General features: G+C 72.1%; 50 protein-coding genes. 16 read left to right on the forward strand and 34 right to left on the reverse strand.

The features are described 5' to 3' along the window. Positions 1–101: 101 nt before the first annotated feature. A complete protein-coding gene (locus tag ACWC97_RS08305) occupies positions 102–437 on the forward strand; it encodes a WhiB family transcriptional regulator (protein ID WP_450648139.1) in 336 nt (111 codons plus the stop codon). A gap of 93 nt (positions 438–530) precedes the next feature. On the opposite strand, the gene ACWC97_RS08310 is transcribed toward ACWC97_RS08305, so the two are convergent. Beyond that, positions 531–1,421 carry a LysR family transcriptional regulator gene (locus ACWC97_RS08310; protein ID WP_385208350.1) on the reverse strand — a complete coding sequence of 297 codons (891 nt, stop codon included), beginning with the start codon at positions 1,419–1,421 and terminating at the stop codon, positions 531–533. Positions 1,422–1,503: 82 nt separating this feature from the next. Here ACWC97_RS08310 and ACWC97_RS08315 point away from each other — a divergent pair, with 82 nt between their 5' ends. Together ACWC97_RS08315 and ACWC97_RS08320 are read left to right on the forward strand one after the other, a co-directional pair. Beyond that, positions 1,504–2,202: an MOSC domain-containing protein gene (locus ACWC97_RS08315; protein ID WP_450648141.1), complete on the forward strand. Its 699-nt coding sequence runs from the start codon at positions 1,504–1,506 to the stop codon at positions 2,200–2,202. Positions 2,203–2,293: 91 nt separating this feature from the next. Continuing rightward, positions 2,294–3,067, forward strand: coding sequence for an SDR family NAD(P)-dependent oxidoreductase (locus ACWC97_RS08320; protein WP_352273597.1), 774 nt, complete (start codon positions 2,294–2,296; stop codon positions 3,065–3,067). Between the two features lie 117 nt (positions 3,068–3,184). Here ACWC97_RS08320 and ACWC97_RS08325 read toward each other — a convergent pair whose 3' ends face one another. After that, on the reverse strand, positions 3,185–4,714 hold the full coding sequence (locus ACWC97_RS08325) for a right-handed parallel beta-helix repeat-containing protein (protein ID WP_450648143.1): 1,530 nt from the start codon (positions 4,712–4,714) through the stop codon (positions 3,185–3,187). Positions 4,715–4,962: 248 nt separating this feature from the next. Between ACWC97_RS08325 and ACWC97_RS08330 the strand changes: the two genes are divergently transcribed. From ACWC97_RS08330 to ACWC97_RS08350, 5 genes are all read left to right on the forward strand, one after another. Then, the gene (locus tag ACWC97_RS08330) at positions 4,963–6,066 is read left to right on the forward strand and encodes a substrate-binding domain-containing protein (protein WP_352273599.1); all 1,104 of its coding nucleotides are present in this window, start codon (positions 4,963–4,965) and stop codon (positions 6,064–6,066) included. 187 nt (positions 6,067–6,253) lie between these two features. Next, entirely contained in the window at positions 6,254–7,582 is a 1,329-nt protein-coding gene (locus tag ACWC97_RS08335) for an ABC transporter substrate-binding protein (protein WP_450648146.1), read from the forward strand. Further along, entirely contained in the window at positions 7,582–8,475 is an 894-nt protein-coding gene (locus ACWC97_RS08340) for a carbohydrate ABC transporter permease (protein WP_352273601.1), read from the forward strand. The genes ACWC97_RS08335 and ACWC97_RS08340 overlap by 1 nt, the downstream gene beginning before the upstream one ends. Continuing rightward, a complete protein-coding gene (locus ACWC97_RS08345) occupies positions 8,472–9,326 on the forward strand; it encodes a carbohydrate ABC transporter permease (RefSeq protein WP_352273602.1) in 855 nt (284 codons plus the stop codon). The genes ACWC97_RS08340 and ACWC97_RS08345 overlap by 4 nt, the downstream gene beginning before the upstream one ends. Before the next feature lie 35 nt (positions 9,327–9,361). Beyond that, positions 9,362–10,390, forward strand: a complete 1,029-nt coding sequence (locus ACWC97_RS08350) for a hydroxyacid dehydrogenase (protein ID WP_450648149.1) — start codon at positions 9,362–9,364, stop codon at positions 10,388–10,390. Positions 10,391–10,492: 102 nt separating this feature from the next. Here the strand turns inward: ACWC97_RS08350 and groL are convergent, their stop codons facing one another. Next, complete coding sequence (gene groL, locus ACWC97_RS08355; RefSeq protein ID WP_352273604.1) at positions 10,493–12,118, reverse strand: chaperonin GroEL; 1,626 nt, start codon at positions 12,116–12,118, stop codon at positions 10,493–10,495. Between the two features lie 92 nt (positions 12,119–12,210). After that, positions 12,211–12,519 carry a co-chaperone GroES gene (gene groES, locus ACWC97_RS08360; RefSeq protein ID WP_148838741.1) on the reverse strand — a complete coding sequence of 103 codons (309 nt, stop codon included), beginning with the start codon at positions 12,517–12,519 and terminating at the stop codon, positions 12,211–12,213. A 395-nt stretch (positions 12,520–12,914) separates the two neighbouring features. On the opposite strand from groES, the gene ACWC97_RS08365 reads away from it, so the two are divergent. After that, positions 12,915–13,397 (forward strand): DUF6234 family protein, encoded by a 483-nt coding sequence (locus tag ACWC97_RS08365; protein ID WP_450648151.1) that lies wholly within the window; start codon positions 12,915–12,917, stop codon positions 13,395–13,397. Between the two features lie 21 nt (positions 13,398–13,418). Here the strand turns inward: ACWC97_RS08365 and ACWC97_RS08370 are convergent, their stop codons facing one another. Next, positions 13,419–14,444, reverse strand: a complete 1,026-nt coding sequence (locus tag ACWC97_RS08370) for a polysaccharide deacetylase family protein (protein ID WP_352273606.1) — start codon at positions 14,442–14,444, stop codon at positions 13,419–13,421. Positions 14,445–14,526: 82 nt separating this feature from the next. On the opposite strand from ACWC97_RS08370, the gene ACWC97_RS08375 reads away from it, so the two are divergent. Beyond that, the gene (locus ACWC97_RS08375; protein ID WP_450648153.1) at positions 14,527–15,795 is read left to right on the forward strand and encodes a THUMP-like domain-containing protein; all 1,269 of its coding nucleotides are present in this window, start codon (positions 14,527–14,529) and stop codon (positions 15,793–15,795) included. A gap of 24 nt (positions 15,796–15,819) precedes the next feature. Here ACWC97_RS08375 and ACWC97_RS08380 read toward each other — a convergent pair whose 3' ends face one another. From ACWC97_RS08380 to tsaB, 8 genes are all read right to left on the reverse strand, one after another. Further along, the gene (locus tag ACWC97_RS08380; protein WP_352273608.1) at positions 15,820–16,185 is read right to left on the reverse strand and encodes a hypothetical protein; all 366 of its coding nucleotides are present in this window, start codon (positions 16,183–16,185) and stop codon (positions 15,820–15,822) included. Positions 16,186–16,235: 50 nt separating this feature from the next. After that, positions 16,236–16,901 carry a hypothetical protein gene (locus tag ACWC97_RS08385; protein WP_450648155.1) on the reverse strand — a complete coding sequence of 222 codons (666 nt, stop codon included), beginning with the start codon at positions 16,899–16,901 and terminating at the stop codon, positions 16,236–16,238. A 96-nt stretch (positions 16,902–16,997) separates the two neighbouring features. Further along, the gene (locus tag ACWC97_RS08390; protein WP_385208311.1) at positions 16,998–18,257 is read right to left on the reverse strand and encodes an RNA polymerase sigma factor; all 1,260 of its coding nucleotides are present in this window, start codon (positions 18,255–18,257) and stop codon (positions 16,998–17,000) included. Between the two features lie 48 nt (positions 18,258–18,305). Next, positions 18,306–18,674, reverse strand: coding sequence for a YciI family protein (locus ACWC97_RS08395; RefSeq protein ID WP_352273611.1), 369 nt, complete (start codon positions 18,672–18,674; stop codon positions 18,306–18,308). Positions 18,675–18,838: 164 nt separating this feature from the next. After that, positions 18,839–19,117, reverse strand: a complete 279-nt coding sequence (locus ACWC97_RS08400) for a hypothetical protein (protein WP_450648157.1) — start codon at positions 19,115–19,117, stop codon at positions 18,839–18,841. Continuing rightward, entirely contained in the window at positions 19,114–20,214 is a 1,101-nt protein-coding gene (gene tsaD, locus ACWC97_RS08405; RefSeq protein WP_450648159.1) for a tRNA (adenosine(37)-N6)-threonylcarbamoyltransferase complex transferase subunit TsaD, read from the reverse strand. The genes ACWC97_RS08400 and tsaD overlap by 4 nt, the downstream gene beginning before the upstream one ends. Then, positions 20,214–20,705: a ribosomal protein S18-alanine N-acetyltransferase gene (gene rimI, locus ACWC97_RS08410; protein WP_352273614.1), complete on the reverse strand. Its 492-nt coding sequence runs from the start codon at positions 20,703–20,705 to the stop codon at positions 20,214–20,216. Before rimI ends, tsaD begins: the two co-directional genes overlap by 1 nt. Next, on the reverse strand, positions 20,702–21,364 hold the full coding sequence (tsaB, locus tag ACWC97_RS08415) for a tRNA (adenosine(37)-N6)-threonylcarbamoyltransferase complex dimerization subunit type 1 TsaB (RefSeq protein WP_450648161.1): 663 nt from the start codon (positions 21,362–21,364) through the stop codon (positions 20,702–20,704). Before tsaB ends, rimI begins: the two co-directional genes overlap by 4 nt. A gap of 151 nt (positions 21,365–21,515) precedes the next feature. On the opposite strand from tsaB, the gene ACWC97_RS08420 reads away from it, so the two are divergent. Next, on the forward strand, positions 21,516–22,082 hold the full coding sequence (locus ACWC97_RS08420; protein WP_352273616.1) for a L,D-transpeptidase: 567 nt from the start codon (positions 21,516–21,518) through the stop codon (positions 22,080–22,082). 78 nt (positions 22,083–22,160) lie between these two features. Here ACWC97_RS08420 and ACWC97_RS08425 read toward each other — a convergent pair whose 3' ends face one another. The 8 genes from ACWC97_RS08425 to glmS all read right to left on the reverse strand — a co-directional run bounded on the left by ACWC97_RS08425 (position 22,161) and on the right by glmS (position 29,640). After that, on the reverse strand, positions 22,161–22,385 hold the full coding sequence (locus ACWC97_RS08425; protein ID WP_385208294.1) for a hypothetical protein: 225 nt from the start codon (positions 22,383–22,385) through the stop codon (positions 22,161–22,163). Positions 22,386–22,523: 138 nt separating this feature from the next. Continuing rightward, positions 22,524–23,063 carry a tRNA (adenosine(37)-N6)-threonylcarbamoyltransferase complex ATPase subunit type 1 TsaE gene (gene tsaE, locus ACWC97_RS08430; RefSeq protein ID WP_352281058.1) on the reverse strand — a complete coding sequence of 180 codons (540 nt, stop codon included), beginning with the start codon at positions 23,061–23,063 and terminating at the stop codon, positions 22,524–22,526. Further along, positions 23,023–24,261, reverse strand: a complete 1,239-nt coding sequence (locus tag ACWC97_RS08435; RefSeq protein ID WP_450648164.1) for an alpha/beta fold hydrolase — start codon at positions 24,259–24,261, stop codon at positions 23,023–23,025. The genes tsaE and ACWC97_RS08435 overlap by 41 nt, the downstream gene beginning before the upstream one ends. A 43-nt stretch (positions 24,262–24,304) precedes the next feature. Next, the gene (alr, locus tag ACWC97_RS08440; RefSeq protein WP_352281055.1) at positions 24,305–25,450 is read right to left on the reverse strand and encodes an alanine racemase; all 1,146 of its coding nucleotides are present in this window, start codon (positions 25,448–25,450) and stop codon (positions 24,305–24,307) included. A gap of 37 nt (positions 25,451–25,487) precedes the next feature. Then, a complete protein-coding gene (locus tag ACWC97_RS08445) occupies positions 25,488–25,874 on the reverse strand; it encodes a DUF488 domain-containing protein (RefSeq protein ID WP_352281053.1) in 387 nt (128 codons plus the stop codon). Positions 25,875–25,915: 41 nt separating this feature from the next. Beyond that, positions 25,916–27,373 carry an NAD(P)H-hydrate dehydratase gene (locus ACWC97_RS08450; protein WP_352281051.1) on the reverse strand — a complete coding sequence of 486 codons (1,458 nt, stop codon included), beginning with the start codon at positions 27,371–27,373 and terminating at the stop codon, positions 25,916–25,918. A 4-nt stretch (positions 27,374–27,377) separates the two neighbouring features. Further along, a complete protein-coding gene (locus ACWC97_RS08455; RefSeq protein ID WP_352281050.1) occupies positions 27,378–27,746 on the reverse strand; it encodes a holo-ACP synthase in 369 nt (122 codons plus the stop codon). A gap of 46 nt (positions 27,747–27,792) precedes the next feature. After that, the gene (gene glmS, locus ACWC97_RS08460) at positions 27,793–29,640 is read right to left on the reverse strand and encodes a glutamine--fructose-6-phosphate transaminase (isomerizing) (protein WP_352281049.1); all 1,848 of its coding nucleotides are present in this window, start codon (positions 29,638–29,640) and stop codon (positions 27,793–27,795) included. A 151-nt stretch (positions 29,641–29,791) separates the two neighbouring features. Here glmS and ACWC97_RS08465 point away from each other — a divergent pair, with 151 nt between their 5' ends. The 4 genes from ACWC97_RS08465 (at position 29,792) to coaA (ending at position 33,169) form a co-directional block, all read left to right on the forward strand. After that, entirely contained in the window at positions 29,792–30,391 is a 600-nt protein-coding gene (locus ACWC97_RS08465; protein WP_450648168.1) for an RNA polymerase sigma factor, read from the forward strand. Then, on the forward strand, positions 30,379–31,362 hold the full coding sequence (locus ACWC97_RS08470; protein WP_352281045.1) for a CU044_5270 family protein: 984 nt from the start codon (positions 30,379–30,381) through the stop codon (positions 31,360–31,362). Before ACWC97_RS08465 ends, ACWC97_RS08470 begins: the two co-directional genes overlap by 13 nt. Before the next feature lie 131 nt (positions 31,363–31,493). Further along, complete coding sequence (locus ACWC97_RS08475; RefSeq protein ID WP_450648170.1) at positions 31,494–32,099, forward strand: hypothetical protein; 606 nt, start codon at positions 31,494–31,496, stop codon at positions 32,097–32,099. Between the two features lie 74 nt (positions 32,100–32,173). Further along, the gene (gene coaA / locus ACWC97_RS08480) at positions 32,174–33,169 is read left to right on the forward strand and encodes a type I pantothenate kinase (protein WP_385208271.1); all 996 of its coding nucleotides are present in this window, start codon (positions 32,174–32,176) and stop codon (positions 33,167–33,169) included. A gap of 45 nt (positions 33,170–33,214) precedes the next feature. On the opposite strand, the gene glmM is transcribed toward coaA, so the two are convergent. The 5 genes from glmM to ACWC97_RS08505 form a co-directional block, all read right to left on the reverse strand. Then, the gene (gene glmM, locus ACWC97_RS08485; RefSeq protein WP_352281040.1) at positions 33,215–34,573 is read right to left on the reverse strand and encodes a phosphoglucosamine mutase; all 1,359 of its coding nucleotides are present in this window, start codon (positions 34,571–34,573) and stop codon (positions 33,215–33,217) included. Between the two features lie 246 nt (positions 34,574–34,819). After that, entirely contained in the window at positions 34,820–35,347 is a 528-nt protein-coding gene (gene rpsI / locus ACWC97_RS08490; protein WP_352281038.1) for a 30S ribosomal protein S9, read from the reverse strand. 44 nt (positions 35,348–35,391) lie between these two features. Then, positions 35,392–35,835 carry a 50S ribosomal protein L13 gene (rplM, locus tag ACWC97_RS08495; RefSeq protein WP_352281036.1) on the reverse strand — a complete coding sequence of 148 codons (444 nt, stop codon included), beginning with the start codon at positions 35,833–35,835 and terminating at the stop codon, positions 35,392–35,394. Positions 35,836–36,066: 231 nt separating this feature from the next. Next, positions 36,067–37,686, reverse strand: coding sequence for an ABC-F family ATP-binding cassette domain-containing protein (locus tag ACWC97_RS08500; RefSeq protein WP_352281034.1), 1,620 nt, complete (start codon positions 37,684–37,686; stop codon positions 36,067–36,069). A 336-nt stretch (positions 37,687–38,022) separates the two neighbouring features. After that, positions 38,023–39,231, reverse strand: a complete 1,209-nt coding sequence (locus tag ACWC97_RS08505; RefSeq protein ID WP_450648173.1) for an IS701 family transposase — start codon at positions 39,229–39,231, stop codon at positions 38,023–38,025. A gap of 68 nt (positions 39,232–39,299) precedes the next feature. Between ACWC97_RS08505 and ACWC97_RS08510 the strand changes: the two genes are divergently transcribed. Then, positions 39,300–40,160, forward strand: a complete 861-nt coding sequence (locus ACWC97_RS08510; RefSeq protein ID WP_352281032.1) for a hypothetical protein — start codon at positions 39,300–39,302, stop codon at positions 40,158–40,160. A gap of 25 nt (positions 40,161–40,185) precedes the next feature. Here ACWC97_RS08510 and truA read toward each other — a convergent pair whose 3' ends face one another. The 8 genes from truA to map form a co-directional block, all read right to left on the reverse strand. Further along, complete coding sequence (gene truA, locus ACWC97_RS08515) at positions 40,186–41,040, reverse strand: tRNA pseudouridine(38-40) synthase TruA (RefSeq protein ID WP_352281030.1); 855 nt, start codon at positions 41,038–41,040, stop codon at positions 40,186–40,188. 115 nt (positions 41,041–41,155) lie between these two features. Continuing rightward, entirely contained in the window at positions 41,156–41,656 is a 501-nt protein-coding gene (rplQ, locus tag ACWC97_RS08520) for a 50S ribosomal protein L17 (RefSeq protein WP_450648176.1), read from the reverse strand. Between the two features lie 120 nt (positions 41,657–41,776). Further along, positions 41,777–42,799 carry a DNA-directed RNA polymerase subunit alpha gene (locus tag ACWC97_RS08525; RefSeq protein WP_024755423.1) on the reverse strand — a complete coding sequence of 341 codons (1,023 nt, stop codon included), beginning with the start codon at positions 42,797–42,799 and terminating at the stop codon, positions 41,777–41,779. Between the two features lie 138 nt (positions 42,800–42,937). After that, positions 42,938–43,342, reverse strand: a complete 405-nt coding sequence (gene rpsK, locus ACWC97_RS08530; RefSeq protein ID WP_003956432.1) for a 30S ribosomal protein S11 — start codon at positions 43,340–43,342, stop codon at positions 42,938–42,940. 104 nt (positions 43,343–43,446) lie between these two features. Then, entirely contained in the window at positions 43,447–43,827 is a 381-nt protein-coding gene (gene rpsM / locus ACWC97_RS08535) for a 30S ribosomal protein S13 (RefSeq protein ID WP_148838713.1), read from the reverse strand. Between the two features lie 194 nt (positions 43,828–44,021). Beyond that, positions 44,022–44,135 (reverse strand): 50S ribosomal protein L36, encoded by a 114-nt coding sequence (gene rpmJ, locus ACWC97_RS08540; protein ID WP_003956441.1) that lies wholly within the window; start codon positions 44,133–44,135, stop codon positions 44,022–44,024. A 60-nt stretch (positions 44,136–44,195) separates the two neighbouring features. Continuing rightward, a complete protein-coding gene (infA, locus tag ACWC97_RS08545; protein ID WP_003956442.1) occupies positions 44,196–44,417 on the reverse strand; it encodes a translation initiation factor IF-1 in 222 nt (73 codons plus the stop codon). A gap of 218 nt (positions 44,418–44,635) precedes the next feature. After that, positions 44,636–45,472 carry a type I methionyl aminopeptidase gene (map, locus tag ACWC97_RS08550; protein ID WP_392279078.1) on the reverse strand — a complete coding sequence of 279 codons (837 nt, stop codon included), beginning with the start codon at positions 45,470–45,472 and terminating at the stop codon, positions 44,636–44,638. Positions 45,473–45,615 lie beyond the last annotated feature (143 nt).

Raw genomic sequence — 45,615 nt, forward strand, 5'->3', positions numbered from 1 at the left:
ATATTTACATCTACTTACACCGTAGATGTACGGTCGTGGGCACAGTCGACGACGGACCACAACGACGTTTCCGACTCAGCACGGTTTCGAGGGGACAAGCAATGGCAGATTTCTCCCGCCTTCCCGGACCCAACGCCGATCTGTGGGACTGGCAGCTGCTGGCGGCCTGCCGCGGGGTCGACAGCTCACTCTTCTTCCATCCCGAGGGCGAACGCGGGGCGGCCCGCAGCGCCCGCGAGAACTCGGCGAAGGAGGTCTGCATGCGGTGCCCGGTGCGTGCCGAGTGCGCGGCCCACGCCCTGGCGGTACGCGAGCCCTACGGCGTGTGGGGCGGCCTGACCGAGGACGAACGCGAAGAACTCATGGGCCGGGCCCGCAGCCGCCTGGTCCCGGCGGCGGCCTCCTCGGGCCTACCGTCCCCGTCGGCGCACGGCTGATCCCGGCACCGGCCACCCGCACACAGAAACGTTTCCTCACACAGCCCCGGCCCGCTCGGACCGGGACCGGACCACGCTGCGCCGGCGCGCCGCTCAGCGGGCGGCGGCCAGGGCCAGCCGGTCGAGAGTGGCCGCCACCGCCGGGACCTGGGCCAGGTCGGGCAGGGTCAGCGCGACGATCTCCCGTTCGATGGCGGGCTCCACCGCCACGGTGCGCGCCCCCTTGGGGCGTACCGACTCGATCGCCAGCTCCGGCAGCACGGCCACGCCGAGCCCGGCGCCGACCAGGCCGACCACCGCCGGGTAGTCGTCGGTGGCGAAGTCGATCCGGGGGGTGAAGCCGGAAGCCTCGCAGACCTCCACGAGCTGGCGGCGGCAGCGCGGACAGCCCGCGATCCACGACTCGTCGGCCAGCTCGGCGATGCCCACCGCGTCCTTGTCCGCCAGCCGGTGCCCCTCGGGGACCAGGCCGATCAGCCGGTCGGCGAGGAGCGGGCGGACCACCAGGTCGCCCCATTCGCCGCAGCTCGCGCCGTAGCGGAAGGCGAGCGCGATGTCGCAGTCGCCCTCGCGCAGCATCTCGACCGAGCGCGGCGGCTCGGCCTCCACGAGGGAGACCCGGGTGCCGGGGTGGGCCTCGCGCAGCGCGGCGAGCGCGCCGGGCACCAGGGTGGAGCTGCCGCTGGGGAACGAGACGAGCCGGACCCGGCCGGCCCGCAGCCCGGCGATGGCGGCGACCTCCTCCTCGGCCGCGGTGAGCCCGGCGAGGATGCCGGAGGCATGCCGGACGAGCGCCTCGCCCGCCTGGGTGAGCCGCATCTCGCGGCCGGTACGGATCAGCAGCGGGGTGCCCGTGGAGCCCTCCAGGGCCTTCATCTGCTGACTGACCGCGGGCTGGGTGCAGCCCAGCTCACGGGCGGCGGCGGAGAACGATCCGGTGGCGGCCACGGCGCGCAGGACACGGAGATGACGGGCTTCGATCACCCTTCAACCATAAGCGACACTTAGGGCTTCCTCGTCGATATCGGGGTGCACCTTTGAGGGCGTGGCGGCTAGCGTGCCCGGCATGACATCCATGGAACCCACCCGGCCGACGCTGCTGACCGTGAACGCGGGACGGCCGGCGGCCGTTCCGTACAGCGATGCCCCCGGCGGTCTGACGGGTATGGACAAGCGGCCCGTCGACGGGCCGGTGCACATCAGTGATCCCGGGCCCAAGGGCACCGGCGGCAGCGGGGTGGCCGGCGACGCGGTGTGCGATCTGCGCCATCACGGCGGCTCCGACCAGGCGGTGTACGCCTTCGCCCGGGAGGAGCTGGACGTCTGGGAGCGGGAGCTGGGCCGGCCGCTGGCCAACGGCGCCTTCGGCGAGAACCTGACGACCCGTGGGGTGGAGGTGAGCCGCGCTCTGATCGGCGAACGCTGGCGGATCGGCCCGGACCTGGTGCTTGAGGTGACGTCGGGTCGGATTCCGTGTCGTACGTTCGCGGGCCATCTCGACGAGCCGCGCTGGGTCAAGCGGTTCACCCGGGCGGCGGCGCCGGGGGCCTACCTCCGGGTGATAGCGCCGGGTGCGGTCCGGGCCGGTGACCCGGTCGAGATCGTGCACCGTCCGGACCACGACGTCACCGTGGAGCGGGAGTTCCTGGCCTCGACCACCCGGCGGGAGCTGCTGCCGGGACTGCTCGCGGCCGGGGAGGCGCTGCACCCCGAGGCGGCGCGGGCGGCGCGGGAGTACGTTGCCGCGAACCCGGCCGGCGCCTGACCGCCCGTACGGGCGGCCGCCCCCGTCGTGCGCGGCGGCCGCCCGTGGACAGCCGGTCGACGCGTACCGGACAGGCGTTAACGTGCCGCGTATGACGACTGCACTGATTACGGGAGCGACCGCGGGGATCGGTGCCGCCTTCGCGCGGCGGCTCGCGGCCGACGGGCACAACCTGGTGCTGGTGGCGCGCGACAAGGACCGGCTGCGCGAGCAGGCGACCGAGCTGCACGACCGGCACGGCATCGAGGCCGACGTCCTGCGGGCCGATCTCTCCGAGGACGACGGGATCGCCTCGGTCGAGGAGCGGCTGACGGACCGTCGGCACCCGGTGGATCTGCTGGTCAACAACGCCGGGTTCGGCAACAAGGGCCAGTATCTGGACGTGCCCATGGCCGACGAGCTGAAGATGCTGAAGGTGCACTGCGAGGCGGTGCTGCGGCTGACCTCGGCGGCGGCGGCCACGATGCGCGAGCGCCGGCGCGGCGGGGTGGTCAACGTGGCCTCGGTGGCGGCCTTCGTACCGCGCGGGACGTACGGCGCGTCCAAGGCGTGGGTCGTGCAGTTCACCCAGGGCGCGGCCAAGGACCTGGCCGGTTCGGGGGTGCGGCTGATGGCGCTGTGCCCGGGGTTCGTGCGGACGGAGTTCCACGAGCGGGCCGGAATGGGCACCGGCAACATCCCGGGCTGGATGTGGCTCGACGCGGACAAGCTGGTGGACGCGGCGCTGACGGACCTGGCGCGCGGGAAGTCGCTCTCGGTCCCGGACCCGCGCTACAAGGCGCTGATGGGGCTGGTGAAGGTGACGCCCCGCGGCCTGCTCGGAGGCGTCACCTCCAGGACGGGCCGCAAGTACGGTCCGCAGTGAGTGCTCACCCACGCGCCGGTGAGCACCCACCCGCTTCCGGGTGAGTGCTCACCTGCTTCCCGGCGCGCGCTCGTCGGCTCCGTGATGCTCGTCGGCTCCGTGGCGCCCGGTTCTTCCTCAGCGCACGCCGCGTCCCCCGTAGGCGCCGATGTTGGGGGCTCCGGGCTTCAGCGGGTTGCCGAAGTAGTCCTTGCCGCCGTTGTCCTCGATGACGGCTCCGGCGGCGAGGGCGGGCGAGCCGGCGCCGAGCCGGAAGTCGCCCAGGAGCTTCGGGTCGGCGGTGATGCCGCCGGGGTTCGGGCGGGTCATCGCGATGCCGTGGAAGACGTTGTGGTCGAAGGTGAGTCCGGCGGTCGGGTTCTTGAAGGCGTAGCCGCCGGTTCCCTCGCTCACGAAGACGTTGTTGCGGACGGCCAGTTCGTGCTGGGTGGTCCCGGGGCTGCCCGCGTCGTCCTGGACGAGGTAGCCGGGGATCTGCTCCTTGTTGTGGAAGGTGTTGTTGTAGATCCGGGTGTCGAGGATCGGGCCCCAGCAGTTCTGGATGAGGCGGGCGCCGTCGTCGCGGCTGACGTTGTAGCGGGCGACCGTGCCGATGGTCTTGGCGCCGCTGTACGGGCAGATCAGCAGGAAGCCGCCCTTGTTGTCGTGGCTGTAGTTGTACTGGAAGACGGTGTTGCGGGAGGCGCCGTCGGCGTCGAAGGACATCCCGTCGTGGGTGTTGCCGCCGCCGGAGACCTCGTTGTGCTCGACGGTGGTGTCGTCGGTGTTGAAGGTCCAGATGCCCGCGTTGGCGGAGGGCGAGCGGAGCTGGAAGCCGTCGACCCGGTTGTGGTCGACGCGGGCGCCGCTGGTGGTGTCCAGCTTCATGCCGTCGCCGGCCAGCGACTTCAGCGTGTTGTGGTGGACGCGGACCCGGGTGCTCGGCGTCCACTCCCCCGGGTACGCCTTCGGGTCCTGCTGGTCGCCGACCAGGTCGCGCTTGGAGAAGGTCGACTTGAAGTAGATGCCCTCGCGGTCGACGTCCTCGATGCGGTTGTGGCCGATGTCCAGGCCGTCGTACCAGCTCGCCCTGGCGGTGCCCTCGACGGCGATGTGGATCGCGCTGGAGCCGGAGAGCGTCTTGGAGTCGCCGCCGCGCACGTCGTGGATGTAGAGGCCGGAGAGGTCGAAGCCGCGGGCGACGCCGTAGTCGGTGAGGCGGAGGCGGACGCCGTTGCGCTCGCTGCCGGGGTTGTCGGCGTTGGTGATCTCCAGCGCCTTGAGGTGCACGTACTGCGTGTTGGCGAGCAGGACGACGTCGTGGGCGCCCTTGCCGTCGAGCCGGGCGCGGGCCGGGCCGGGGCCGTAGTCGGCGATGGTGAAGGGGGCGCGGGCGGAGCCGCCGCCGGTCGGGGCGAGGGTGCCTTCGCAGGTGCTGCCGCGCTTGAAGAGCAGCCGGTCGCCCGGGCCGTAGGGGTGGGCGTTGGCCTCGGCGAGCGAGGTCCAGGGGTGCTTCGCGCTGCCGGTGGCGCCGGCCGGGTCGGCGGCGCAGTCGACGTGGAAGGTACGGGCGGCGGGCGCCGCCTGCGCCGCGGTCTGGCCCGCGGCGGTCAGCGCTCCGGCGGTGGTCAGGGCCGCGAGCGCGGCGGCGGTGATGCGATGTCTCACAATTCCTCCGTACGAAGGGGCGGGGGGAGTGAACAGTCGATGGCGGGGGCCGGCCCGTACCGCCGGAATCCTGAACTCGGTTTGATCGAACGTCAATGCATCTCGCCCGAATGATCGAAACTCCCGTCGTTCGATCATTCTTGGTTTAGGGTCGGACACCGGCCCCGGCCGGGACCCCGGGGGTGTCGGGCACCCCCTCGGACCGGGCCCCACCTGCGACGGGCCACAACTGCGAGGGGACTGCTGCCGTGCGCGAAAGTGCTGCCGAACGTCATGACCGCCTGCTCGGACTCGTACGGGAGCGGGGCTCGGCCCGGGTCTCGGACCTGGCCACCCTGCTGGGCGTCTCCCCGGTCACCGCGCGGCGGGACGTCGAGGAGCTGGCCGGCCGGGGGCTCCTGGACCGGGTGCACGGGTCGGTCTCCTGGCCGCAGGACGCCGCGGGTCCGGCGGCCGGGCCGGGCGCGGGCTCCGGCCCGGGGGGCGGCGGGCCGGTCCTCGGCATGCTCGCGCCCTCCTCGACGTACTACTTCGCCGAGGTCATCCGGGGCGCCCACGAGGCCGCCGCGCGGGCCGGCGCCCGGCTCGTCCTGCGGATCTCCGACTACCGGCCGCAGGAGGACCAGGCGCGCACCGAGGGGCTGCTCTCGGCGGGCGCCGAGGGGCTGCTGGTGGCGCCCGGCTGGCAGGACCCGGGCGACCCCGCCGCGTTCGGCGACTGGATCGCCTCGCTGCCCGCGCCGACGGTGCTGCTGGAGCGCCGGCCCGCCGCGGGCTCCCCGCTGGACGGCCTGGACCGGGTCTGCTCGGACCACGCGTACGGGGTGCTGCTGGCGGTGCGCCATCTCGTCCGGCTCGGGCACGGGGCGCCGCTCCTGATGGCCCGCGCGGACTCCCCGACCGCCGTCGCGGTGCGTTCCGGGTACGCGGAGGCCCTGGCGGCGCACGGGCTGCGCGCCCCGCAGGCCGTGATCGACTCCGTGCCGTCCGAGCTCTTCCCGGACGCCTTCGAGCAGGCCGTACGGGCGCTGCGCGAGGCGGTGCTCTCCGGGGTGGCGACGGCCGCGCTGGTCCACAACGACGTGGACGCGATCCAGGTGGTGCAGCGCCTGGCCGAGCTGGGCGTACGGGTCCCGGACGACCTGGCGCTGATCGCCTACGACGACGAGGTGGCCGCGCTGGCGGACACCCCGCTGACGGCGGTGGCGCCGCCCAAGCGCGACGTGGGCCGCCATGCGACGGAGCTGCTGGTGGAACGGCTGGGACAGGGCGCGGGCGCGCCCCGGCGCCATCTGACGCTGCTGCCGCAACTGCGGGTGCGGGACTCCTGCGGGGCGCGCAACCACCCGTAACCGTACGAGCGGACCCCATGCGGACCCGGGTGCCGATTCCCGGCTCCGCAGGGTATTCCGCACCCTATCCGTACGTAACTTGTCTGATCTTTTTTCGATCAATCGATCTTTCGCTCTTGACTTCGGTCACGGCTGGTCCAAGGATCACCGCCAACGCCAATGTTGCCGCCAGTTCAGGAGCCTCGCTGTGAGCCGCAGTACGAGCAGAACGTCCCTCGCCGTCGTCGGCACCGCCACCGCCCTCGCCCTTCTCACGGCCTGCGGCGGCAGCGGGGACGACGACGCAGCCGCCGGAAGCGACGGAAAGCCCGTCAGCATCACCTTCTGGGGCTGGGCCAAGGGGTCCAAGGAGGTCGTCGACGCCTTCAACGCCTCGCACAAGAACATCAAGGTGGTGTACGAGGAGATCCCGTCCGGCAACGCGGGCGGCTACGCCAAGATCTCCAACGCGGTGAAGGCCGGCAACGCCCCCGACCTGGTCTCCATCGAGTACCCGCAGCTTCCCGAGTACGTCAGCCAGGGCGCGCTCCAGGACATCGGCGCGTACTTCACCGAGGACATCCGCAAGAAGCTGCTCCCGCAGGCGGTCGAGCTGACCACCCTCGGCGGCAAGAACTGGGCCGTCCCGTTCGACGCCTCGCCGCAGTCCTTCTACTACCGCAAGGACCTGTTCGAGAAGTACGGCGTCGAGGTCCCCAAGACCTGGGACGAGTTCCGCAAGGCCGCCGAGAAGATCAAGAAGGCCGACAAGAAGGCCCGGATCGGCACCTTCTTCCCCGACGACCCGACCACCTTCCAGGCGATGGCCTGGCAGGCCGGCGCCCAGTGGTACAAGCCCGAGGGCGACACCTGGAAGATCAGCACCGCCGACGCGGCCACCAACAAGGTCGCCGACTACTGGCAGGGCCTCCTCGACGACGACCTGATCCGCTCCAACGCCTCGTTCAGCCCCGAGTGGACCAACTCCCTCAAGAGCGGCGGCACCGTCGGCTACCTGGGCGCCGCCTGGGGCGCCGGTGTCCTCAAGGGCACGCTGCCCGAGCAGAGCGGCAAATGGGCCGTGGCCCCGATGCCGAGCTGGGACGGGAAGCCCGCCAGCGGCATGCTCGGCGGCTCCACCTTCGCCGTGACCAAGACGAGCAAGAAGGCGAAGGCAGCGGTCGAGTTCGCCACCTGGATGTCGACCACCGAGGAAGGCATCAAGGCCCGCATCGAGTCCGGCACCTCCAGCGCCTTCCCGGCCGCCGCGTCGCTGCGCCCGGTCGCCGAGAAGTCCTTCGACGCCGGTTTCTACGGCGGCGAGGACATCTACCAGGTGTTCGAGGGCGCCGCCACGTCGATCGGCCAGAACTGGGCCTGGGGCCCGGCGACCGGCACGTCGAACACCGTCATCAAGGACCAGTTCGGCAAGGTCGCCAGCGGCGGGACCACCATCAAGGACGCCGTGAAGGCCGGGCACGACGCCACGGTCGACGAGCTGAAGAAGCGCGGGCTGAAGGTCGAGGACGCAGGCTGATGAAGCGCGCCCGGACGACCAGAGCCGCCGCCATCCTGCTGGGGCCCTTCTTCGTACTGTTCACCGCGTGCATGGTGGTGCCGATCGGATACGCGGTCTGGCTCAGCCTGTTCACCGAGAAGCAGTCCGGCCTGGGCTTCGGCGGCACCGAGACCGTCTTCAGCGGACTCGACAACTACGCGGCGGCTCTGGGCGACCGGGCGTTCCGCGAGGGCTTCGGCGTACTCCTCGGATACTGCCTGTTCTACATTCCGCTGCTGCTCGTCGGAGCCCTCGCCCTGGCCCTGCTGCTGGACTCCACGCTGGCCCGCGCCCGCCGCTTCTTCCAGCTCGCGCTCTTCCTGCCGCACGCCGTGCCCGGCATCATCGCCGCGCTGATCTGGGTGTACCTCTACACCCCGCAGCTCAGCCCGGTGGTGAGCGCCATGGAGTCCGGCGGGATCGGCTTCGACTTCTTCTCCCCCGACGGCGCCCTCCCCTCCATCGTCAACATCGCCCTGTGGGAGTGGCTCGGCTACAACATGGTGATCTTCTACGCCGCGTTGCAGGCCATCGACCGCTCGGTGCTCGAAGCGGCCACCGTCGACGGGGCCGGCGCCTGGCGCACCGCGCTCTCCATCAAGGTCCCGCTGATCCGCTCCTCCCTGGTGATGGTCGCGCTGTTCACGGTCATCGGCTCGCTCCAGCTGTTCACCGAGCCGCTGATCCTCAACAAGGGGACCGGCTCGGCCGTCTCCTCCACCTGGACGCCGAACATGTACGCGTACACCGCGGCCTTCGAGCGCAATGACTACGGCCTCGCCGCGGCCGCCTCCATCCTGCTGGCGCTCACGGCCGCGCTGCTGTCCTTCGTCGTCACCCGCTTCACCGGCCGGAAGGGCAAGAAAGCATGAACTCCCCCGCCTCCCGCGGCCGCTGGATGTCGAAGACCGCCGTCAACGGCTTCCTCCTGCTCGCCGTCGTCTACATGCTCTTCCCCCTCGTCTGGCTGGTCACGGCCGCCACCAAGGACACCGGCGGGCTGCTCGCGGGCAACGCGTTCTCCTTCGAGGGCTTCAACCTCGGCGAGAACCTGTCGAACCTGGCCTCCTACGGCGACGGCATCTACTTCCGCTGGTACCTCAACAGCCTCCTGTACGCGGGCGGCGGGGCGCTCGTCTGCTCGCTGATCTGCGTCGCCGCCGGGTACGCCTTCGACAAGTACGAGTTCCGGGGCAAGGAGAAGCTGTTCGGGCTGGTGCTGATGGGGGTGCTGGTGCCCACCACGGCGCTCGCCCTGCCGATGTACCTGCTGGCCTCCAAGACCGGCCTGGTCAACACCTACTGGTCCGTGCTGATACCCGTGCTGGTCAACCCCTTCGGCGTCTATCTCGCCCGGGTCTTCAGCACCGGCTACATACCGAACGAGGCCCTGGAGGCCGCCCGTATCGACGGGGCCGGCGAGCTGCGCGTCTTCTGGTCGATCGGGCTGCGCATGGTCATGCCGGGCTTCGTGACGGTCTTCCTCTTCCAGTTCACCGCGATCTGGAACAACTTCTTCCTCCCCCTGGTGATGCTCTCGGACCGCAAGCTCTTCCCACTGAGCCTCGGCCTGTACTCCTGGAACACCAACACCCACGGCGAGCCGAGCTTCTACCCGCTCGTCGTCACCGGCTCCCTCCTCGCCGTCGTCCCCCTGATCGTCGCCTTCGTCTCGCTCCAGCGGCACTGGAAGGCCGGACTGACCGCCGGCAGCGTCAAGTGACCCCGTCGCGAGCCCCGAGGAGTACGTGTTCCACCATGCCCCACGCCACTGACAACCGGCCGACGGCCCTGCTCGCGATGGGGCCCGGCATCGCCGACCGCCTCCTCACCGACCGGCACCGCACCCGGCTGGCCACGCTCACCCGCACCGACCCGCACCTCGTCGCCCACGACCTGGCCGCGCCGACGCCCGAGGTGGCCGCCGCGCTCGCCGAGGCCGAGGTGCTCCTCACCTGCTGGGGCGCGACCCCGCTCACCCCCGGGGTACTGGCCGCCGCGCCCAGACTGCGCGCCGTCGTGCACGCCGCCGGATCCGTGAAGCACCACATCACGGACGCCTGCTGGGAACGCGGCATCGCCGTCACCTCGGCGGCCGGGGCCAACGCCCTCCCCGTCGCCGAGTTCACCCTCGCCGCGATCCTCTTCGCCGGAAAACGCGTCCTGCACACCGCGCGCCGCTACCGCGAGCTGCGCACCGGCCACGACTGGCTCGCGGAGCTCGACGGCGCCGGGAACTACCGCCGCACCGTCGGCATCGTCGGCGCCTCCCGCATCGGCCGCCGGGTGATCGAGCTGCTGCGCCCCTTCGACCTGGACGTCCTGCTGTACGACCCGTTCGTGGACGGCGCGGAGGCGGCGCGGCTCGGGGTGCGGCCCGTCCCGCTGGACGAGCTGTGCGCGCGCAGCTCCGTGGTCTCGGTGCACGCCCCGCAGCTGCCGGAGACCCGTCATCTGATCGGCGCGGCGCAGCTGGCCGCCATGGCGACCGGGGCGACCCTGATCAACACCTCCCGGGGCTCGCTGGTCGACGAGGAGGCACTGCTGGCGGAGCTGACGTCCGGGCGGCTGCGGGCGGTGCTGGACGTGACCGACCCCGAACTGCCCGCCCCCGACTCGCCGTTGTACGAGCTGCCGAACGTGCTGCTGACCCCGCACGTCGCGGGCTCGCTCGGCGGCGAGCTGCACCGGATGGCCGATCAGGCACTGGACGAGCTGGAGCGCTTCACGGCCGGGCTGCCCTTCGCGGACCCGGTGCACTCCGGCAGCCTCGGCCGCTCGGCCTGAGGCCACCGGCGCGGAACGAACACCGAAAGGCCCCCTGTCCCACCGTCGAAACGGTGGGACAGGGGGCCTTCCGCGGCTGTGCGCCTGCCCGACGGCGGTGCGTCAGTGGGAGTGGCCGTGACCGCCGTGGCCGGCCTCGGCCTCTTCCTCGGCCGGCTTCTCGACGACCAGGGTCTCGGTCGTGAGCAGCAGCGACGCGATGGACGCGGCGTTCTCCAGGGCGGAGCGGGTGACCTTGACCGGGTCGATGACGCCGGCCTTCACCAGGTCGCCGTACTCGCCGGTGGCGGCGTTGAAGCCCTGGCCCTTCTCCAGCTCGGCGACCTTGGAGGTGATGACGTAGCCCTCCAGGCCGGCGTTCTCGGCGATCCAGCGCAGCGGCTCGACCGCGGCGCGGCGCACGACCGCGACACCGGTGGCCTCGTCGCCGGACTTGCCGAGGTCGCCGTCCAGGACCTTGACGGCGTGGACGATGGCGGAGCCACCACCGGAGACGATGCCCTCCTCGACCGCGGCGCGGGTCGCGGAGATGGCGTCCTCCAGACGGTGCTTCTTCTCCTTGAGCTCCACCTCGGTGGCGGCACCGACGCGGATCACGCAGACGCCGCCGGCCAGCTTCGCGAGGCGCTCCTGGAGCTTCTCGCGGTCCCAGTCGGAGTCCGTGGACTCGATCTCGGCCTTGATCTGGTTGACCCGGCCCTTGACGTCGCCGGGCTCGCCGCCGCCGTCCACGATCGTCGTGTCGTCCTTGGAGACGGTCACGCGGCGGGCGGTGCCCAGCACGTCCAGACCGGCCTGGTCGAGCTTGAGGCCGACCTCCTCGGCGATGACGGTCGCACCGGTGAGGGTGGCGATGTCGCCGAGCATGGCCTTGCGGCGGTCACCGAAGCCGGGGGCCTTCACGGCGACGGCGTTGAAGGTGCCACGGATCTTGTTGACGACGAGGGTCGACAGCGCCTCGCCCTCGACGTCCTCGGCGATGATCAGCAGCGGCTTGGAGCCACCGGCCTGGATGACCTTCTCCAGCAGCGGGAGCAGCTCCTGGATGGAGCCGATCTTGCCCTGGTGGACGAGGATGTACGGGTCGTCGAGGACGGCCTCCATACGCTCCTGGTCGGTCACCATGTACGGGGACAGGTAGCCCTTGTCGAAGGCCATGCCCTCGGTGAAGTCGAGGTCCAGACCGAAGGTGTTGGACTCCTCGACGGTGATGACGCCGTCCTTGCCGACCTTGTCCATCGCGTCCGCGATGAGCTCGCCGACCTGCGGGTCCTGCGCGGAGAGCGCGGCCACGGCGGCGATGTCGGTCTTGTCCTCGATCGGGCGGGCGGTCGCGAGGAGCTCCTCGGACACGGCCTTGACCGCGGCGTCGATGCCCTTCTTCAGGGCGGCCGGGGAGGCACCGGCGGCGACGTTGCGCAGACCCTCGCGGACGAGCGCCTGGGCGAGCACGGTGGCGGTGGTGGTGCCGTCACCCGCGATGTCGTTGGTCTTGGTGGCGACCTCCTTCACCAGCTGGGCACCGAGGTTCTCGTACGGGTCGTCGAGCTCGACCTCGCGCGCGATGGTGACACCGTCGTTGGTGATGGTGGGGGCACCGAACTTCTTGTCGATGACGACGTTGCGGCCCTTGGGGCCGATCGTCACCTTGACCGTGTCGGCAAGCTTGTTGACGCCGCGCTCGAGGGCGCGACGGGCGTCCTCGTCGAACTTCAGGATCTTCGCCATGGGAGCTGAGCTTTCCTCTCGAACGAACCGCGCCCCCGACCCGGCTGGTTATCGCAGGGGGCCAGGGGCGCGGAACAGAAAACGTGGGTGAATTACTTCTCGACGATCGCGAGCACGTCGCGAGCCGAGAGGACGAGGTACTCCTCGCCGCTGTACTTCACCTCGGTGCCGCCGTACTTGCTGTAGAGCACGACGTCGCCGGTCTTGACGTCGAGCGGAAGGCGCTCGCCGTTCTCGAAGCGGCCCGGACCCACGGCCAGGACGACGCCCTCCTGGGGCTTCTCCTTGGCGGTGTCCGGAATGACCAGGCCGGAGGCCGTGGTCTGCTCGGCGTCGAGCGGCTGGACCACAATGCGGTCCTCGAGCGGCTTGATCGCAACCTTGGAGCTGGCGGTCGACACGATCCGGTCTCCCCCTTCGGAGATCTCACGGGGTAACAGTCTTGGGTGGCGACCAGGTCGATCCGTCGTCGCGGGTGCCGGACCTGCCAGTCGCGCAGTGGTTTGGCACTCTCCAGTGGTGAGTGCCAGCACCGAGACTATGACCGCGATTAGCACTCGGTCAAGCGGAGTGCCAATTCGCGCGGTCGTGGCGTCGTCTTCGAGCCGCCAGGAGCTTCAGGGCGCCGGGAGCTTCGAGCCGCCGGGAGCTTCGAGCCGCCGGGAGCTTCGAGCCGCCGGGAGCTTCGAGCTGCCGGGAGCTTCGGGCCGCCGGAGGGGGTTGGTCCGGACAACGGTCCGGACACCATGCGGGCAACGTACGGACGGGCCGGAGCGTTCCGTACGACGGTGGGGGCATGACCCGATCCCTTCCCCCGCCGGACGGACGGCGCCGGGCGGCCGCGGTGAACGGCTGCCTCGACGCGCTGCTCGGGCTGTTGCTGCTGCTCCTGGAGGGGGCGATCGGCGCGGTCGTCGCCCTTCAACTGGCCCTCTCCCACGGCGGCCTCGGCGCCCCGGGGCCGGAGAAGGGAGCGCCGCCGGAGCCGGTGGGCCCGCCGCCGACGGACTGGGGCCCGGCCCTCGCCCTCGGCGGCTTCGCCGCGGTGGCCCTGCTGTTCGCCCTCGTCCTGATGCGCGGCGGCTGGCCGTGGGCGGGCGGAGGGCAACTGGTGGCCGGGGTGGTGCTGTGCGTGGCGGCAGTGCTGACCGGCGTCGGGGAGCACGGCCGCGCGCACCCGCCCGCCCCCGCGCCCTCGCACACGGAGGATCCGGGGCACTCCGGCCATCCGTGCCGCAGTGGCGGGGACGACCGGGAGTGCCTGGACTCCGGCGGCTGAGAGCCTGCCGGAGCCGGGTCGTCAGACGTAGTCCTCCAGGCGGGCCACCGCGTAGCCCTGTTCGGTGACGGTCCTCAGGACCGTCCGGACCAGGTCGGCCATGCTGCCGCCCCAGGCCGCCCGGCCGCGGAAGTGGGTGAGGATGATGTCGCCCGGACGCAGCTCCTGGTCGTCCTCGCGCCACTCCATGCGGTCCGGGAACGCCTCGGCGTTCCACAGCGGCACGGCCCTGATCCCGCAGGACCGCGCGATGCGCAGGGTGTCGGCGTCGTAGTTGCCGTACGGCGGGCGGAAGAGGCGGGGCCGCTTCCCGTACCGCTCCGCCATGAGGTCCTGCTGGCCGCAGATCTCGCGCCGCTGCTCGTCGGAGGAGAGGCCGGGGAGGTAGGGGTGGTGGAGCGTGTGGTTGCCGAGGACGGTGCCCAGCCGCTGGGCCTCGCCGAAGTAGCCGTAGTTGTCCTTCACCTCGTCGTCGCTGAGGAACGCGCTGTACGGGATGTCCAGCTCGTCCATCATCTGGAGCAGCTCGGGGTCCTTCTCGGCGCCGTCGTCGATGGTCAGGAAGACGACCCGGTCCGTGGTCGGGACGGTGGTGAAGACCGGCGGGAGCGTGTCGTCGCCACCGGTCACCTCGAAGCCCTCGCGGGTGGTGACGCGCGGCTTGACCAGGGGCGGCAGCGGGGCGATCAGCGGCGGCCGGTCGAGCCCCCACTTCTTCGCGATCCTGGCCCGGACGGCCGGGGCGAGCCGCGCGTTCCCGTAGCGCTCGCCGGGCAGGCGGGCCAGGCCGCGGCGGAGAGCGGGGACGCCCGGGAGTCCGGCGGCGGGGTTCGGGCCCGCCGCCGGGCCCGGGTTCCCGGCGAGGGGCCCGCTCCCCCGCCCGGTTGCGCCGGGCTCCGAGGCGCAGCCCGAGCCGACCGCCGCGACCAGGAGCGCGGCCAGTACGGCGGCCGTGGGGTGGCACGGGCGCCCGCGCCGTCGACCCGGGGACCCGGATGATCTGGGTGGTTTTGCTGTGCTTTTTTCGTTTTGTCGTACAAGTTGCATGGCGCCGCATCCTGCCAGCCGTCGACCGGCGGTCCGGCCCGACACCGCGGCCCGGACCGCCGGTCTACCCGGCTGGCTCACAATGGGACGGGTGAACGCTCTCGCCCCGAACGACCCGTCCGGAAACGACCCGTCCGGCACCGGCCGGTCCGACGCCCCCGACCCCCTCGCCGGCTTCCGGGCCCTGCGCACCCCCGAGGGCGCCGCGCTCCTCGCCGAACTGCGGGACCACGACCCCGCCCAGGAGCTCGCCACCGCCACCCGGCTGCGCCGCACCCACCCCGCCGCCCTGGTGTCGGCCGCGCTCGGGCAGGCCCGGCTCCGGCAGCGGGCGGTGGCCAAGTTCGGCGCCGAGGACGCGTACCGGATGTACTTCACGCCGAACGGTGTCGAGCAGGCGACCCGCACCTCGGTGGCCGCCCACCGCGCCGGACGGTTCGCGGCGGGCGGGGTGCGCCGCGTCGCCGACCTCTGCTGCGGCATCGGCGGCGACGCCATCGAGCTGGCCCGCGCGGGCATCTCCGTACTCGCCGTGGACCGTGACCCGCTGACCGCCGAGGTGGCCCGCGCCAACGCCGCCGCGCTGGGGCTGGACGACCTGATCGAGGTGCGGTGCGCCGATGTCGCCGCCGTCGAAACCTCGTCCTGCGACGCGGTCTTCGTGGACCCGGCCCGGCGCGGCGGGCGGGGCCGGATCTTCGACCCCGAGGCGTACTCGCCGCCGCTGTCCTGGGCGGTCGGCGCCGCCCTCGCGGCCCCCCGCGCCGCCCTGAAGATCGCCCCCGGCATCCCGCACGAGGCGATCCCCGAGCAGGCCGAGGCCGAGTGGATCTCGGACGGCGGCGACGTGAAGGAGGCGGTCCTCTGGTTCGGCGAGGGGTTCACGTCCGGCGCCCACCGCGCCACGCTGCTCCCGGCGGCCGCCACCCTGTGGTCCGGGGCCCCGCTGTCCGCCCCGCCCGTCGGCCCGGTCGGCCGCTACCTGTACGAGCCGGACGGCGCCGTGATCCGCGCCCATCTGGTCGCCGACCTGGTCGCGCGGTGCGAGGGCCGGCTGATCGACGAGACCATCGCGTACATCACCGCCGACCGGCCGTACGCCTCCCCGTACACGACCGGGTACGAGATCACCGACCGGCTGCCGTTCAACATGAAGAAGCTGAAGGCGCTGCTGCGGGAGCGGAAGGTGGGCGTGCTGACCGTCAAGAAGCGCGGTTCGGCGGTCGAACCGGAGGAGCTGCGGCGCCGGATGAAGCTCCAGGGGCCGAACTCCGCGACCGTCTTCCTGACCCGGGTGGCCGGAGCGCCGACGATGCTCGTCGGCCACCCGCTGACCGGCCCCACCGGCTGAGCAGGACGGACGTCCCGAGGCCGGTCAGGCGAGATCGGTCAGGTCGTCCGCGTAGACCTGGGAGAGCGGCTGCGGGCCCACGTACTGCTGGCAGTTGCACTGGCCGGACTCGAAGCGGACCGGCTTCTTGTTCTCGTCCCAGGCGGTCGGCACCTCGACCCGCTCGTGGCAGCGGCCCTGCTTGTCGTGCTTGGCGAGGTGGTGCGTGCAGCCGCAGACCGGCTCCGGCGGCTTGCTCGCCGCCTCGACGGCCAGCCGCTCCTGGCGGGCCGTTTCCAGCAGTTCGAGCTTGCGCTCGTGCCGGTTGCGCAACGCCGTACGGACGTTGTCGACGACCCATCCGAAGCCGCCCATCCAGAAGACGATGAGCACCCACCAGTACCACTGCATGTCGTTCTCCCCCTGTTGGACGTCCGTGCCCCGTCAGGATAGGTCCGGGGTCAGCGGTGGGCACCGTCGCGGGCGGGCAGGCGTGGCGCCGGTGCGGGCGCCCCGGCCAGGACCCGCAGCACCCAGCGCCGGTGGGCGAACGCCTTGACGAGACCGATCAGTCCGACGAGCCAGGCGATCATCCCGAGCCCCATGGCGAGGGCGACCAGGCTCCAGCCGTACCCGTCCGGCGCGGCGTTCGCCGGGACGGCGAGGCAGGTGCCGAGTCCGACCGCGCAGAGCACGAAGGAGAGCACCAGCCAGGCACTGGACGCGCCCGGCATCCGCAGCGCCGCGTCCCGCGCCGGATCGCGGTCCAGGGCGCCCCAGGCGTGCAGCAGTACGCGGACCCGGCGGTCGCGGCGCACCCCGACGACGACGAGCAGGGCGGCGGGGACCAGGCAGCCGATGCCCAGCACCAGCATGGTCAGCCCCGCCAGGGCGCCGATCGGGTCGTAGGACTCCTCGAAGGCGACCAGCGCCGAGCCCACCAACAGCCAGCCGAACGCGCCGAGCAGGCCCCACAGCCAGAGCACCACCAGCCGCCCCGGGCCGACATGGGCCCGCACCAGCCCGCCGAGGACCGCCGCCCGGTCGGTGAGCAGCGCCTCCCGGTCGGGCCAGGAACGGAGCTCAACGGGCGGGGGCGGGGGCGGCAGTTGGGCACGGGAAGACATGGGCATGACCTTACGGTCCGGTGGCCGGGGCGGTGCGCGGCCCCTGGGGATCCGGCCGCGCCCACGGCGCGCGGTGCCGCGGCCGGGGGCCGGGACTCACCGGATCCCGCGGGCCGGGTGCTCCGCGCGGTCCAGGAGCATGGCCCGCTCCCGGGCGTTGCGGGTCAGCCCGGCCGCCCGGACGAACTCGGCGCGCGCCTCACCGGTGCGTCCGGTCCGGGCCAGCAGATCGCCGCGCACGCTGGGCAGCAGGTGGTAGCCGTCCAGCGCCGGATCGGCGGCGAGGGCGTCGACCAGGGCGAGAGCGGCCTCGGGGCCGCGGGCCATGGAGACGGCCACGGCCCGGTTCAGGGCGACGACCGGGGAGGGGGCGATCGCGGCGAGCCGGTCGTAGAGGGCGGTGATGGTGTCCCAGTCGGTGTCCTGGTACGTCGCCGCCCGCGCGTGGCAGGCGGCGATCGCGGCCTGCACGGTGTACGGGCCGAGTCCGGCGCCCTCGCCGGTCGCGGCGACGGCCCGTTCCAGGGCGGCGACCCCGCGCCGGATCAGCAGCCGGTCCCAGCGGGCCCGGTTCTGGTCGGCGAGCAGCACCGCCGCGCCGTCCGGGCCGGTGCGGGCCGCGGTGCGGGACGCCTGGAGCTCCAGCAGCGCGGCCAGCCCGTGGACCTCGGGTTCGTGCTCCATCAGCCCGGCGAGCACCCGGGCCAGCCGGAGCGCGTCCTCGCAGAGCGCCGGGCGCACCAGGTCGTCGCCGGCGGTCGCCGCGTAGCCCTCGTTGAAGACCAGGTAGATCACTTCGAGGACGGAGCCGAGGCGGGCGGCGCGGTCGGGCCCGTACGGCACCTCGAAGGCGACGCCCTCGCGGCCCAGGGTCCGCTTGGCCCGGACGATGCGCTGGGCGACGGTCGGTTCCGGGGCCAGGAAGGCGCGGGCGATCTCCTCGGTGGTGAGGCCGCCGAGGAGGCGCAGGGTGAGGGCGATCCGGGCCTCGGTGGAGAGCACCGGATGGCAGGCGGTGAAGATCAGCCGGAGCAGGTCGTCGTCGATGGCGTCCGGCTCGGCGGGCTCGGGCGGCTCCACGTCCGCGAGCGACCGGCCGACCTCGGCGAGCTTGCGCGCGTAGGTCTCCCGGCGGCGTACGAGGTCGATCGCGCGGTTCCGGGCGGTGGTGGTGAGCCAGGCGCCCGGCCGGTCCGGGACGCCCGACTCCGGCCACTGCTCCAACGCGGCGACCAGGGCGTCCTGGGCGAGTTCCTCGGCGATGCCGAGATCCCGCACGATGCGGGTGACGGCCGCGACGATCCGCGGGGACTCGATCCGGAAGACCGCCTCGACCGCTTCGGTTGTCGCTGTCACGGTGCCCCATCCCAGCAGTCGGGCCGGGACGGGGCAAGCCGGACCGGGTCAGGACCCCAGGGTGGCCTCGTCGATCTGCCGGACCTCGGAGGTCACCGTCCAGTTCTCCGGGTGGGCGCTGAGGAAGCGCCGGGTCCACTCCAGGGCCTCCGCCATGTCCTTGGCCTGGAGGACGGCGTACCCGCCGACGACCTCCTTGGTCTCGGTGAAGGGCCCGTCGGTCTGGGTGAGCTTCCCGCCGGACCAGGTGACCCGGGCGCCCTGGGAGGTCGGGTGGAGCCCGGCCGTCTCCAGCATGACCCCGGCCTTGGTGATCTCCTCGAAGAGGGCGCCCATCCGCTTCTCGAAGTCGGGGTCCGGGGCCTCCTTCGGCAGGTTCTCCTCGTCGATGCGGATCAGCGTCATGAAGCGCGGCATGGTGGCTCCCGGTTCCGTGCGGCGGGGCTCTTCCCCGCCTCTCACCCGTGCGTCGAACGGGACCCGGCCGGATCGACAGCTCCCGCGGAATACTTCGGGAAATTCTTTCGGGGAAGTCCGCGACCGGCCACCGGAGCGGGGCGGCGCCCCAGCCGCCCGGCGTTTCAGCCGACCGGGGCCCCGGTGGTCTCGACGGATTCGAAGCGCCAGCGGTGCACCGGGCGGGTGACCAGCGCGGCGTTCGGCTCGGGCAGCTCGGGCAGCTCGGCGTCGGGGCCGCCCGGCCACCAGGTGATCACCAGGACCCGGTCCTGCGGGGCGCGCAGCAGCTCGCGGCGGAGCGGTTCGACGGCCAGTTCCGCCGCGCGGGCCCGCGCCCACTCCAGCAGCTCCCCGCCCCGGCCGGTCGTGGCGCGGGCCTCCCACATGAGGGCGACGGTCATGAGTAGAGGTTGTCCTTGCTGATCTCGTGGACGTGGTCGTGGTCGTGGGTGTGGGAGCCCGGTACGTGCGGGTCGGTCACCGGCAGCGAGGAGTCCGCGGACAGCTCCAGGTCCGAGGCCGGGCGGTTGCGGGCGACCATCTCGGCGCCCAGCGCGGCGACCATCGCCCCGTTGTCGGTGCACAGCCCGGGGCGGGGCACCCGCAGCCGGATCCCGGCGCGCTCGCACCGCTCCTCGGCCAGGGCCCGCAGCCGCGAGTTGGCCGCGACGCCGCCGCCGATCATCAGGTGGTCGACGCCCTCGTCCTTGCAGGCCCGGACGGCCTTGCGGGTGAGCACGTCCACCACGGCCTCCTGGAAGGACGCCGCCACGTCCCGTACCGGCACCTCCTCGCCCGCCGCGCGTTTGGCCTCGATCCAGCGGGCCACCGAGGTCTTCAGCCCGGAGAAGGAGAAGTCGTACGCGGGGTCGCGCGAGCCGGTCAGTCCGCGCGGGAAGGCGATGGCCGCCGGGTCGCCCTCCCGGGCCAGCCGGTCGATGACCGGGCCGCCGGGGAAGCCCAGGTCCAGCACCCGGGCGATCTTGTCGAACGCCTCGCCCGCCGCGTCGTCGATGGTCGCGCCGAGCGGCCGCACGTCGGCGGTGATGTCCGGCGCGAGGAGCAGCGAGGAGTGGCCGCCGCTGACCAGCAGCGCCATCGTGGGCTCGGGCAGCGGGCCGTGCTCCAGCTGGTCGACGCAGATGTGCGAGGCGAGGTGGTTGACCCCGTAGAGCGGCTTGTTCAGCGCGTAGGCGTACGCCTTCGCCGCCGAGACGCCGACCAGCAGCGCTCCGGCCAGGCCGGGGCCCGCGGTGACGGCGATGCCGTCGAGGTCGCGGGCGGAGACCCCGGCCTCCTTCAGGGCCCGCTCGATGGTGGGGACCATGGACTCCAGGTGGGCGCGGGAGGCGATCTCCGGGACGACGCCGCCGAAGCGGGCGTGGGTGTCGACGCTGGAGGCGACGGCGTCGGCGAGCAGGGTCGTGCCCCGGACGATGCCGACGCCGGTCTCGTCGCAGGAGGTCTCGATGCCGAGTACGAGGGGTTCGTCAGCCATCAGTCGGTCTCTGTTCCTTGTACGTGGAGGCGCATGACGAGCGCGTCGACATTGCCCGGCTGGTAGTAGCCGCGGCGGAAGCCGATCGGTTCGAAGCCGAAGCGCTCGTAGAGCTTCTGGGCGCGGGTGTTGTCGACGCGGACCTCCAGGAGCACCTCGGCGCACTCGAAGGCCGTCGCGTGCTTCAGCAGGTCGGTGAGGAGCGCGGCGCCCAGGCCGCCGCCCCAGTGGTCGCGGGTGACCCCGATGGTCTGCACGTCGGCCAGGTCGCCGGCGGCGGCGAGGCCCGCGTAGCCGACGATCCGGCCGGTGGCGGGGTCCTCGGCGACGACGTAGCGGCGGGTGGCCCCGGGTCCCCGGGAGTGGGCCAGCTCCGACCAGAACATGCCGGCCGACCAGGCGTCGTCCGGGAACAGCTCGTGCTCCAGCTCCAGCACCGGTTCGATGTCCCACCAGCGCATCTCGCGCAGCACGGCGGTCGTGGTCGTCACTTCGGGGTGACCACCTTGTAGTTCTTCGGCACCTGGGCGTCGGGCCTGCGCAGGTAGAGCGGGAGCGGTGCCAGCAGTTCGGCGCCCGCGGCGAGCCGCTCGGCGGCCAGCGCGGCCAGTGCCCCGGCGCTGACGTGCTCGGGCGTCCGGGCGTCCGGGAACGCCTCGGGGTAGAGGACGGCGCCCGCGCCGACCACGGGCAGCCCGGCCAGCCGCTCGGCGATGTCGGCGGGCCGGTCCACGGCGGGCCCGGCGGTCCGGGTGCGGGCGTCCTCGTACCGCGCCCAGTAGACCTCCTTGCGGCGGGCGTCCGTCGCGACGGCGAACGGGCCCGTGAGCCCGGCCAGGCCGGCCGCGTACGCCAGCCCGTCCAGGGTGCACAGGCCGTGCACGGGTACGGAGAGGGCGGAGCCGAAGGCCGCCGCGGTGGCCAGCCCGACCCGCAGCCCGGTGTACGGCCCGGGGCCCACGCCGACGACCAGGCCCGTCACCGCGTCGAGTTTCACACCGGCCTCGGCGAGCACCCGGTCGACGGTGGGCAGCAGGAGCTCCCCGTGTCTGCGGGCGTCGACCTGGCCGGATTCGGCGACGACGGCGGTGCCGTCGTGCAGGGCGACGGTGACGGCGGGGGTTGCGGTATCCACGGCGAGCAAGAGCACACGAACAGCGTACGGCTCCGTCGACGCGGGCACGGTGCCCCGTCCGGCGTCCCGGTGGGGCCGTTCCCTGCTGCTACCGTCACCGTGCACACGGGTACGACGTAAACGCTAAACGCTTGTACGACTTACGGAAGCGAAAGGGGCACGCACGGTGTCCAAGGGCAGCTCGGGAATCGTGGCCGGGCTCACCGCGGCGGCACTGGCCGCGGTCGGGTTCCTGGCCTTCCAGGCGTCGGCCAACGTCCCCGACAACCTCGCGGCGCCCCAGCCCTCCGCGTCCGGCTCCGTCGCGGCCACCGACGACGCCAAGCCCAAGGAGAAGAAGCCGCGCCCGGCCGCGCTCCCCGAGGACTCCGGCACCGGGCAGCGGGTCGTCTACGCCCTGGAGAAGCGGCGGGTCTGGCTCGTCGACGGGGCCGGGAAGGTGCTGCGGACGTTCCCGGTGATGCCGAGCGCGCTGAGCCCGAAGCCGGGTTCGTACCAGGTGGGCACCCGCCAGGGCCCCCCGACCAAGGGCTCGGACGGCGTGATGATCGAGCACGTGGTGCGGTTCGCGCTGGTGGAGAACGTGTCCGTCGGGTTCAGCGCGGCGGTGGACGGGACGATGGAGAGCCCGGACCCGACGCTGCGGACGGGCGGCGTCCGGATGTCCCGCGAGGACGGCGACGTGCTGTGGGACTTCGCCATAGGGGGTACGAAGGTGGTCGTCACCCCCTGAGCACCCCCTGAGCACCCCTGAGTGCGCCCCTGGCCGCGTCTTCTGAGCTGCCCTGCGCGCGTCCCACCGGGGCGCCTCTCAGGAAGCGCGCTCCAGGCCCGGCCCCGGCGAACGGGGCGCGGGGGCAGGTGCGGCCCCGGATCCGGACTCCGGCTCGGACTCGGACGCGGACTCGGCGGCCGGGGTCTCCTCCGGCCCGTCCCCGGACGGCGGCGTGGAGACCGCCGTGGCCGCGGCACAGGCCGCCAGCAGGTCCTTCATCGATGGCGGCGGCGGCACTTCACGTTCTGCGGACGTCGTCATGGATGCCTCCTGAGGCTCCGGCGGAAGGCGCGGTTAGGCAGACCTAACTACGCTCTCGTCATCCATGTGACCACGCCCGCCCCGCCGCGCGCAACAATATGCCGACAGCCTGTCGGAATCCGGTACCGCGCGTCGGCCTCAGACCTCGCGCAGTCCCGCCCAGCGGGCGCCGATCCCGATCAGGGTCACCGCGCGCCGCTCGTCGTCCGTGTCGCCGACCGCGCGTTCGATGACCACCCGCAGGCGGTCCTCGGACAGCTCCTCCACCTTGCCGTCGCCCCACTCCACGACCACCACCGAGTCCGGCAGCGACACGTCCAGGTCCAGGTCCTCCATCTCGTCGAGCCCGCCGCCCAGGCGGTAGGCGTCGACATGGACCAGGGCCGGACCGCCGGTCAGCGACGGGTGGACCCGGGCGATCACGAAGGTCGGGGAGGTCACCGCGCCGCGCACCCCCAGCCCCTCGCCGAGCCCCCGGGTCAGCGTCGTCTTCCCGGCACCCAGCTCGCCGCTGAGCATCACGAGGTCGCCGGGGCGCAGGACCGCGGCGATGCGACGGCCCAGTTCACGCATCTGTTCGGGTGACTCGACGGCCAGGTCCACGGTGACGGCGTCCGGCGCGGCGGGGCCGTCCGGCTCAGTCGTCCCGGTCTCCGTGCTGATGTGCGGTGCTTCCATGCGCACCCACGTTAGTCGCTGCCGGTACCGCTCCGACGCGTACCAGCAGGTCCGCCAGCCGGTCCGTCACCGTCTCGGGGTGCTCCAGCATCACCAGATGACCGGCGTCCGGCACGATGACCAGCTCCGCGTCCGGGAGCTGGTCCGCGATGGCCTCGCTGTGCGAGCTGGGGGTGATCAGATCCTTGTCGCCCGCCAGGATCAGCACCGGGACGGACCGGAAGGCGGGCAGCGCGGCGCTCTCGTCGTGCTCGGTGAAGGCGGGGTAGAACTCGGCGACCACGTCGATCGGGGTGGACTCGATGAGCCGCTCGGCGAACCGTTCCACCGCCGGGTCGACGTCCCGCGAACCGAACGAGTACCGCTTGATCAGCCCGGCGAATAGGTCGGCGGTGGCCCGGCGGCCCCGCTCCACCAGCTCCGTCTGCGACCCCAGCGCCCGGAGCACCCCGGGCAGCACCCGCCGCACCGCGTTCACGCCCGCGACCGGCAGCCCGTAGGTGACCTCGCCGAGCCGCCCGCTGGACGTGCCGACGAAGGCGACCGCGGCGACCCGGTCCCGGATCAGCTCGGGGTACCGGGCGGCGAGCGCCATCATCGTCATGCCTCCCATCGAGTGCCCGACCAGCACCAGCCTGCCCTCGGGGGCCGCCGCGTCGATGACCGCCCTCAGGTCCCGGCCCAGCTGGTCGATGCCGAGGGGGACGCCGTCCGCCTGGGCCCGGCCCCGCTCGGAGCGGCCGTGGCTGCGCTGGTCCCAGTGGACGGTCCGGACCAGTCCGCGCAGCGCGGCCCGCTGGAAGTGCCAGGAGTCCTGGTTGAGGCAGTAGCCGTGGCTGAAGACCACGGTGACCGGGGCGGGGGCCTTGCCCCCGAAGAGCCTGCGGCGGCGGGTGCCCGGGGCGGCGGCCCCGCCGGGGGGCTCCGGGGCGCCGTCCGGGGCGACCTCGTCGACCTCGTAGTACAGCTCGGTGCGGTCGTCGGCGGTGGCGCGGCCCGGCAGCCCGCGCAGCGAGCCGTACGGGCCGGTGGCGTCCAGCGCCAGCCTGGCCCGCTTCCGCATGCTCCGGCCGACGGTGAGCCGCTCGACGGCGACCCCGGCGGCGGCCCCGGCCGCGAGCACGCCTATGGCGGCACCGGCGATGCCCGCCCGGCGCCAGCCGACCGCGGCCGCGTCCCCCGCAGCTCTCTCGCTCACCGTGCCGTGCTCCTTGTCGTCTCCGTCGGGCCGGGCCCGTGCCTCAGGCGGTGGCGTGCAGATGCACCCTCGGTACGCGGGTGCCGATCCGGGTGACGATCTCGTACGCGATCGTGTCGGCCGCCACCGCCCAGTCCTCGGCGGTGGGCTCGCCCCGGTCGCCCGCGCCGAAGAGCACCGCCTCGCTGCCGACCTCGACCACGTCGCCGCCGAGGTCGACGACGAACTGGTCCATCGCGACCCGGCCCGCGACCCGCCGGACGGCGCCGCCGACCAGGACCGGGCCCCGGCCGGAGGCGTGGCGCGGTATGCCGTCCGCGTAGCCGACCGGGACCAGGCCCAGGGTGGTCTCGGCACCGGTCGTGTAGTGGTGGCCGTAGCTGATCCCGTGACCGGCCGGCACCCGCTTGACCAGGGCCACCGAGGCGACCAGCCGCATGACCGGGCGCAGCCCCAGCTCGGCCGGGGTGCCCAGCTCCGGGGCGGGCGAGACGCCGTACATCGCGATCCCGGTCCGCACCAGGTCGAAGTGGGCCTCGGGGAGGGTCAGCGTCGCCGGGGAGTTGGCCATGTGGCGCACCTCGGGCCGGACGCCCGCCTTCTCGGCGTACGCCACCATCTCCCGGAAGGCGGTGAGCTGGGCCTGGATGGAGGGGTGGCCGGGCTCGTCGGCGCAGGCGAAGTGGGACCACAGGCCGGTGATCCTCAGGGTGCCCGCCTGCTCGGCGGCCCGGGCGGCGCCGACCAGCTCCGGCCAGTCGGCGGGCTGGCAGCCGTTGCGGCCCAGGCCCGTGTCGGCCTTGAGCTGGACACGGGCCGGTACGCCCGCCTCCGTGGCCGCGGCGACGACCTCGCGCAGCGCCCACATCCCGCTCACCGACACGTCGATGTCGGCCTCGATCGCCTCGCGCCAGGGCCCGCCCGGCGTCCACAGCCAGCACATCACCCGGCCGCCGAGCCCGGCCGCCCGCAGCGCGAGCGCCTCGTGCGGGGTCGCGGTGCCCAGCCAGGTCGCCCCGGCCTCCAGCGCGGCGCGGGCGCAGGGCACCGCTCCGTGCCCGTACGCGTCGGATTTGACGACGGCCATCAGTTGCGCGCCCCCTGCCCGGGCGCGCAACGTGCGCACGTTGGCGCGCAGTGCGTCGAGGTCGATCTCGGCCCGGGCTCTCAAGGACGCTGTCTCGTTCATCGCGCCCAGTCTCTCAGAGCGCGGCGGCGGGCCCCGCTCAGCGGTGGTGGTGCAGCTCGTGCTCCAGGTGGTCGACGAGGACCGGGACGTGGCTGTGGGCCACGTCCTTGACCGCGGTGACCAGGGTCACCGGGCCGCCCTTCTCGACGAGTTCGACCAGTTCCCGGACGGCCGCCTCGTGGACCGGATCGGTCAGTTCGGTGCGGTAGCGCTCGGCGAACTCGTCGTAGCGGGTGCCGCTGTGGTCCGCGTGGTACCAGGAGCGGAGCTCGGACGAGGGGGTCACGTCCTTGAGCCACTTGTCGATCGCGGCCCGCTCCTTGGACTCGCCGCGCGGCCAGAGCCGGTCGATCAGGACGCGGGTCCCGTCGGCGTCCTCCTTCGGCTCGTACACCCTGCGTACGCGTACGTCGCTGCTGGTCACGGTGGGCCTCCCGCCGTCTCGGGGTCTGCGGCCAGGATCGCTCAGGCCCGTACGTCCCGCCATGCCGCCGGGATCGCCTCGGCGACGTCCTGGGCGGCGACCGGGCCGCCGTCCGAGGCGTGGCGGGCGGCGAGCCCGTGCAGGTGGGCGGCGACGGACGCGGCGTCGCGCGGGCCGAGCCCGGCGGCCAGCAGGGAGCCGGTCAGCCCGGAGAGCACGTCGCCGCTGCCCGCCGTGGCGAGCCAGGACGTGCCGGTCGGGTTGACCCGCACCGGGGCGTCCGGGTCCGGGGCGGCGACCAGCGTCGTCGAGCCCTTGAGCAGGACGGTGGCCCGGTAGCGGGCGGCCAGCTCCCGTACGGCGGTGAGCCGCCCCGCCTCGACCTCCTCGCGGGCGGCGCCGAGCAGGGCCGCGGCCTCCCCGGCGTGCGGGGTGAGCACGGTCGGGGCGGTGCGCGCCCGGACCGCGGCGACGTCCAGCAGCCGCAGCCCGTCCGCGTCCACCAGCACCGGGACCTCGGCGGCCAGCACGTCGCGGACCGCGCCCTCCGCCTGCGGGCCGTCGCCGATCCCGGGGCCGACGACCCAGGACTGCACCCGCCCCGCCCCGGACGGCGGCCCGGCGTGCACCAGGGTCTCCGGATGCCGGGCGATCACCGCGTCCGCGCCCGGACCGACGTACCGCACCGCCCCGGCCCCGCCCCGCAGCGCGCCGGAGACGGCCAGCACCGCCGCGCCCGGGTAGCGGGCCGACCCGGCGACGACCCCGACGACCCCGCGCCGGTACTTGTCGCTCTCGGCGGCCGGCACCGGCAGCAGGGCCGCGACGTCCGCGTACTGGAGCGCCTCCAGCTCGGGCACGGCGGGCAGCTCGGGGCCGAGCCCGATGTCGACGAGGCGCAGCGCCCCGGTCCGCTCGGCGGCCGGATCGACGAGCAGGCCCGGCTTGTACGTGCCGAAGGTGACCGTGACATCGGCGCGGACCGCCTCGCCGCGCACCTCCCCGGTCCCGGCCTCGACCCCGCTGGGCAGGTCCACGGCGACCAGGGGCGCGCCGGTCGCCGCCAGCGCCCGGACCGCCCCGGCGGCCTCCGGGCGCAGCCCGCCCCGGCCGCCGATGCCGGTGATCCCGTCCACCACCAGGTCGACGCGGCCGCCCCACGGTTCCGGTTCGGCGGTGGTCGCGGTGGCTCCGCCGGCCGCGCGGAGCGCCGCCAGGCCGCCGGGGTGGGCGCGGTCCGGCGCGATGAGGACGGCGCGCACGCCGGCGCCCCGGCGGGCGAGGAGCGCGCCCGCGTACAGCGCGTCCCCGCCGTTGTCGCCGCTGCCGACCAGGAGGACGACCCGGGCCCCGTACACCCGGCCGTGCCGCCGCAGCACGTCGGCGCAGACGGCGGCGAGCCCGGCCGCCGCCCTCCGCATCAGGGTGCCTTCGGGGAGCCGTTCCATGAGGGCCCGCTCGGCGGCCCGTACGGTCTCGACGCTGTAGGCGGTACGCATGTGCTCAACCCTCCGCGACAACCACCGCCGACGCCACTCCCGCGTCGTGGCTCAGCGAGACGTGCCAGTGCCGTACGCCCAGCTCGGCGGCGCGGGCGGCGACCGTGCCGCGGACCCGCAGCCGGGGCTGCCCGCTCTCCTCGACGTACACCTCGGCGTCGGTCCACAGCAGCCCGGCGGGGGCGCCGAGCGCCTTCGCCAGGGCCTCCTTGGCGGCGAACCGGGCGGCCAGCGAGGCGATCCCGCGCCGCTCGCCGCTGGGCAGCTTCAGCTCCCGTTCCACGAAGAGCCGGTCGGCCAGCTGGGGCGTACGCTCCAGCGCCGCGTCGAACCGTTCGATCTCGGCCACGTCGATCCCGACCCCGATGATCACGCGTCTTCCCCTCGTCCCTCGCCGGCCCGCCCACCGGCGCACCGGGCTACTCCACGGTCACGGACTTCGCCAGATTGCGCGGCTGGTCCACGTCGTTGCCGCGGGCCCTGGCCAGCTCGCAGGCGAAGACCTGGAGCGGCACGGTCGAGACCAGCGGCTGAAGAAGCGTAGGCGTAACGGGGAGCCGGATCAGATGGTCGGCGTACGGGACGACCGTCTCGTCGCCCTCCTCGGCGATGACGATGGTGCGGGCGCCGCGTGCCCGGATCTCCTGGATGTTCGAGACGATCTTGTCGTGCAGCACCGACCGGCCGCGCGGCGCGGGCACCACCACGACGACCGGCAGCCCCTCCTCGACGAGGGCGATCGGCCCGTGCTTGAGCTCCCCGGCGGCGAACCCCTCGGCGTGCATGTACGCCAGCTCCTTGAGCTTCAGCGCGCCCTCCAGGGCCACCGGGTAGCCGACGTGGCGGCCCAGGAAGAGGACGGTGCCCCGGTCCGCGAGGGAGCGGGCGAGGTCCCGTACCGGCCCCATGTCCGCCAGGACCCGTTCGACGGCACCGGGGATCGTGGCGAGCTGGCGGACGACGGTGCGGATCTCGTCGCCCCACTTCGTGCCCCGGACCTGGCCCAGGTAGAGGGCGACCAGGTAGCAGGCGACCAGCTGGGTGAGGAACGCCTTGGTGGAGGCGACGGCGACCTCGGGCCCGGCGTGCGTGTAGAGCACCGCGTCGGACTCGCGGGGGATGGTGGAGCCGTTGGTGTTGCAGATCGCGAGGACCCGGGCGCCCTGCTCGCGGGCGTGGCGCAGCGCCATCAGGGTGTCCATCGTCTCGCCGGACTGCGAGATCGCGACGACCAGGGTGCGGTGGTCGAGGATCGGGTCGCGGTAGCGGAACTCGCTGGCCAGCTCGGTCTCGCAGGGCACGCGGGTCCAGTGCTCGATGGCGTACTTGGCGATCATCCCGGCGTGGAAGGCGGTCCCGCAGGCCACGATGACGATCTTGTCGACCTCGCGCAGCTCGTGCGGCGGGATGTGCACCTCGTCGAGGCGGAGCGAGCCCTCGCCGTCGGTCCGGCCGAGCAGGGTGTCGGCGACGGCTCGGGGCTGCTCGGCGATCTCCTTGTCCATGAAGGAGTCGTGGCCGCCCTTCTCGGCGGCGGAGACGTCCCAGTCGACGTGGTACGCGCGGACCTCGGCGGGCCGTCCGTCGAAGCCGGTGACGGTGATTCCCTCCCGGCGCAGCTCGACCACCTGGTCCTGGCCCAGTTCGATCGCGGAGCGGGTGTGCGCGATGAACGCGGCGACGTCGGAGGCCAGGAACGCCTCGCCCTCCCCCACCCCCACCACCAGCGGCGAGTTGCGCCGCGCCCCGACCACCGTGTCCGGCACGTCCGCGAAGACGGCGACGAGCGTGAAGGCGCCGTCGAGGCGGCGGCAGACCAGGCGCATCGCCTCCGCCGGATCGGCGCAGACGGAGTGGGCCTCGGCCAGCAGATGGGCGACGACCTCGGTGTCGGTCTCGGAGGCCAGTTCATGGCCGCGGCCGGCGAGTTCGGCGCGCAGGGCGGCGAAGTTCTCGATGATCCCGTTGTGCACGACGGCGACCCGGCCCGCGTTGTCCAGGTGGGGATGGGCGTTGGCGTCGGTGGGGGCGCCGTGGGTGGCCCAGCGGGTGTGCCCGATGCCGGTGGTGCCGGCCGGGAGCGGGGCCTCGTTCAGCGCCTTCTCCAGGTTGACGAGCTTGCCCGCCTTCTTCGCGGCGGCCAGCCCGCCGTCCGCGAGCACGGCGAGCCCCGCCGAGTCGTAGCCCCGGTACTCCAGACGCCTCAGGCCCGCGAGGACGATGTCCTGCGCCGACTGCCCGCCCACGTAACCGACGATCCCGCACATAACAGCCTCTTCTCCACCAATCAGCCTCTTTTCCTTCGCATCGTCGCAGAAGACCCGCCGGACGTCGGGGAGGACGGCGCCCCGTGAACCTTTCCGCGCCCGGCGGGGAACAGGGGATGACACGCTCTCCCGCCCCACCCCAGGAGCCGATGTGACCGGACCACCGACGGGCCCGCACGACGACGCCGAACTCGTCGCGCGGTCGATCGAGGAGCCCGAGGCGTTCGCCGGCCTCTACGACCGCCACGCGCCGGAGATCCACCGCTATGCCGCCCGCCGCCTCGGGGAGGGCGCGGCGGACGACATCACGGCGGACACCTTCCTCGCCGCCTTCCGGGCCCGGAACCGCTACGACACCGCCCGCCGCAGCGCCCGCCCCTGGCTGTACGGCATCGCCGCCAACCTCATCGGCAAGCACCGGCGCGGCGAGGAACGCGCGCTGCGGGCCCTGGCCCGTACCGGCCGCGACCCGGTGGCCGACTCCTGGAGCGAGCACGTGGACGAGCGGATCGCCGCCCGGGCGCCCCTGGCCGCCGCGCTCGCCCGGCTCTCCCCGGGCGACCGCCATGTGCTGCTGCTCGTCGCCTGGGCCGACCTCGGCTACCAGGAGGTCGCCGAGGCCCTGGGTATCCCGCTCGGCACCGTACGGTCCCGGCTCAACCGCGCCCGCCGCAAGGTCCGCGAGGCCCTCGGCGCGGACCCCACGTTCACGCCCGACGCCATGGAGCTGACCTCGTCATGGACGAAATGACCCGACTGCGCGAGTTCCGCGCCGACGCGCCCGCTCCCGACCGCACGGCGCTCGCCCCGGGCCGCCGACGGCTCGTCGAGGCCGCCGCGTCGGGCCGCCGCCCCCGGCACCCGTGGGCCCGGCGGCGGACCGTCGCCGTCGTGGCGGCCGCGGCGCTCACCGTGGCGGCGGTGCTCGGCACCCGGCTCTGGGACACCGCGCCGGACCGCTCGGGGCCCGCCTCGACCACGGAGCCGCTACGGCTGACGAGCGCGGCCGAGGTGCTGAACCGGGCCGCCGACGCCCTGGAGAGGCTGCCCGTCCCGCCGGAGCCGCTCGACCACCAGTGGATCTACACCAGGACCACGACGAAGAGCGCCACGAACGGGCCGGACGGCACCCCGGGCACCGACTCGGACACCTCCGACTCCTGGGTCCCGTACGACAACTCCGCCGCGGCCGAGCACGGCAAGGACACCGACTACCGCACGGCCCGCCAGGTCTACCGCGCCGCGAACGCGCTGCCCGACGACCCGGCCCGGCTGCTGGAGGGGATCCGCCGCCTCTACCCGACCGGTCACACCGCGGAGAACCCGCCCGAGGGCAGGGCGCAGCACAGCTTCCGCGCGATCAGCCTGGTCGCCGGGACGTACCCGATCTCCCCGGCCGCCCTCGCCCGGGTCTACCGGGCCATGGCCACCATCCCCGGTGTCCGCGTCACCGACCACCTGGTGAAGGACGCCGCCGGACGCGAGGCCATCGCCATCACCCGGAAGGAGGACGTCGGCCACGACCAGCGGGAGATCCTGCTCGACCCGCGGAGCTTCGACTACCTCGGCGAGCGCTTCGTGGTGGCCGAGGACTACACGTTCGTGTTCCCCGGCAAGGAGGGGCAGAAGCCGCCACCGATGGCGTTCAAGGCGGGGCAGATCACCCTCAGCGAGGCCCGCGTCACCGGCGCCGTCGTGGACCGCAAGGGCCGGAAGCCCTGATCCGGCGGCTGGTGTCCGCCTCGGGGGTGCGGACACCACCCCGCAGCCGACGGCCGGCGCCCACGGGTGCATCATGACGGCACGGCGACGTCCATACGCGTCCGCCGTCCGAGCACCTGGGGGGTGTGCGCATGTCCGGCACCGGGGAAGAGCAACCGGAGACCGCGCCGCAGCGGCCGGCCTGGGACCTCAGGTCCCTCCCGCCCCACCCCGCCCCGCCACCTCCCCCGCAGAGATTCCGCATACCGATCTGGGGCGGCGTCCTGATGGGCGTGGCCATCGGCGCGGTCCTGGTGGTGGTCGTCCCGTTGGCCCTGCTCGTCGGGCTCTTCACCCTGCGCTACCTCAACGTCCCCCCGGAACCGGACGGCGCACCGGTCACCCTGACCGCGGACGAACTGACCGGCACCTGGCAGGACGACCGGGGCGGAATCCTCGTCCTCGCCGCGGACGGCACCTTCAGCTCCACCGAGGTCTGCGGCGACTACGTCGACTTCGACAACAACCTCCACGCCGGCTTCGACTTCCCGTCCAGGCTCTCCGCGTCGGGGAAGTGGGACGCCGGCGATTCGACCAACGAGGAGGGGGCCACCTCCGTCGACCTCGGCTTCACGTACGGCGACGGGGAGATCAGCGGCTTCTACGACGCCAGGAGCGGCAGCGACGCCCCCGTCCTGTGGACCTATGTCGGCGACCCCGACAGCGGGGACCTCTGCGTGCTGAAGAAGGCGGACTGAACGGCGACGCCCGGTGTACCCCACGTGACCGAGCCCACCCCCCACCGTGTGCGAACTCCCGCGACAATGAACCCGTGATCACTTCGCCGCCACGGAGCACCCACCGACGCGCCGAGCACGCGACGACGCCGTACGTCGACCTGTCCCGCGCCGAGTGGAGCGCCCTGCGGGACAAGACGCCGCTGCCGCTGACCGCCGAGGAGGTCGAGCGGCTGCGCGGCCTCGGCGACGTCATCGACCTCGACGAGGTACGGGACGTCTACCTGCCGCTCTCCCGGCTCCTCAACCTCTACGTCCAGGCCACCTCGGGGCTGCGCGGCGCGCTGAACACCTTCCTCGGCGACGCGGGCAACGGCCACGGCGCCCAGAGCGGCACCCCGTTCGTCATAGGCGTCGCGGGCAGTGTCGCGGTCGGCAAGTCCACCACCGCGCGCATCCTCCAGGCGCTGCTGGCCCGCTGGCCCGAGCACCCCCGCGTCGAGCTGGTGACCACCGACGGCTTCCTGCTGCCGATGAAGGAGCTGAAGGCCCGCGGCCTGATGTCCCGCAAGGGCTTCCCCGAGTCGTACGACCGGCGTGCCCTGACCCGCTTCGTCGCCGACATCAAGGCCGGCAAGGACGAGGTGACGGCGCCCGTCTACTCCCACCTGATCTACGACATCGTGCCGGACGAGCGGCTCAGCGTGCGCCGCCCCGACATCCTGATCGTCGAGGGGCTCAACGTCCTCCAGCCCGCGCTGCCCGGCAAGGACGGCCGCACCAGGGTCGGCCTCGCCGACTACTTCGACTTCAGCGTGTACGTGGACGCCCGCACCGAGGACATCGAGAGCTGGTACCTCGACCGCTTCCGCAAGCTGCGCGACACCGCGTTCCAGGACCCGTCGTCGTACTTCCGCAGGTACACCCAGGTCTCCGAGCGGGAGGCCATGGAGTACGCGGCGACGATGTGGCGGACCGTCAACCGGCCCAACCTGGTGGAGAACGTCGCCCCCACCCGGGGCCGCGCCACCCTGGTGCTCCGCAAGGGCCCCGACCACAAGGTCCAGCGGCTCTCCCTGCGCAAGCTCTGACCCGGGTGCTTCCGCCGGGCGGTCCGCCCGGCGGAAGCACGGCGCTCAGCCCAGCGCGGACTTCACCACGTCGGCCAGCCGCTCGGCGACCGCCCGGGCCTGCTCGATGTCGGCGGCCTCGACCATGACGCGTACCAGCGGCTCCGTGCCCGACTGGCGCAGCAGCACCCGGCCGGTGGAGCCCAGCTCGGCCTCGGCCTCGGCGACGGCGGCGGCGATCTCCGGGGAGCTGCCGACCCGGGACTTGTCGACGTCCCGGACGTTGATCAGCAGCTGCGGCAGCCGCTGCATGACCCCGGCCAGATCGGCGAGCGTACGGCCGGTGGCGGCGACCCGGGCCGCGAGCAGCAGCCCGGTCAGCGTGCCGTCGCCGGTGGTGGCGTGGTCCAGCACGATGACGTGGCCGGACTGCTCGCCGCCGAGCGCGTAGCCCTCGGCCTTCATCGACTCCAGCACGTAGCGGTCGCCGACGGCGGTCTGGACGAGCTGGATGCCCTCCCGCTCCATCGCGATCTTGAAGCCGAGGTTGGACATCACGGTGCCGACCACGGTGTCCTTGCGCAGCTGCCCGTTCTCGCGCATGGCGAGGGCCAGGACCGCGAGGATCTGGTCGCCGTCGACCTCCTCGCCCGAGGCGTCCACGGCCAGGCAGCGGTCGGCGTCGCCGTCGTGCGCGATGCCGAAGTCGGCACCGTGCTCGACGACGGCGGCCTTCAGCGGCTCCAGGTGGGTGGAGCCGCAGCCGTCGTTGATGTTCAGGCCGTTCGGGTCGGCCCCGATGGTGATCACCTCGGCGCCGGCCCGGGCGAAGGCTTCCGGCGAGACCCGGGCGGCCGCGCCGTGCGCCTCGTCGAGCACCACCTTCAGCCCGTCGAGCCGGTTCGGCAGGACCGCGACCAGGTGGGCCACGTAGCGGTCGAAGCCCTCCGTGTACTCGGTGACCCGCCCCACGCCGGCGCCGGTCGGACGCGCCCACGGCTCACCGCTCCGGTGCTGCCCGTACAGCGTCTCGATCCGGTCCTCCAGCTCGTCGGAGAGCTTGTGACCGCCTCGGGCGATGAACTTGACACCGTTGTCCGGCATGGAGTTGTGGCTCGCCGAGAGCATCACGCCGAGGTCGGCGCCCAGCGCCCCGGTGAGATACGCCACCGCCGGGGTGGGCAGCACACCGACCCGCAGGACGTCCACGCCCGCGCTGGCGAGCCCGGCCACCACCGCGGCCTCCAGGAACTCCCCGGAGGCGCGTGGGTCACGGCCCACCACGGCGGTCGGCCGGGCCCCGTCATGGGTGCCGTGCTCGGCGAGCACATGCGCCGCAGCGACCGAGAGACCGAGCGCCAGCTCGGCCGTCAGATCCGCATTGGCGACACCGCGCACACCGTCCGTGCCGAAGAGTCGTCCCACTGGTGTCCTCCGAAGATGCTCCGAAACCGCACAACCAAATCAACCAAAACGGCATGGCACACGGCGCGCACAACACCGCGCACCCGCCGCCGGTTCGCTCGACGCCACGTGATCGACGCAACGCCGCACAAAGAAGCCTATGAACGGCTTATGCCGTTATACGCCCGGGGGTGCCGATAAACGAACGCCCCGGCGGGCACGAGGTGTGCCGCCGGGGCGAACGTGAACAGCAGGTGAGCAGGCGGATTAGCGCTTGCTGTACTGCGGGGCCTTGCGGGCCTTCTTGAGACCGGCCTTCTTGCGCTCGACCGCACGGTCGTCGCGGGAGAGGAAGCCGGCCTTCTTGAGCGCGGGACGGTTGTTGTCCACGTCGGCCTCGTTCAGCGCACGGGCGACGCCGAGGCGCAGGGCACCGGCCTGACCCGAGACGCCGCCACCCGAGATGCGGGCGATGACGTCGTAGCGGTCGTCGAGCTCGAGCACCTTGAAGGGCTCGTTGACTTCCTGCTGGTGCACCTTGTTGGGGAAGTAGTCCTCAAGGGTGCGACCGTTGATCTTCCACTTGCCGGAGCCCGGAACGATCCGGACGCGGGCGATGGCGTTCTTCCGACGGCCCAGGCCGGCGGCGGGCTGCGGGTCGCCGAAGCGGGAGGCCAGCGACTCGCTGGTGTACTCGCCCTCGACGGGAACCTCGGACTCGAAGGTGGTCACCTCGGCGAAGATCTCCTCGCCCTCGGTGCCCTCGACGGGGTTCTCAACAGTGGTCTCGGCCACGATGCTCCTCAGATCTTTCTTTTGGTCTTAGGGGGAGGCCGGAACTACTGCGCGACCTGGGTGATCTCGAACGGGACCGGCTGCTGAGCAGCGTGCGGGTGCTGGTCGCCCGCGTAGACCTTGAGCTTCGAGATCACCTGACGGCCCAGGCTGTTCTTGGGGATCATGCCCTTGATGGCCTTCTCGACAGCCTTCTCGGGGTTCTTGTCGAGCAGCTCGTCGTAGCGGACGGAGCGGAGACCACCCGGGAACCCGGAGTGGCGGTACGCCATCTTCTGGGTCTTCTTGTTGCCGGACAGGTGAACCTTGTCGGCGTTGATGATGATGACGAAGTCGCCCATGTCCATGTGGGGGGCGTAGATCGCCTTGTGCTTGCCGCGGAGGAGGTTCGCCGCCGTGCTGGCCAGACGGCCGAGGACGACGTCCCGCGCGTCAATGATGTGCCACTGGCGAGTGACATCGCCGGGCTTGGGGCTGTACGTACGCACTTCGTAGCCTTCGCTTCTTCAGTGGATGGGGTCCATACACACGACACCTCTGAAGCGATCATGCAGCTGGGGCCCACAATGCCGGGAACACCGCCCGTATGCGAGCCACTGGTAACTGCTCCAGAGAACTAGCGCAAGGGCTCTTCGCGTGAGAACACGCAGCCCATACGCATAACAACCGTCGACACTACCCGCCCCGCCCCGCACGGGTCAAAACGCGCCGCCCCACCCCTACCGGGCCCGCTCCACCCGGCGCTCGTCCCAGACCGGCTCCCGCGTCTCGCGCACGACCCCGTCCGAGCCGAAGACCAGGTAGCGGTCGAAGGACCGGGCGAACCAGCGGTCGTGGGTGACCGCCAGCACCGTCCCCTCGTACGCCTCCAGCCCCTCCTGGAGCGCCTCGGCCGACTCCAGGTCCAGGTTGTCCGTCGGCTCGTCCAGGAGCAGCGCGGTCGTACCGGCCAGCTCCAGGAGCAGGATCTGGAACCGGGCCTGCTGCCCGCCGGACAGCTTCTCGAAGGGCTGGTCGCCCTGGCGCTCCAGCTCGTAGCGGCGCAGTACGGACATGGCGCCGCCGCGGTCCCTGGCGTGCTCCTTCCACAGGATCTCGACCAGCGTGCGGCCCAGCAGCTCGGGGTGGGCGTGGGTCTGCGCGAAATGGCCGGGCACGACCCGGGCGCCCAGCTTCCAGGTGCCGGTGTGCGCCACGTCCTCACCGGCCAGCAGGCGCAGGAAGTGCGACTTGCCGGAGCCGTTGGAGCCGAGGACGGCGACCCGTTCCCCGTAGTAGATCTCCAGGTCGAACGGCTTCATCAGTCCGGTCAGCTCAAGGTTCTCGCAGGTCACGGCCCGTACGCCGGTACGGCCGCCGCGCAGCCGCATGGTGATCTCCTGCTCGCGCGGCGGCTCCGGGGGCGGGCCCGCGTCCTCGAACTTCTTGAAGCGGGTCTGCATCGCCCGGTAGCGGGAGGCCATGTCGGGGCTGTTCGCCGCCTGCTGCCGCAGCCGCAGGACGAGGGCCTTCAGCCGGGCGTGCTCCTCCTCCCAGCGCCGCAGCAGCTCCTCGAACCGGGCGAACCGGTCCTTGCGCGCCTGGTGGTACGTGTCGAAGCCGCCGCCGTGCACCCAGACGTCGCTGCCGGCCGGACTCGGCTCCACGCTGACGATCTTCTCGGCGGCCCGGGAGAGCAGTTCGCGGTCGTGGGAGACGAAGAGGACCGTCTTGCGGGTCTCCTTCAGCCTCTCCTCCAGCCACCGCTTCCCCGGCACGTCGAGATAGTTGTCCGGCTCGTCCAGGAGCAGCACCTCGTCGGGCCCGCGCAGCAGCGCCTCCAGCACGAGCCGCTTCTGCTCACCGCCGGAGAGCGTGCGCACCTCGCGCCACTGCGCCTTCTCGTACGGGACGCCGAGCGCGGCCATGGTGCAGATGTCCCAGACGGTCTCGGACTCGTAGCCCCGCGCCTCCGCCCAGTCGCTCAGCGCCTGCGCGTACGCCATCTGCGCGGCCTCGTCGTCGACGGTGAGGATCAGCTCCTCGGCCCGGTCGACCGCCAGGGCCGCCTCCCTGATGCGCGGCGGGGCGACGGAGACCAGCAGGTCCCGCACGGTCCGCCCGTCCCGCACGGAGCCGACGAACTGCGGCATCACCCCGAGCCCGCCGCTCACCGAGACGGAGCCGCCCTGCGGCTGGAGGTCCCCGGCGAGCAGCCTGAGCAGCGTCGTCTTGCCCGCACCGTTGGCCCCGACCAGCGCGACCACCGCACCGTCCGCCACCCGGAACGACACGTCGCCCAGCAGCACCCGCCCGTCCGGCAGGTAGTACTCCAGATGGCCCGCTTCGAGATGTCCCATAGGCATCATTGTCACGGGCCGAGAAGCCCTGGCCCAACCGGTTTACGTCTCGCCCAGGGTCTTTCGTTTGGATCAGGCCGGATCAGTGAGCGGGGTCCGGTGCGTGCGATCGCAAGGTGGAGGAGGGAAACGACGCGGAGCGTCGGCGACCGACGACAACGCGGCGAGCGTGCGCACCGGGGCACGCGAACCCGGCATGATCCAAACAAGAGGCCCTAGTAGGGCTTTGTTAGGTGGTGTCGTAGGGCTGCCATGGGATGTTTTGTCGGCAGGTGGGGCAGGTTTTGGTCCAGGTGGCCAGCAGGTGTTGGAGGAGGTCCAGGGCCTGGTAGAGGGTCAGGCCCTGGCAGGGGCTTTTGGGCAGGTCCTCTGTTCGGTCAGGAACAGGTGGGCTGCGGTCACGAGGGTGACGTGCCGGTGCCAGCCGGTGAACGAACGTCCTTCGAAGTGGTCGAGTCCCAGGGTGGTCTTCAGCTCCCGGTAGTCGTGCTCGATGCGCCACCGTAACTTCGCGAGGCGGACCAGATCCCGGCCGGGTATGTCGGCCGGGAGGTTGGATATCCAGTACTTGACCGGTTCGTCCTTGTTCTCTGGCCACTGAGCGATCAGCCAGGTCAGGCTGATGACACCGTCGGGGGCAGGCTTCGGACGGCGCCCGGCAAGACGGATGCGCAGGAACACAAAACGTGAGGTCATCGCCGCTTTGGAGCCCTTGCGCCAGGTGACGCTCACTGCCTTGCCGCGTCCTGCGGCCAGGACGTGTTCGCGCAGGCTCACCGGCCGGGTGCGGTAACGGGGCAGCGGCCTGGGGCCGAGCCCGCCGTAGGCCGGCCGATGAGGCTCGGCGCTTTCGGCGTGCGCGGTCATCTCGCCCTTGGCCTGCAGCGCGTAGGCCAGTCCCCGGTCCTCCAGACCGTGGCGGAAGTCGGCGTTCGCCCCGTAACCCGCATCCGCGACCAGAACCGCAGGCCGCAGGCCGAGCGTGGCGAGCTCGTCGAGCATGTCCAGTGCGAGCTGCCATTTCGGCCGGTGGCGTTCCTCGTCGGGGATCCGGCAGCGGGCCCGCCGTTCCAGCGCTTCGGGCCCGTCCCAGCTGCAAGGCAGGAACAGCCGCCACGACAGCGGACACGACGCGCTGTCGGACGCGGCATGGACACTGACACCGATCTGGCAATTGCCGACCTTGCCCAGTGTGCCGGAGTACTGCCTGGCCACTCCGGGCGAGGAGTATCCATCCTTCGGGAAGCCGGTGTCGTCCACCACCCACACCTGCGGACGCACCACCGCGACCGTACGGCGGGCCAGCCCGGCACGGACCGTGCCCACCGGCCAGGTCGAGGACGTCATGAACTGCTGCAACTGCTGATGATCGACACCCAGGCGCCCGGCCATCGGCTGCATCGACTTCCGCCGCCCGTCCAGCAGCAGACCCCGCAGATACAACCTGCCCTTCACCCGCTGATCCGCACGCGCCAGCGGCGCGAACACCTCCCTGGCAAACTCCTCCAGCCGACCACGACACGCCGCGAGCTGATCCACCCTCATATCAGCAGGAAACCACCACAACCGCCGCCTGCCCAGACACGTAACAAAGCCCTACTAGGATTCGCCCCATGAGCTATGGGCAAGGGGGGCCCTTCGGGGGGCCAGGGGGTTCGCACACTCCCGACTGGGCGGCGATGGCCGACGCGTCCGCCGCGCGCAACCGGCGCAAGAAGTGGCTGCTGATCGGTGGCGGCGCGCTCGCCACCGCGGCGATCGGCGCGGCCGTGGCCGCGGCGGTCATCTCGACGAACAACAACGACACCACCCATGGCTCGGGCAAGAACGCGAGCCAGCTTCCCGCACCGAGCGATCTGCCGGAGGAGACGGCCCAGCCCGAGCCGTCCTTCTCCTCGGTGGCCCCGCCGCCCCCGCCGGACCCGAAGGACTACGTGTCCGACGCCAAGAAGGACCGGGCGCCGATCACCGTCGACGCGTTCTTCCCCGGCAAGGGGCTCACCATGGGCGACCGCGTCTACACCAAGGGGGCGACGCAGCAGACGAAGAACTGCGCCGCGACGACGAAGGGCGCGCTGGGCCCGATCCTGGTGAACAACGGCTGCGAGCAGGTGATCCGGGCCACGTACAGCAAGGACGGCGTCGCCGTCACCGTCGGCCTCGCGGTGTTCCGTACGGAGGCGCAGGCCAAGAAGGCGGCCCAGCAGTCGAGCGGCAGCGTCGCCACCCTGCCCGGCGCGGGCGTGCCGGCCTTCTGCCCGGCCGGATCGGTCTGCCGACGCACCGCCAACTCCTACGGCCGCTACGCCTACTTCGCGATCAGCGGCTTCACCAACGGCAAGAGCGTCACCACGGCCGACAAGAACGTCTACGCCACCGGTGACGACCTGACGAACTTCACGTTCCGTCAGATCCGTCACCGCGGCGAGCTCCAGGCGTCGGCGGCGGCCACCGCCCAGGCGGGTTCCGACTGACGGCCCCGGCGGTCCTGACGGTAGATCAGCAGCAGCCCGCGCCGGGGAGGGTGCGCACATTGCGCGCCTCCTCGGCGCGGGCGGCCAGCAACGCGTCGGCCGGGTAGGCCACTTCCTCCAGCGTCAGCCCGTGCGGCCGCACCACGTGGACCCCGGGGTCGCGCACCCGCGCGGCGAGCACCTGGGCGGGCCATTCGGCCGGCCGGCGCCCGTCGCCCACGAAGAGCGCGGCCCCGATCAGCGCACGCACCATGTTGTGGCAGAACGCGTCCGCCTGCACGGTCGCCGTCATGATCCCGGTCGCCGGGTCCCGCTCCCAGCTCAGCTTCTGGAGCGTCCGGATCGTCGTCGCGCCCTCGCGCTTCTTGCAGTACGCGGCGAAGTCGTGCTCCCCGGTCATCCGGACGGCCGCCGCGTTCATCGCGTCCACGTCCAACGGCCGGTCGTGCCACAGCACATGACCCCGCACCAGCGGGTCCACCCCGCCGGGCGCGTCACAGACCCGGTACGCGTACCGGCGCCACAGCGCGGAGAACCGCGCGTTGAACCCGGCGGGCGCCGGTGCGATCCGCCGGATGCGGACGTCGGGCGCCATCCGTCCGGCCATCCGCCGCAGCAGCTTGTCCCCGTGCTCCGCCCACACCTCGTCCGGCAGGTCGACATGGGCGACCTGGCCCCGGGCGTGCACCCCGGCGTCGGTCCGCCCGGCCACGGTCAGGTCGTACGTCCGCGCGGACCGGGTCACGGTCCGCAGCGCGTCCTCGATCTCCCCCTGGACGGTCCGCCGGGAGGTCTGCTTCGCCCAGCCCGAGAAGTCCTTGCCGTCGTACGCCAGGTCCAGCCGAACCCGTACGTGGCCGGGCTCCACTTCGTCACTCACCCCAGGGTCCTTTACTACCGGTACGTGCAGGTGCATCAGATGCGTCAGGTGCATACGGAACGGGCCCGCACCGCCCCGAAGGGTAGTGCGGGCCCGTCCTGCGGTCTCAGAACGCTCAGGCGTCCTTGGACTCGGCGTCGTCGGCCGGCTTGGCGTCCTCGACGGCCTCGGTCCCGGCGGCGTCCTTCTTGAGGGCGTCCTCCTTGACCGCGCGCTTCGTGGCGGCCTCGGCCTCACCGGTGGCCTCCTGGGCCACGGTCAGCGCCTCGACCAGCTCGATGACCGCCATCGGGGCGTTGTCGCCACGACGGTTGCCGATCTTGGTGATACGGGTGTAACCACCGGGGCGGTTCTCGTACCGCGGGGCGATCTCGGTGAAGAGCGTGTGGACGACGCCCTTGTCCGTGATCGACTGCAGCACCAGGCGACGGTTGTGGATGTCGCCCTTCTTCGCCTTGGTGATGAAACGCTCGGCGACCGGACGCAGGCGACGGGCCTTGGCCTCGGTCGTGGTGATGCGGCCGTGCTCGAACAGCGACTTCGCGAGGTTGTTGAGAAGAAGCTTCTCGTGCGCGGCGCTGCCGCCCAGACGGGCACCCTTGGCGGGCTTCGGCATGGTGTTTCTCCTTGTGTGCTGCACCGGCCGTGTCAGGTACCGGTGTCAGTTCCCGCGCGGCGGACGCCGCGCGGAAGACCATGGCCCCGGCCGGGCGGAAGGCCCGGCCGGGGAGGTGGATCAGTACTGCTCGGTCTCCACGAAACCGGCGTCCGCGTCGTCGTCGGCGCCGAAGGCGTCGGCGGCGGCGGTCGGGTCGAAGCCGGGAGGCGAGTCCTTCAGCGCCAGGCCCATACCGGCCAGCTTCGCCTTGACCTCGTCGATCGACTTCGCACCGAAGTTGCGGATGTCGAGCAGGTCGGCCTCGGAGCGGGCCACGAGCTCACCCACGGAGTGGATGCCCTCGCGCTTGAGGCAGTTGTACGAGCGGACCGTGAGCTCCAGCTCCTCGATCGGCAGCGCCAGATCGGCGGCGAGCGCGGCGTCCGTCGGCGACGGGCCCATGTCGATGCCCTCGGCGTCGATGTTGAGCTCGCGCGCCAGGCCGAACAGCTCGACCAGGGTCTTGCCGGCCGACGCCATGGCGTCACGGGGACGCATGGCCTGCTTGGTCTCGACGTCGACGATCAGCTTGTCGAAGTCGGTGCGCTGCTCGACACGGGTCGCCTCGACCTTGTAGGTGACCTTGAGCACCGGCGAGTAGATGGAGTCGACCGGGATACGGCCGATCTCCTGGCCCGCCTGCTTGTTCTGGACGGCGGAGACGTAGCCGCGACCGCGCTCGACGGTCAGCTCCATCTCCAGCTTGCCCTTGCCGTTGAGCGTGGCGAGGACCAGGTCCGGGTTGTGCACCTCGACACCGGCCGGCGGCGCGATGTCCGCGGCGGTGACCAGGCCGGGGCCCTGCTTGCGCAGGTACATCACGACCGGCTCGTCGTGCTCCGAGGAGACGACCAGCTGCTTGATGTTGAGGATGAGGTCGGTCACGTCCTCCTTGACGCCCGGCACGGTGGTGAACTCGTGCAGGACACCGTCGATCCGGATGCTGGTGACAGCGGCACCGGGGATCGAGGAGAGGAGCGTGCGGCGCAGGGAGTTGCCGAGGGTGTAGCCGAAGCCCGGCTCCAGCGGCTCGATGACGAACCGGGAGCGGAACTCGTCGACGACCTCTTCGGTCAGCGAAGGACGCTGAGCGATAAGCATGAGGAGATCCTCTTCAGTCGTGGGCACCCACTATTTGATGCCCGACAGATGAAACAAGGATACGGGCGGCATGCCCCGGAAGGGACATACCGCCCGCATCCGCGTCATGGACGCACGGCCGTCACCGGCCGTGACGGATCAGACGCGACGGCGCTTCGGCGGACGGCAGCCGTTGTGCGGCGTCGGGGTGACGTCCTGGATCGAACCGACCTCCAGGCCGGTGGCCTGGAGCGAACGGATCGCGGTCTCGCGGCCGGAGCCCGGACCCTTCACGAAGACGTCGACCTTGCGCATGCCGTGCTCCTGCGCGCGGCGGGCGGCCGACTCGGCGGCCATCTGCGCGGCGAAGGGGGTGGACTTGCGCGAGCCCTTGAAGCCGACGTGGCCGGCGGAGGCCCAGGAGATCACGTTGCCCGAGGGGTCCGTGATCGAGACGATGGTGTTGTTGAACGTGCTCTTGATGTGCGCGTGGCCGTGAGCGACGTTCTTCTTTTCCTTGCGACGCACCTTCTTGGCTGCGCCCTGACGACCCTTGGGGGGCATGTCTTGACTCCAGATGGAGAGGGGAGGTGATCGGTCCTACAGCGAAGACCGCTGGTTGCTGCGAGTGCCCGGTGACCGGACGACCGCAGTGCGTCCGCTGAGGACTACTTCTTGCCCGGCTTCTTCTTACCGGCGATCGCGCGACGCGGGCCCTTGCGGGTACGAGCGTTCGTGCTGGTGCGCTGGCCGTGAACCGGCAGACCGCGGCGGTGACGCAGACCCTGGTAGCAGCCGATCTCGACCTTGCGGCGGATGTCGGCCTGGATCTCGCGGCGGAGGTCACCCTCGGTGCGGAGGTTGGCGTCCACGTACTCGCGGATCTTGACCAGGTCCTCTTCGGCCAGGTCGCGAACGCGGGTGTTCGGGTTCACGTCGGTGGCGGCGAGGATCTCCTTGGACCGGGTGCGCCCGATGCCGAAGACGTAGGTGAGGGCGACCTCCACGCGCTTTTCGCGCGGGATGTCAACACCTGAAACGCGTGCCATTCAATGGCTCCAGTTGTTCGTTCGGGGGTCTTCCACAGTGCCGCTCCTGATCGCCGACCTCTCGGGAGGAGAGGTGGTACGCCCAGGTCCCCGGCCCCCGCCGGAGGTGTCGTCAGCCGAAGCTTGGACGGACTCTGCGTATGTACGTATTACGTGCGTCGCGCGAAGTACTGCGAGATGCAGGTGGTCGTGCGTCAGCCCTGGCGCTGCTTGTGGCGCAGGTTGTCGCAGATGACCATGACCCGACCGTGACGGCGGATCACCTTGCACTTGTCGCAGATCTTCTTGACGCTCGGCTTGACCTTCATGGGATGTCAGGTTCTCCGGGTCAGTGCCGTCGCCTCGCGAATGCGAGGCAGAGGCAAGATCTACTTGTAGCGGTAGACGATCCGGCCACGCGTCAGGTCGTACGGAGAGAGCTCCACGACGACCCGGTCATCCGGAAGGATTCGGATGTAGTGCATCCGCATCTTGCCGCTGATGTGCGCGAGGACCTTGTGACCGTTCTGGAGTTCCACCTTGAACATGGCGTTCGGGAGGGACTCGATCACGGTGCCCTCGATTTCGATGGCACCTTGCTTCTTGGCCACGCTTCGCCTTTCGAATCGGCTACCTTGATCGACTCTCGGCATCGCATGCGGACATACCGATGCACGACAGCCGACGAGTCAGTCTACGTCAGCGGACCCCAAAAGACGAATCCGTCAAGTTTGCCCAGCCGGAGAGATCCTTAGACCTCGGTAAAGCCCCGGCTTCGGCCCGCCGTACCGGGTCCCGCCGCGCCGGGCTCCGCCCGACGACCCGCCGGTCAGCCCAGCGGGTCCGGGGCCGCCTCGATCCCGTACTGGGCCAGCTTCGCGCGGCCGCAATCGGGGGCGGTGAGGACCAGGGGGCCCTGCTCGGTGAGGGCGATCGAGTGCTCCCAGTGGGAGGACCAGGTGCCGTCGGTCGTGATCACGGTCCAGTCGTCCTGGAGCACCTCGGTCCGCGCCGTGCCGAGCGAGACCATCGGCTCGATGGCGAGGCAGACGCCGGGGACCAGCTTGATGCCCTTGCCGCGCTTGCGGGCGACGTAGTTCAGCAGGTGCGGGTCCATGTGCATCTCGGTGCCGATGCCGTGGCCGCCGTAGTCCTCGATGATCCCGTACTTGCCGGTGGCGGGGCGGGGCTGGCGACGGATGTAGGACTCGATCGCCTTCGAGATGTCGACGAGGCGGTTGTTGACCTTCATCGCGGCGATCCCGGCCCACATCGACTCCTCGGTCACCCGGGAGAGCTCGATCAGCTCCGGAGCGTGTCCGGTGCCCACGAAGGCGGTGTACGCGGCGTCGCCGTGCCAGCCGTCGACGATCGCGCCGGCGTCGATGGAGATGATGTCGCCGTCCTTGAGGACGGTCTTCTCGTCCGGGATGCCGTGGACGACGACCTCGTTGACCGAGGTGCAGATCGTCGCGGGGAAGCCGCCGTAGCCGAGGAAGTTCGACTTCGCGCCGTGGTCGGCGATCACCTTGCGGGCGACCTGGTCGAGGTCGTGCGTGGTGGCGCCGGGCACCGCCGCCTCGCGGGTGGCCGCGTGAATGGCAGCGACCACCAGCCCCGCCTCACGCATCTTGGCGATCTGCTCGGGGGTCTTGATCTGCACCATTACGCGGCGCCTCTCTGCGTCGGCCCGTCGATCCATGTCGAACGGGGATGTCTGCGGCGTACCCGTTCCACGATACGGCGCACGCAGTCGGCCGCGGGCGGCCCCCGGCGGCCCCCCCCGCGTGACAGGAAATGGGGGGGAGG

Source organism: Streptomyces sp. NPDC001108, assembly GCF_053598535.1.

Excerpts from the sequence above, each read along its gene's own strand:
- ACWC97_RS08305 (WP_450648139.1), top strand. The coding sequence starts at position 102 with ATGGCAGATTTCTCCCGCCTTCCCGGACCCAACGCCGATCTGTGGGAC.
- ACWC97_RS08315 (WP_450648141.1), top strand. The coding sequence starts at position 1,504 with ATGACATCCATGGAACCCACCCGGCCGACGCTGCTGACCGTGAACGCG.
- ACWC97_RS08320 (WP_352273597.1), top strand. The coding sequence starts at position 2,294 with ATGACGACTGCACTGATTACGGGAGCGACCGCGGGGATCGGTGCCGCC.
- ACWC97_RS08340 (WP_352273601.1), top strand. The coding sequence starts at position 7,582 with ATGAAGCGCGCCCGGACGACCAGAGCCGCCGCCATCCTGCTGGGGCCC.
- ACWC97_RS08345 (WP_352273602.1), top strand. The coding sequence starts at position 8,472 with ATGAACTCCCCCGCCTCCCGCGGCCGCTGGATGTCGAAGACCGCCGTC.
- ACWC97_RS08350 (WP_450648149.1), top strand. The coding sequence starts at position 9,362 with ATGCCCCACGCCACTGACAACCGGCCGACGGCCCTGCTCGCGATGGGG.
- groL (WP_352273604.1), bottom strand. The coding sequence starts at position 12,118 with ATGGCGAAGATCCTGAAGTTCGACGAGGACGCCCGTCGCGCCCTCGAG.
- ACWC97_RS08365 (WP_450648151.1), top strand. The coding sequence starts at position 12,915 with ATGACCCGATCCCTTCCCCCGCCGGACGGACGGCGCCGGGCGGCCGCG.
- ACWC97_RS08370 (WP_352273606.1), bottom strand. The coding sequence starts at position 14,444 with ATGCAACTTGTACGACAAAACGAAAAAAGCACAGCAAAACCACCCAGA.
- ACWC97_RS08375 (WP_450648153.1), top strand. The coding sequence starts at position 14,527 with ATGGGACGGGTGAACGCTCTCGCCCCGAACGACCCGTCCGGAAACGAC.
- ACWC97_RS08380 (WP_352273608.1), bottom strand. The coding sequence starts at position 16,185 with ATGCAGTGGTACTGGTGGGTGCTCATCGTCTTCTGGATGGGCGGCTTC.
- ACWC97_RS08385 (WP_450648155.1), bottom strand. The coding sequence starts at position 16,901 with ATGTCTTCCCGTGCCCAACTGCCGCCCCCGCCCCCGCCCGTTGAGCTC.
- ACWC97_RS08395 (WP_352273611.1), bottom strand. The coding sequence starts at position 18,674 with ATGCCGCGCTTCATGACGCTGATCCGCATCGACGAGGAGAACCTGCCG.
- ACWC97_RS08400 (WP_450648157.1), bottom strand. The coding sequence starts at position 19,117 with ATGACCGTCGCCCTCATGTGGGAGGCCCGCGCCACGACCGGCCGGGGC.
- tsaD (WP_450648159.1), bottom strand. The coding sequence starts at position 20,214 with ATGGCTGACGAACCCCTCGTACTCGGCATCGAGACCTCCTGCGACGAG.
- ACWC97_RS08425 (WP_385208294.1), bottom strand. The coding sequence starts at position 22,385 with ATGACGACGTCCGCAGAACGTGAAGTGCCGCCGCCGCCATCGATGAAG.
- tsaE (WP_352281058.1), bottom strand. The coding sequence starts at position 23,063 with ATGGAAGCACCGCACATCAGCACGGAGACCGGGACGACTGAGCCGGAC.
- alr (WP_352281055.1), bottom strand. The coding sequence starts at position 25,450 with ATGAACGAGACAGCGTCCTTGAGAGCCCGGGCCGAGATCGACCTCGAC.
- ACWC97_RS08450 (WP_352281051.1), bottom strand. The coding sequence starts at position 27,373 with ATGCGTACCGCCTACAGCGTCGAGACCGTACGGGCCGCCGAGCGGGCC.
- glmS (WP_352281049.1), bottom strand. The coding sequence starts at position 29,640 with ATGTGCGGGATCGTCGGTTACGTGGGCGGGCAGTCGGCGCAGGACATC.
- ACWC97_RS08470 (WP_352281045.1), top strand. The coding sequence starts at position 30,379 with ATGGACGAAATGACCCGACTGCGCGAGTTCCGCGCCGACGCGCCCGCT.
- ACWC97_RS08475 (WP_450648170.1), top strand. The coding sequence starts at position 31,494 with ATGTCCGGCACCGGGGAAGAGCAACCGGAGACCGCGCCGCAGCGGCCG.
- ACWC97_RS08500 (WP_352281034.1), bottom strand. The coding sequence starts at position 37,686 with ATGGGACATCTCGAAGCGGGCCATCTGGAGTACTACCTGCCGGACGGG.
- ACWC97_RS08505 (WP_450648173.1), bottom strand. The coding sequence starts at position 39,231 with ATGAGGGTGGATCAGCTCGCGGCGTGTCGTGGTCGGCTGGAGGAGTTT.
- ACWC97_RS08510 (WP_352281032.1), top strand. The coding sequence starts at position 39,300 with ATGAGCTATGGGCAAGGGGGGCCCTTCGGGGGGCCAGGGGGTTCGCAC.
- rplQ (WP_450648176.1), bottom strand. The coding sequence starts at position 41,656 with ATGCCGAAGCCCGCCAAGGGTGCCCGTCTGGGCGGCAGCGCCGCGCAC.
- ACWC97_RS08525 (WP_024755423.1), bottom strand. The coding sequence starts at position 42,799 with ATGCTTATCGCTCAGCGTCCTTCGCTGACCGAAGAGGTCGTCGACGAG.
- rpsK (WP_003956432.1), bottom strand. The coding sequence starts at position 43,342 with ATGCCCCCCAAGGGTCGTCAGGGCGCAGCCAAGAAGGTGCGTCGCAAG.
- rpsM (WP_148838713.1), bottom strand. The coding sequence starts at position 43,827 with ATGGCACGCGTTTCAGGTGTTGACATCCCGCGCGAAAAGCGCGTGGAG.
- rpmJ (WP_003956441.1), bottom strand. The coding sequence starts at position 44,135 with ATGAAGGTCAAGCCGAGCGTCAAGAAGATCTGCGACAAGTGCAAGGTG.
- map (WP_392279078.1), bottom strand. The coding sequence starts at position 45,472 with ATGGTGCAGATCAAGACCCCCGAGCAGATCGCCAAGATGCGTGAGGCG.